This is a genomic window from Tateyamaria sp. ANG-S1 (assembly GCF_000814025.1).
GTDB lineage: Bacteria > Pseudomonadota > Alphaproteobacteria > Rhodobacterales > Rhodobacteraceae > Tateyamaria.
In genome coordinates, this window is record NZ_JWLL01000008.1 from 55,450 (window position 1) to 113,120 (window position 57,671).

The window sequence follows — 57,671 nt, forward strand, 5'->3', positions numbered from 1 at the left end:
GGCACCAGGGTAAGTTCCATGACGAACGCGATCTGAGCCGAAACAGGCCCCAGAATAGCGATGCGAGTCGCCACCTTTGCTGTATCGTCGGTCGCGAGCACTGCTTTTGATGAAGAAACGGACACGTATGTGCTTCAGGCGTTCACTGCGGCATCGACCACACTAAGATCTTGTTCTGGTGTGGTCGCATCGCTTGTAGAGACAGAAGGGGTTCGAGCGCTGACCTTGGGCGGCGTTTCCTCAATCAGTGCAGCCATGTCATCAGCACTCATCCAGATCAGGTGGTCTTCGTCGGTAATCTGTTGATCTGGTCCAATCCAGCGTCCAGGCTCGCAGTGAATGTATCCGTAGCGCAGGTGCGCGCCCTTTGCCGCCAGGGATTTGGGAACCAAAGCGAACATATAGGACGGGTTCCATGTCAACGCGGCGATTTCAAGGAGTAAGCGCGACAGCACGGCCGTGGCACCGTGGCTGCGCGGTCCGGCCAGCCCCTTTGAACGAAGCCAGAAATCACCGTGATATCCCACTCTCCCAGTGATCGCGGTGAGTGCGCGCGGGCCTGTAAACGATGTCTTGTCAGGGTCGGGGGTGGAATCTGGAGTGATGTATTTGTGCCGGTGCAGCGTCAGGTGTTCAGCAAGCGATAGACCCTGTAGGTTCAACAGGCGGATTGCTTGCGTATGGATCAGGTCTCCGCCCGGATCGTACCCGCAGATCCAAAAACCATTCGTGTGGTCGATATACGAGCTTTGCACGTCGAACATCGGATAGACCGGGCTGCGATCGGGCTGCTGCGCGCGGTGGCGGCGATATTCCAGGAAATCATCACCCAGCACCACGTGAATTCCAGCTTCCTCAAGCTCTCTAAGTACATCAGCGAAGCGCGTTATTGTTCGAAATAGTCGGTTCGGTCCGATGCACATGTTCCTTCCCCCTCAGCAACTCAGCGAAAGCAGACGCCACTTCTTTTTAGTCATCGATTGGTTAATGAAGTATTGCTTTGAGCACGCTGACCAATCGGTTGGCAAAGGTATGCGGTCCAAGGAGGTATTTTTTCCTCAAGTTCGCCACATCTCACATTTCTGGCCCACCAATGGGCCGGGTACTTCTGGCTGTCGCTCATCGAACCGTACCTAAAAAGACACCGTTCGGTAACGCCCGCCAAGACCGCCAATCATCACAACAGACCGTTCCCTCAGTTGAGCAAACTGACTTTGGGTCAATAGCTTTTCGGTGACTTACGCTTGCAACAAACCCGGACACCAAATCCGTTTCCTTGCCCTGTCGACCCCTAAAATTTGACGGAATTTTCAGTGTCCGTTGCCCTATTTCTGCCCAGAAAACATTGGAAGCAAGACCCACATGAGTGGGTGCGGCATGACTTCCAAAAACGATATAAACCGGTTTACACAAATCTCTTTTCCGCCATCCGGTGCGGTGAACGCTCTCAAGGGCACCCCAGTTGAAGGGCCAGGCGGCAGATGGGTGCCTTGCGCAACCGCACTGGAAAGCGGTGCCTTCATTGCGTGTCTTTATGAGGTTGGCGCCGGACGGCGGCAGGTCTGCGGAGATGCGACCCCTAGGGCATCCGAGACGGAAGCGTTGACGCGGGCTGTTGATCTCGCGGTCATCGCCGCAGCATAGCCGTTCATCGTGGCATCGTTAACTACGCGCGCAAACTAACTAGCTCGCTTTCTCACTATACTCCTCCTCCTGACTTGCCCCATAGGACCGGGCGCGCGGCCAGAGCAGCCCATCTGTCGCGCACAACAAAGCTTTCAGATCTTCTGCGCTCATGGGGCGTCCAAAGAAGTAACCTTGCAGATAATCGCACCCGAGCGCGCTGACCACGCGCGCATGGTCTTCGGTCTCGATGCCCTCGGCAACGATCCGCATCCCAAGACTTTTGCCAATTCCGACAATCGAAGAAACTAACCGTTGTTTGGTAACATCATCCACAATCGGCTGAATGAAAGATCGGTCGATTTTCAGAATGGATGGCTTAATCTCAAGCAAACCGCTGACAGATGCATGACCGGTACCAAAATCATCAAGAGCGATTGTAACGCCGATCTCATCAAGTTCGTCGATTGTCCAGCGTACGAGGTCGCCAAGCCGGTCCAGATACACGGATTCAAGGATTTCGATTGTAAGCCGATTGGGCGCAATCCCCGAACTTCGAATGTCATGGATGAAAGTTGGGTCCATCAAGCGCGCCGCAGAGACATTGATGGCTACCCGTGGCAGCAACACATCCGCTTCGTCAAAAACTGCTATGGCCAATTTCAGTTTCTCAAAGACGATCTTATCGACCTGCTTGAGGATTCCCACGTTTTCGGCGCTATCAAGGAATTCAACAGGTGGCAGGATGCCTCGTGTTGGATGTGCCCACCTGACCAATGTTTCTGCCGAGGCCACCTCCCCCGTTCGTGCATCAACAAGCGGTTGAAAATAAGGGATAAACTCTTGCCTCTCGCAGGCGAGGAAGAGGTCAGATGCAAGCCGTTTCGTTGCAATCGACTGTGCGTGCATCTGCTCGGTGAAAAATGACCACCGCCCTTTGCCCTGTGCTTTGGCATGGTAAAGCGCTTCATCTGCATACGCCACGATGCGTTCGGGATCTTTTGTATTCGCGTTGGCAATGGCCACACCGATGCTGGTGCTGCACGAAGTAGATTTGCCATCGCAAAAAAATGGAGCCTGCATTCTTTGAACTATGTCATCTGCAAGGCCGCTGATCGCCAACGCACTTGAACTCAACGACCGCAAAATTGCGAACTCGTCTCCGCCCAGCCGGGCCACCAGATCAGCATCGTCGGTGAGTTCTCGCAGAATATCTGCGACGGTCACTAGCAGATTGTCGCCCGCCTCATGGCCAAGCGTGTCGTTGACGAATTTGAACCGATCCAGATCGATGTAGAGGACGGCAAATTCCCGACCTTCTTCCTTGAGCCTGTTGATCCAAGTCTTGACCTCAACCTCAAAGTGTCGGCGGTTGGACAGCCCCGTCAATGCGTCTTCGTTGGCATCTTTGGCAACTGACTGTGCCAGTTTGTGCAAACGCGCGTTCTCAAGTTCAAGCGAATGGACTTTCGACAGGATACTGGTGCCATCCTCTACATGCGACACCGCTTCACTTTTGTGTTGTTCGCGCGGCGATCCCTGCCTCCGGTCTCCAAGATCAATGATCGAACACAGCCACCACCGATCTCCCGTAGTGGGGTCAGTCAAATGACTCCAACTCATTCGTTGAAAGTAGGTTTCGCCACCTTTGCGATTGTTAACGGCCTCGGTCTGGAAGTTCTCCCAGTTCATCAGTTTCTCAATAATGAACAGGTGAACACCATGTTCCAGGTCGGCCCCGATGAGGATGGTTCCACGCTGCCCCAACGCTTCATTTGCACTATAGCCAGTGACTTTGGTGAACGGCTTGTTGCACCATTTGAGTTCCATAATCGCCCCATCATCTGGCGATGCCAGTGCCAGAGCGAGACCCTCGGTACACCGGTCACTAATTTGATTGAGGATTTCTGCAGGTACCATCGAACACACTTGTTGTTGCTGTGCCGGGGAACCTTAACGAATGCCAAGTTCGAAACGGTTAAACAGCGTGGTGTTCAGACGCCTATTTGGCTAAAAATTGAAACGCTTTTCGAATGCGTCACGCAGACCTTTGATTGGCGGTGCTGGTTGCGCACAATGAGCGACATCGGCTGGAATGCAGCTTAGTTCCACTTTCCGATACCGCAACGGGGTGAATTCCGGGTAACCTGCGCAAAGTCCAGGTGCTGGACAGTGTAGTCCGTGACCGCACTCTCGCCTCTAAATGAGAATGTCTGATCACTGTTGGGATCATCTGCCTGAGTTCGGTGCAAATCGTCATCAACGGTGTCAGTGATTTCCAAGGTGTTCTTTGAGAGAATGAGGCTCTGCGCGTCTGAAAAGTAGTAGCTGCCGTCGACTTCCTGGGCGTGAATGGACAGACAGGCATTCGGGCGCTCCGCGTTGGACACTCCGCGGTTGAAATCGATTTTGATTAAGGGCTGGTTACGATACCCAGCATATTCTTCAGCCCTAAGCATGCGTAATTGGGCTGATCCTGAACAAAGGTCGAGCTCCCGGTAGGCTCACAGGGAAACTGTGAACAACGGAGATTTCGAATGGAGTATTATGCTGGCTTGGATGTATCGCTGTGGTCTTGCGCGATCTGTGTTGTCGATGGCAAAGGCACGGTTCTGCATGAGCGGGGCCTGCCGTGCGGGATCGAAGAAATCGCGGATTGCTTGGCGGAAGGCACTAGCATTCAGACGAATTCGGGTGCGGCACCCGTTCAGGACATCCGCAGCGGCGATTTTGTCCAGACAAAGGACAATGGTCTCAAAGAGGTACTATGGGTAGGAAAACGGCACATACACCGCGCAGAGCTCCTTCGCTTTCACCAACTGCGGCCAGTGCTCATTCGACCAGGTTTCTTCGGGGATCACGGACCGTTGCTCTTGTCGCAACAGCATAGAGTTCTGGTAGCGAGTGATCAGCTGGGGCTTTCGTTAAGCTGTAGGGAGGCCTTCATAAAGGCAAAGCATCTCGCCGAATACGTCCCAAAAGCCGCTCGGGTCGCAAACGGCAAAACGCACGTTTCCTACTGTCACATTTTGTTGGAAAGCCATGAAGTTCTGTTTTCCGGTGGCATTGATTCCGAAAGCATGCTTCGAGGAGCAATGGCTCTAAAGGGCATGCCGAGGAGAGTTCACCAGCCGTTTCAGTCGCGTAGCGCCCTCTGTTTCTCGAGTTGCCACTTCTAGTGCATGTTCGGCAGCTGTGTTCACGTGTCTCAGGTTGTTCTCTTCCGCGTAGGTATAAAGGTCTTGGCAAAAACGAATAAGCCAGTCGTCGTCGTTCATAACCGTCCCCGTCAAATCACTTCCAAACCCAACGATTGGACGCAATTGGTTAACAGAACTTCAACTCGGCTGGGCTTGTGGATGGTTCAGTGAATAACTTCGCTAAGCCTAACACGTTGCGGGACATTCAACGGTAAAAGTGTTTGATCGGAAGTATCTCGCAGTGCTTGCAGAACCTCTAGCAGGGCGTGGTACGTGTGCACGTAACCATGCCTACGGGCTTCATCAGCAGCGACCAGTACTTTCCACTTTAGGTCTTTGCCGTTGTTCATAGTTAACCCTCACCAACGATGGGTTACGTGTGGTTCGCAGAATTTAACAATCAGTTAACAAAAATCCGATTGAACCCTAGATATGCAAAATGCAGCTTATACTATCGATTTAGTAGGCGCACATCTGCTCCTGCGCTACATATGGGATGACGATTGCACACAATCTCTCCCGCTAGGTTAACGTTATGTCTAAATGTTGAGACACTCTTGCGTCCAGGTTGTCATTCAAATTGACCAATCCGTTAACGATTTTGGCTTTGCACCGCGACCATAGTTGGAACAACGAGCTCGACTCAACTCTACTTATACGATTATTCTACCCCAGGTGGCGCTTCCAAAACCTAAACGCAAAAAAGCGTGACCGAACACAGTGTTTAGAAAAGAGAGACGCGTTATGCACAATCATGGCGGATCAAATGGGACGGCTGGGAACGACACACTCACCTGGAACGCGGAACACCACGGCGGTGGGGGCATCCAAGCGCGGCAGGGTGATGATTACATAACTGGTATAGCCAGCCGAAGTGGAAGTAACCAAATCCACCTATGGGGCAATGAAGGCAACGATACCATTGTTATGGACTTTTCTCTTGCCCAATGGGGACAAGGTCATCACGTGCGAGGTGACTCGGATGGTATCGTGGAAGGCCGAGGGGCAGATGTCTTTCACTTCGCGAACATTGACAACATTCCATCAGGCAATGTGATAGTTGGCCGGATTGAAGATTACGACCATTCCAGTGGTGGCGATGAAATAAAAGTTGGCAGCCACACACTCAACCTTGATGCCATTCCCGCGTCTGGTGCGACTTTGCCGTCAGGTATTAAAGTCAAAGTTGTTGAATTTGAAGGTGTACACACAGATCCTAATAATGTTGGAACACAACAATGGCTTTTGATTGAAAACACCAACGGTGGGTACATTTTTTACGCTCTGGAAGGCGCCCGTGTGGACACCGGTTCGGGCACCAATCAAGAACAGCATTTCCTGGCATTTAACCAAGTCCCGGATTTTTCTACGCTGCAGGGCGTGGCATACACGGACCCTGTGAATTACGTCCCTGCGGAATACACAACTACTGATGGCAATATCATCAACGATTACGATGAAACACCGGCAGATGCGATTGAGATTATTCAAGGAACAAGTGGTGTGGATCTGATCGCAGCAGGATTGAACAACGACATTGTAGAAGCAGGACATGGCGCTGACAGAGTCTGGGGCGGCAGCGGTCACGACACTGTTTATGGTGGCAACGGAAAGGACACAATTAACGGCGGCCTTGGCGATGACCATCTACTTGGTGGCGCCGATAATGACATTATTGGAGGGAATAGCGGCCGCGACACCCTCGACGGCAATGCAGGCAATGATCGTCTATATGGTGACGACGGGAATGACTTGCTGCAGGGAGGATCCGGAAACGACTTCTTGGCCGGTGGCAACGGCAACGACACTTTGCGTGGCGGCAACAACAACGATCAGTTGAGAGGCCACAATGGGAATGACAAGTTGTTTGGCGAGAGTGGCAAAGACTCGCTCCGAGGTGGAAACGGAGCAGACACTATAGATGGCGGTTCCGGTGGTGACACTTTGAAGGGTGAAGGCGGGAACGATATTCTCATCGGCGGTCAGGGGACCGATATTCTTACGGGAGGTTCGGGCTCCGACCTTTTTGAATTTAAGACTGGCGACTTGTTAGATTGGGACCGTCTCACTGGTAACTGGGGAGAAAAAATAGACCAACTCGATTTGATTACAGACTTCGTACTTGGACAGGACAAAATCGATTTTAGCGTTTTCGCGGGTGTATCGTCGCTGTCCGACTTAACGGCGAACAAGATCTATGACGGAGACAACATGTTATTCATGGTAACGGTCCGGGATACGAATGAACGTGTCCGTGTCGACGTCGATGACGCGACCAGTTGGAATGCGTTCATGCACGAAGACAACTTCATTTTCTAAAGCGTTGAAGCTGACTAACATAAAAAAGGCGAACCGTACGGCTCGCCTTTCCAGTAGATAGGTAAGCCACTGAAATTCAAACGGTGTGATTTTCTGACTAATAGCTGTCATAGGAGCAGGCGCAGCGAAGGGGCACTTCGTCCCGCGATGTGTGAATTCGTGTGGGTCAAGATTTCGGTAGCACGGCGAGCGGCCTGTGTAGATGACTCCTGCATAGCAAGTCCTTTTTGATCTGATTTGTACATTTGCCAGAAGCAGTCATGTGTCCGGCCTGTTTGTGCGGTTTTGACCGCTGGCCCTGATGGGTTCCGCAAACCAAGTTCCTATCAGCTCTTCGGGCTATTTCACCCGCGCCATTCGGCGGAGTTTCTTGGCGTTGGCGGCAGACTTATGCACCATCATCTCGCGGGTCTTGCTAGTTCATTGTTCCTTTCGTCTCAGACGGCAGCACGTGCGCTATAGTGCTCGTTGCGGGTGAGCACTGCCCAGACAATCCGGGCGGTCTTGTTGGCCATTGCGACGGTTGCGACACGGGCGGGTTTGCGTTCGAGCAATGACGTCAACCACTTTCTGGTGCGTTCGGGGTGGGACCGTGTTTGTCGGGCCAGTGATGTCATGCTGGCGACAAGCAATGATCGTAGATACTGGTCTCCCATTTTGGTGATCCGCCCCAGCTTCTCCTTGCCACCACTGGATTTGTTCGCGGGCGTCAGACCGAGCCACGCGGCAAACTCTCGACCGTTTCTGAGCTGATGGCCGCCTCCGATGCTGGCAATGTGAACTGGTCGCATTTTTTGGACAGTTTTGCAGTTTTTCTAAGGTGTATCAGATTTATGTTTCATGCAGCTTTTCGCTCTTTCAAGCCCGCCCAATACGCGTTGTCGGGCGTTTGCCGATCAAACGCGGAATGGGGTCGCTCCGTGTTGTAGAATATCATCGAGCCCTTGATGACGCGCCGGGCCTGTAAGCCGTCACTGATTTCTGCGAGGTAGATCGCGTCCTGCTTGAGGCTGCGCCACAGCCGTTCAATGAAGATGTTGTCCAGGTATCGACCGCGCCCGTCCATCGAGATGCGTACGCCGGCCTCGGTCAGGGTCGTGATCCACGCGGCTCCTGTGAACTGCGATCCTTGATCTGTGTTGCATATTTCAGGCGGGCCGTATTGGGCGATTGCCTCCTACACAACCTCGACGCAGAAGTCCGCGTGCATCGTGTTGCTCAGTCTCCAACGAAGCACTTTGCGCGTGGCCCAATCCATGATCGCGACCAGGTACAAGAAGCCGTTCTTGACCGGCATGAATGTGATATCAGCGCACCAGACCTGGTTTGGGCGGTCGAGAGTCATATTCCTCAGCAAGTACGGAAACACCGGGTGCTGCGGGTGCGGCTGGCTGGTTCGGGGGCGTTTGTAGATTGCCTCCAGGCCCAACTCCGTCAGTTCGCGCGCCCAATGATGGGCGCTGCTGCAAGATTCCATACCGATCAGGCAGGGCTCCAACTTCGCAAATAAGGGAAGAAACTGCGCCCGCCGCAGGGGCTTGTTGAACACAACGTGCTCAGTGGCAGTGATCCGGTGGACCTGGAGAACGTTCTTGGCCAGACCAACGCCAATTGTGGTAACTTGCATGGGGTGGCTCTTTTCATAAGCAGATTGAGACACCTTTACTATGGCGCATTGCGACGCCGGTTGGAGCAGGAGCCATCCACCCCATCAGTTCTGATGGACCGCACAGCAGCTTCGTGACCTAAGTTGGAAGGTCGGCTCTGGGCCGATCCATGAAGGTTTCGAGGCGGCAACCGGTGGGTTGCTGCGTTTGCCCCAACGGCGATAACGAGTCCAAAGTACCTAATTCTACAGGCCGAATGAAAATTCGCTTTGCGTATTTACAATCTGCCCAATGACCGAACACTATAGCTCCGCGTGTAGGATTACAAAAGGTGCGGGTTGCGGGAACAGCCCGCGAAAAATGATTTTTCAAACGTAAAGAGGTGAGGTGATGCTTGCGTTATTGGGCTTACTAGGTCTTGCTGTCGTAATTCCAGCGCTAATCGACGGCGATGATAGCGAAGATGTCAACAGTGATTTCATAGATAGCGAAGAAACTGTAGAGGACACAAACGGCGCTGTGGACCTTACAGAAGAAAGGCAAGCCTTTAGCGAAGATAACTTTTTTGAAGGTTCCGAAGACGGTTCGGCTGTTATTGGGAATAGTTCGTCTAATCTGTTTTGGGGACAGGCAGGCGATGATGTTTTCGAAGCACGAGGTGGAGCAGACTTAATTCGCGGGTTTAATGGAAACGATACACTTGGAGCAGGAAGTGGTGACGATACGGTATTCGGTGGGTTCGGTGATGATAGCATCAACGCAGTGAGTGGAAACGATAACGTATTCGGGAATCAAGGCGACGATTCCCTGAATTTAGGTCGTGGAGATGACACCGCGTTTGGTGGATCGGGCAACGACTCCGTTTATGGCGGTTACGGCAACGACGAGCTTCATGGCGGCGCCGGAAACGACACTATAGATGGCGTCACCGGCTCCGACTTGATTTACGGCGGCGCAGGGAACGATGTCATAAATTCGAACTCTCAGCAGGGAGACCTTCAGCCGGGTACTGATACAGTGTTTGGTGGAGATGGTGATGACGACATAAGTAGTTCTTACGGTAACTCTGAAGTGTACGGTGGGGACGGTGACGATACGTTAGCTTCTGGATTTGGTACACATACACTTTCTGGTGGTGCAGGTGATGATAGCATTTTCGCTAGCAGGGGCAGCAACGCGATGGGAGACGACGGAGATGATACAATTCGCGTCACTCCGGGTGCAACCGCTTCGGGAGGCTTTGGCAACGACACGATAATCGCTCAAGTTGGAGGAGGCTTTAGTAGCGACACGACAATCCCAGCCAGTGTCGTTAATGGAGGCGACGGGAACGACGAGTTCGTTATAAGCCTAAGCAAGGCAACTATTTCTAGTGCAGATTTTGATGAGCAACCGGTGCGAATAACAGATTACGATGAAGCTGAAGATGTGATCCTCATCAACGTCATTGATCGCATCGATATTGTGACAGAGGTGGTAACATCCCTTGATGGAAATGGCGTAGAAATACTTGTTGACGGGGTTAGTGTTGCGCACGTACTTGGCGGATCAGTTGATTTGCTAATTGCTTTTGTCACCCCGTGATGCAATCGCGGTCTCGTTCCGCTACGCCACCGTTCCATCATTCGCGGTTGTATAGTCGCTGCGAACAACGGTCGCCTTGGAAACGAATAAATTGAGCGTCAATTGCAACGATCAAGCGACAACAAGTTAGAACAGCGCCTGATATTTCGGGTATCAATGGCAACAAGTTAGCGACTGCTGACGTTCCGTTAGCCGAACCAAATGGTCGATATGTCCGCGATCTGTAAGTTCGACCATCGTTCAATTGTGCGCTTGCAGCGAATGTCCGGTAACCAGGCTGTGACCGCAGCATCTTGAAGGTTAGTCTAAGTTCGGCTTTGGGCCGTCCGTGATGATCGCCCCAACCCTGACCGGGCAAATGCTGCGCTGCATCCGAGGGCGGCGATGAGCCCATTCCGATCAATGCTGCATCAATGCTGCGGTCTGCATGAATGTCAGTGATGCGCAGAAAGCGGACACTGCAAATTTGCAAAGTATGGATTGCCCACTTAGCGGGTGCGGGTTCAAACCGCTCTTTCAGTAGAGGCTACCAATGCTATATCCGTAGATCGCATTGCCGACATTGGAAACGGTCGGATAGCCGTGCGGCTGACACGCCACTCAACGATGCGCCGGGCAAAGACGTCGATGACGAAAGCCACATAGACAAACCCCTGCCATGTCGCGACGTAGGTGAAGTCACTCACCTAGAGCACGTTTGGCGCTGACGCATCGAACTGGCGGTTCACCTTGTCCAATGGGCACGGCAGCGCCTTGTCCGGGATCTTTGTTTTGAGTTTCTTACCGCGTACGACGCCTTCAATCCCGATATCCTGGCGAATACTTGTTCGTCGTCTTTGTCACGATGCTCCATCCTACTGACGAGTTGGAGCCTGCGGCAAACCCGGCGCGGTTCAGTTCACAGTAAGAGGTATGGTCGCTGCTGAGCATGCGCGCCAAACCGGTTTTGAGCAGCTTAACCTGGCACTCTTAGATGTGCTTTGCACATTACGGCTGCGCGACGAACGAAAGATCAATGTCTGGTACTGGCCGACCACATAAGCTTTTCTGCGGTCGCAGTCGCAGGGATCAAAGCTGTGTCCGGGGCGGATTTACCGCACGTTAACTCTGAGGCCTTTTGGTTGAGACGATAACAACCTGGGGATTCGGAAATGCACGATCACGTCTGGATTGTAGAAGTATGTCAGGACTTGAAGGCGTACGCACGCGAACACCAAATGGTGCATCTAGAAAGTGAGCTGGATGACGCTATAGATGCGGCACGCCATGATGTGTTTTTGCACTCTTTGGTTTTGGGTCATGAAACGGTGAGAGACTGCGCTGTCCTCGGACGCTCGATAGGATTCTGCCAACACACAACAGACGATGCAGATGACACCGGAACCAGTTTCTCAGCGTGTTGCTAATGACAATCGACGGCCCAGTTGGCGCCGTCGTGCTGGCCTCGACCTTATGTTTTTCTTGGGCGCAACGGTCACTCTCATTCAGCTCGTCGCCGCATCTTGGTTCATTTTTTGATGCACAAAACCGTAAGAGAATTCAGTTGCCGTAGATTCCGGGACAGTATCTCCCCACTGCGTATCTATCTGGCTTGATCGAATCGAACCCTGTGCGGGAATATGTGTGCGGGTCTTGGAGCGCGCCCGCGTGAGATACCCTCGCGGCATTTATTGCAGGCCCATTCTACACTCGGGGTTTGAGTGCAAGAGGCGCTGTTGTTCCCGCTTGCAAAACTCAACCCCGTTCTTCCATTAATCCGTTCAATGTCTGACGCTTACGGCCGCTTGCGTAACCTACGGCGTTACATGGTCATGGGCACCGGGCACTCTCAAAGATAAGCGCGCATCGAGTGGCCCTAAGCGTTCAATGAGGTGATGACGGATTGAGCTGAACTAAAGCTATCTGGGAAAGCCGCCACAGACTCCGAGGATCTGCTCAACTGTTGGATGGCAGGTCAAGATCCTCGGTGTCCCGTTCACTCAGTGACATCTTGGCGTTGCGTCGTCCATACCATCACCGTTCGATGGCAGAAGAAGTCTTTAACCTTGATCCTGCAAATTTTCCGCACTCAACAAAGAGGACGGAAACAATGATTCACTTTCTTTATGGCGAGGTGTTGGTATCTAAACCAGTCCTGGCGCATTCAATGTTCGTGGACCGGGGTGCGCAGTTCAAAACGCGTCTCGGTTGGGACGTCACGGTCAACGAGTTTGGCGAAGAGCGGGATGAGTATGACTTGCTCAACCCACTGTATGTGATTGTCGCTGACGAGCATGGCCGACACGAAGCATCAATGCGTCTCCTTCCAACAACAGGCCAAACGATGGTGAATGACCATTTTTTGGACATAAACAACGGCGTGTCCATCGAAAGCCCGCTTGTTTGGGAGTGTACGCGCTTTTGTACGTCGCCAGATGCTCGACCACATTCAGCAACCAAATTAATGGCTGCTGGTGGCAAGGTTATGCAAGAGAGTTGCATCGAGCACTTTGTCGGTGTCTTCGACCGCAGAATGATGCCGGTGTATCGCCGGATCGGCACTGTTCCGACTGTCGTGGGATGGTCTCAGGGCGAAATCAATAAAATCGGTATCGGACTGTGGGACTACTGTGCCGACGACTACAAGCGTTTGCTGGATAGATGCGGTGTTTCTGACATCGAGATGGAACTCTTTTTTGCGAACTCTGGATTGTTTGACACCCAACTCATGGACACGCAAACGATCGCCGCTTGATGGCTGGCTGGGCGGCAGATAAGTTCGCCCACTTGCTCTCATCCGGGGCCGTAGGAGGCATTGGCCGCGAAGCCCTGAGCCGCTGATATCGCGATCTGAAAACGCGCCATTAAGGTACTCGACATACATCCAAGATCTCCCATCCAGTTTGGACTAAATTCAGCGCGCAAAGCGAACTTGAGCGGCCCAGCTTGTGAAGGTGTATCAGGTCCAACAACAGTCCAAAGGCCAATCTTTGTGGCACACAAATGCAAGGAGCGAGAAAGACCGCCGTGATCTTTAAGCAACAGGAAGACGGTGCGTTGGTGTCAACTTGAGGTGGAGGGAAACACTTTTACTATGACGTCGAAGCTATCAATTCCAGCGACATCACCCGTTATCACATCCATGAACAAGCCCGAAGAGGCAGAACCTTCGCCAACCTGATCGATGATAGGGATACCAACGTGCAATTCTGCGACACCTTCAATGGATGCGACGACCTCCCCATCGACCAGAATGTCTGTCCCGATTGGCAAACCTATAGATTCAACCCGATCAGTCAAATCGTAACTTGCGTCGTCAAATGCACCAGGCGCGCCTCCTCCAAGATAAACAACAAGCGCATCCTCTGATGGCGAAAAATCAAGTATCTGCGCCGCAGGATTTACTGCGTTGTCCAGATGATAGACTTCGAAAGAGTCCGCGCCCGCGCCACCGACACCGATGTCACCATTGGACAGCAGCAAATGGTCATCCCCTTCGCCTCCTATGAGGGTATCAAAAGAGCTGTTCGTTAGAGTATTTATGTCAGACACGCGGCTATTTTGGTCAAAATTCTCGCTTGTCGCGTTGCCAATCAGCCAATCGTCTCCGGCGCCTCCTCGAAGCTCCACGTCTCCCTCAAAGGCGAGCAAATGATCGTTCCCGCCGCCGCCATAAAGTATTGCGTTGTGGCCAGTCGCGACTGCCAATTCATTTGCGTCTCCCCCATGGAATTCAGCGCCGTGCGCATTTACTGCAAGTAAGGCGAAAGAACTCGTGTCAGACACAATGTCAGAGCCGTAAACAACATCACCCATTCCAGCGTGAATTTCCCCACCAGTAAGTCCGGACGCGTCCACAGTGTCCTCTCCGACGCCCGTTACCACATGTGCAATGCTTCCGTTCACTTCTAGGTACTCGTTTCCCCCGCCCAGGTGCACGTTATGAAACTCGCCTTCCTCTGCAACGAATGTGGCTGTTTGACCAATGACATTGGTGTATCCTGATGCAGTCTGGTCATCGAAAGGCGCGTTTGACACGATAGGTTCATCAATGCGATCTCCTAATACTAGATCTGAGGAAAGATCCGTTGAAACCGCTGGGGCGCTCGGCGCAACATCGCTGTCTAGTAGGCTCAGATCCAAAGTGACGGCCATACCTCCATCCACACTCTCCCCGTCTTTTTGCTCGGGTTGTTCGCTGTCGTCATCATGATCAAACAGGAAAAAACTGCCGGCGATAACACCGCCCACCGCCACGGCCAAAGATACCAACATACAGACTCACCATCCTTACCACACTACAACTGTATCCAACGCGGCACATGTGGCAATTGAAGATTGCGAAACTGGTAAACCGCTCTACTAATTGTCTTAGGAGTGGCGTCGTCAAACGATCTCAAGCAGCTTGTATGCTTTCCTGCGGTACGCTGACATCGCTGACATCGCTGACGTAAAAGTGAGGACATAAAGTGACGGCAAATTCCGGTGGCACGCCACGTTTGAGCAGTGTTCTTGTGCCGACGGCATTTGGCCCCAAGCGCAAACAGATTTGTGGTGGCGTATGGACAGACAATGCCTCGCTGAACCGGCACATTTTGAGCGTTGGTCGTCTCAAAAACCTGGTCACAGATGCAGAACTCGGCTCAATAGTCCAAACCATTCCCTCAGCAGTTTTTGGAGGCTACGCGATTGACCATTTCGGCCACTTTTTGACTGAGAGCGTAGGGTACCTACCGAATGCACTCTCCGATACCAGCGCGGGACCTCTGATGTTTCTGGCAGGAAATCGAAAATCGCAACATCTCAAACCTTGGCAAACTAACCTGTTGAAGACACTTGGTTGGTCAAATAAGGCGTATATCGTAAGTCGCTCAACGCTTGTGCGAAACCTCGCGATCCCGGAAGTCTCCTTTCATCAAAACAGAGCCCCCTATGGAGACGCTGCAGGTTTGAGGTGGCGTGACAGGCTCTTTCCTGAACTCCGGTCGGCAGATGGCGCAAAGATTTATGTGAGCAGAAGCAGAGTAGAAGCCAATCTGGGACGCTTCAAAAATGAAGAGCACCTTGAACATGTCTTAAGAACGTTTGGGTACGACATTTTCCACCCGCAAAACCATTCGATAGCCGAGCAAGTGAAGGTATACCGGACGGCGTCGCACGTGGTTTTAGCGGAGAGTTCGGCCATCCATCTCATCAATCTCGTATGCTCTTCGACCCAGAGAGTCGCGCTGATTCAAAGGCGGCCGAAGTTACACAGTTCGATAAAGCGCGCCACGCGGTACTTCGCACGAGCTCAGATTGTTGGTATTGACGCGATTCTAAATTTCGAAGGAGAAAAAGGTGTAGCGTGGCCAGCCTATCGTGGCATCAGTACTGTTGATTTCGACCAGATTCTACTGGCGTTAGAAGAGCTGTCTTTCATAAAGCCTTCGACAACCCGACTTAAGCAGGAAACGCTCAAAATGCGCCCATTGGACGATGCCGCCATTTCTAACAACGTTTCAGTTCTATCGCGGACTTGGGAGCCCTAATGAGTTTAAAGCAGGAGCGAGCGCTAGGAGTGAAGCACTCATTTACCTTCGAGGCGTTTTGGTTGCCTTGACCTAGGCGGGATAGAACATGAAAACATTGTCAAAGCTGACAACAGGTTCGGACCTTACGGTGTGCGTGGAATATGCCCCAGAATAGTCCGGATCTTGCCAGCATAAGCGTTCATCTTGGCGCCTTTGCCACCTCAGCCCTTGCGCTACAGTCTACTTTGAAGTTGCAAAAGAGCCGCTTGCAACGTCAAGGTGTCTGCTATTTGGGGCCAGATCAACTCAGAGGGCCGACCGGCTTGTTGTTCCCGGGCGGCCGCGAAAACCGTAGCCCATCGGTCTGCGCAGACCATAATGACGCTGCAATTCGAACTCTTATAAAAAAGCACCAAGAACATTATCCACTCAAACACTTGATCCTATCTGACGGCGCGTTGCTTGGGTCTGCAAGGCGATTGACTGTAGATGGAAAGTTGTACCCGGACGCAAAAGAAAATTTATCCGTTCTTCCGGCTTGGATCGATAGTGAGGCAACAACTGTGTTCTTATCTGTCCGTCATAAAGGTGATCTTGTTGCGGAAGAAGTTTGTCGCGTTGCAATGCGACGCGCGCTACCAGATATTTCGCGCATCGAGGACGTGTTGTGGAGCGATCTCACCTCCTGGAGTACCGTCGTTGCATGGGTCCATGCGCATTTTAGCAAGTCCAAATCACTGCTGTGGCGGCATGAAGACTTCGAACAGGTATCTGCATCGGTTGTACGTGCCTTGACGAACGGCACACTCAATCACCTAAAGCAAACGAAACCATCAGAATTGCTCTCCGCGCGGGCTATGCGTTACCTTCAAAGCATTGCGGACCCGACCGGCAAAGTCGATATGCCTACTGTCCGAGCGCGGTATGCTATGAAGCATTTCCCAGTGTCGCCAGAGTTTCCTCTTTTCTCAATTGGTACCTCTACTCAACAACGTTATCTCGACACCCAATACGAATACGAATGGTCCGAAATAACCGGCATGTGGCCCGATAGTATTTTGTCCATAGCTTAGATCTGCGGCAACTGCGTTTTCGACAGACGCGCCGGTCGCGGTCTCCTGCAGCGACAAACTGTGGATCGCAAAGGTGCCAAACTTACCTATTTTCTGCGGTCGGGCTCCTCAAAGAAGCTCCAGCAATTCTCAAACCCTTTCTTGTCGGCTTTGTGGTGAATGCGACTCTGGTCCATGCGTGAGAACAGTGTGTTCGCGGCGCGAGTTCTGAGCAAAAGCTCTCGCAAAACGCGGCCCGAAACGTCATCCCGCGCCGACGCCTCTAAAAGCTGCGCCAGCAGGTTGAGCATAAGGTCAGTGTTTCCTAGCGCGAAGCGATCCAGCCCAGGAAAGCCGTTCTTTGTCGAAGGTTCAGTATGCGCGTAGATATTGTCAGCCGGATGCCCCTCTAGTCCGCGCTCAGCTTCATATGCTTTCATGGTGTTTGAGAAAAAGAAGCCGGCGGTGCCAACATGGCGTTGCGCCTCTGACGTTCCATGCTCCATGAATGTCTGTAACACTGAAATGAGCCACCGGGTTGGCAAGGTTGCGAGCATTATGCGGTATTCATTCTCCCACAAGTGACAGAAAAGGCGTTTTGCATGTTGTGTGTGCGGTGTTGAGCGGCGCAGGTAGCTGATCGCGAATGCATTGTAAAAGCATACAAGCGGCAGCCCTCGAAAGCGATGGCGCAGGATCCGGTCTTGCTGATGCATATCGTGCCGACCGCCGCCTGGAAATGCTTCCTCGCCTTCTGTCAGATCGATACACGCCTGTTTAAAATCTGTCGAAAGATCGGGCAGCAAGTTTGGCGGTTCCTGGCTGCGAACGCGCAACTCGGTCCGGTCCCACAACGCGGACAGCTCGTCGGCGAGGTGATTTGGACGAACAGGGTTAGGAGGCCAGTCCCCGGCATGCTCTTCGTTTTGGGCCAAATCCTCGGATGCCGAAGTAGAGGTCGCAATACCCTCGTCGGCGCTTTTTTGGGACGGGGTGGTGAGATACTTCCGTGCATTGCGTTTCGCATAGACGGACGCATAAGATTTGTTGACGACCTCTAGGGCTTGCACAATTTGCGGATCCGGCGCTTTGTTTTCCTGATACATGCTGTAGGTGTCCTTTTTGACGAGAAGCCTCGGCATCGCCGCGTCAGCAAAGCGTTGAACCACCGACCCTTCCGTGTAACGCGTGTAGGGCAGGGCAACGAACCGGTCGCCGAACCGGTCTTGAGCCTTTCTGAGCACTGATGGCCAAGACCGATGCCCTCGAATGCCGTTGGCAAACTTATCGAAGTCTGTGGCAGACGCTCTATGTTTTAGGTTCTGGTTGTATACACTTCTCAGCCAGTCGTCTTCATCCCGCACAAAGAAATAGTAGGTGCATTCGAAGATGTCGCCCAGTGCGTCATCGATGAGCTTTACGTTTTCAAATAGGCGTGGATACACCCTCCGAACGCGGCCCCGACCCACAAGACCACCGGACAGATCTTCACTCGAGATGAAGACCTCTCTTGCATTCGCCAGCAGCAGCAAATCTTGCAAGTCCTTTGCCACCGCGCTCGCTGCGTCCCAATCCTTGGCTTGCAACGCAGTCCCAAGCTGCTTCACCAGAGGATCGGTAACATACAGCGCGTCTCTTGCTGTCAGGATGTCGGTCGAAACGTGATCTCTGAGAAACGCCTGTATGGACGTTGAACCCGTTTTATGTGGTCCCAAGTGGACATGAAGGTTTCGCAAAACAAACAACTCTCTGCTTTGTCCGGGGACATAGGCCTATTCTACACCATATTTCGCGACGCAAGCCAGAGCACTGGGTCACGCATCCACTACCTGATGGATAGCGCATACAAAATTGAAGACGCGGGCGTAAGAGGCCGCGTTTTCTTGGCAATTCCAGCCCGTGGGCAAAAGGATAGCTGTGGGTTGTGGGTCGCATGCCGTAACGGTCCAGACGCCGACAAAAATCATTTGGAACGCTCTGTTGGCAAAAAGCCAGGTCACTTGGTATCTTACCCACCAAAAGACATTGTGAATGGTTACTGGTTTTATAGGTGTTCACGAAGCTTAGTGCGCGCGCTGCCCCATCGGTGTTGGCTAATCATCACAGTGGCACTGGGCATAGACCTCCGGCCACGCGTTGGAATCGGCGGCAACCTTTAGGGTCGGGCGCCCAAGAGGGTGGCGGGAAACGTCTTAGAGTTCATTGCAGAGCCACCCCATTGCGACGGGTCCACTAGCGCCGGCCCGCAGCAAAATAGCTTGTTGAAGACCTAGACAATCGCCTGAGCCGCTGAGCATTGCATGCGGTTTACACCGGGCTCTTCCGCGAGATGCTCGGTTTGAGGCCGGTTTTTGAGGCAGAATCTCAATATACCCGTTTTCTAACCTATATGCTGGATGCCTTCCACTTTCACATATCTTTTGCCCTGTTAACTGAGCTTTATCGTGCTGGGTGCTACCTCTCGTACGCGCCCAAGCTTAGAGCACAACATGCACCTCCCCATGTCCCGGTCCGAAATTGCCGAGTTTCTGAATGTAAGCTCAGCCGATGTCGAGTTGTTTTGGCAGTCAGGCCAACTGCGCAGATCACTCTGCTGCCCTTGCCGACCAATCTCATCCCTCAATTACAGCACCGTCTACGACGTACTCGAGTGTACTCTGACTCTTCACAAACATCCTTTCAACCTGTCGAAGGACTCTGCCACTCGTTGGATTGAGCTTTTGGCAGAAACAGATGACTTACACAGTTTCGAAAACGCATCAGCACAGAAGCGTACCACCCGTTTGGCAGATGCAGCGATGGCGACCGGACTTGCCGCCGTGCCACGGAAGTGTGCGGCCATCGCGAAGATATTGATTTGCGAACAGGCCGCTCTTGTTCGTATGTGTAAAGTCACACCGAACGATTTTGGGGCCGAGGCAAGCGCTCCGTGAGTTCTATCGATGGTGTGGTGTGTCCAATCTAGGTTCGAATGATCATGCGCCGCGACTAGTGTCTCTGTTAAATGCAGATTGCGGCCATGCGCACTATGAACGTTGCAACACGGATAGAGCGAAGGTGTACTTCAACATCAAACGCCAACGCAGCCTTCCCAACTGCCTGCGCTCGTTCCAGTCACACGGATGACCTACGCAGTTTTCTCAAATTTGCAAATGGTCCACGCATTGCGACAAAGCTGTAGTGCCTGCACAAAGGTTTTCGCGCCTTGGAAAGAGCCGTTCGGGGCGGTCTTTAAGCTCTCTACAGTCATCCGCAGCCAACGCCTTTGTGGAATCACGCGTCTCTGGAGTAGACCGTTATTTGTCGAAGGAATGCACTATCCGTTGGCGCGAGCACATTAGTCGACCTGACGTCTATTTTAGCGTGTTCAATTTGAAAAAACGGAAATGAGTAGTATATCTCAAAAGAAGAAACAGGCGCTTGCGTGATTGGCCTTTTGACCCCGCGCTGCAGCTAAAAGAGCCATGGATTCACGCGGTGTGTATCTTCTTGCGGCGTGAAAAATGCTCCGGCGTAGTGACCAACCAGAAAGGCACCGAGAGGGCTAAGCTCTCGGTGCCCAAATCAAAAAGTTATTTCAGTTCTTTGATGAGTTTAGTGACTGCTCAGTCGCCGAATACCTAAAGAGTCTTACGTCAAGGTTAACCATAGAGCGATATCTGGGGTGCTGTATCGACCTTTTTATTCGTCACTATTCATTAGAAATATGGCAAAGAGCTTTGCGCAACATGCACCTCTGCATGTCGCTCAATCGGTGCGTCGAAGCGGACCGCACACTACCAGCGATGGAATGCTGAGAGAAATGCTTTGCCCACGTCTCACCGATGATTAAGTTTACCTTTGAGCTGAGCCATCTATTCCCTTTCGTTTATGCAAACATCTTTGAAAATTTCTTCTGATCGACTCAAAAAATCGGCGGCGTTGACGTAGTCGAATGACGCGTAAAACTCATCCAATACAACCCCGGTAAGCTCACGGCTTGTGTATTGCGCTACAATCTCATCATAATGGTCTTCCAAAGTGGTGTCTGTTGGACATGTATTTAACACAATGACGATACCCGTTGGTTTGCAGCCGATAACTTCAAGTTTGAGTTCGGGCCTATAGCGCTGCAAAATTGGAACCATTTTCCAAACGTCTCCAGTCCATCCGCCTTTCGGTCTGTCCCTTAGACTGCGGACAGTCATATCAAAGGTTGGTGGACAGCAATCATGCAATGCAATCGCACCACCGATCTTCGTGTTTCGCTCAATATTGATAAAGTCGCGCAATAGAAATTCAAAAAGATGCATTCCATCCAAGAAACTGAAAGATAAGCGTATATTATTGATTTTTAGAAAATTTGAGCAAAAAAATACATCACTCGTTGATTGGAAAAAGAAAGAAGAGCGCTTCATTTGAAGAACGTTGGAAGAGATCTGAAACTTGGGATCGACGGCGATAGCATTCCCACGTGCTGGAGCGAAAGAACGGCCATTTCTGGTCCCGATCTCAAGATACCATTCGAACAGATTTTTGGCATGGAGTTTGTTCAAGAACGCTAAGTAGCGGATGTCGTTTGCCGGTTTGAACATTGCGATTTGTATCCGCCCTTTTGTATGTATAGCGTTTTCGATCTCAGCGATAAAATGCAGTTCCCCGCACTGCTCTTGTGATCCGACGGATGGCGCCACATTGCAAGATAAGTATGATTGCCAAACAAGCGAGGCATGATCATGGAGGCGCAGCCGTGCGAAAGCATTGAACGTCGCTGTGCGCCATTGTCACCCTGCAAACAGCTTACCCAGCGGCTATGCGCGTAGCGTCTCAACGCACCGCTCAAGACACTTGTTCATTCACAGCGGCGACCAGATCGTAGCGACGGATATCACCAAAGGCGTTCATAGTAAGGAACCCGTGCGCGTCTTTCAATGCATTAGACATGAACTCGCGCGCTCATCGCCGTTTTCACACCAGTTCCTTCATACGCGCCCTGGGAGCTGTGTTTGCTGGACACTTTGAGGCGCGCCAATAGACCTGGTGAGCGACACCAGCCAGTGTACAAGATCCGTGGCGTTGAACGACTCTTAAGCCTTCAGTTCCCATACACAGCATAGGTTTGCGCACATTCGCGATGGCAAACTGGACCGGCGGCTCTCCGAGAGATTCATTTGTCAAAGCTCTATCCGCGTCTCTCTATCTCATATCTGACTGGTCAGCGTCAAATTCCGCTCGGCCTTCAACCATCCTGCGTCTTCAAAAGCGTGTCAGACACCTCCACCACGTCGTATGCGATCCCTGATGGTTGAATGATGCTGATGCCGGTGCCGTGCTTTCGGCCCAAGTCTTGCGCGTCACGCGCAGCTTAGTGCGCCGACAAAGTGCTAATAATCTACTCGTCGCCGGAACGGCTTTCGTTCATTATGTGTCTCCGACCGCAGAGATCAGGCCAACCTCAAATTAAGGATCTCCCCTTGGCGCAAGTCCAACTTCAAGCAGGCGCTTTCAACCCATTGGTTCTCTCTGTCACCGATGGTTCACGAAAAAACCTACTGCACGTGATATCACGTCCGAGTTGACCCCTGATCCGTACAAGAAGCTCAATCGCTTGAATTAAATTGAAAACAATTGCCACACTCTTGGCAAAGTAAGCCCTCAGAATAGCAACTGATATTAGCCAGTTATCCCGCCACGATGGCGGAGTGGGCTGGTGTCTGAGAACAATACTGTAACCTTTGTGATTGAAAACCTCGGTGCTGCAAGCGAGACGCTTGGCGAAGAGCACTTTGGTGCAAATATGCTGTTTCACGCTGACCGTACTGACGAGGGTTCGGACTTTGTCAACCTGATCGAGGATTCAGGTATAACGTCTATTCGTTATCCCGGTGGTACAATTGCTGAGCAATTTTTCGACCTATCTAACCCAAACCAAGAATTCGTTAGTAATTATTTCGACGTCAGAGCAGGTCGACCTAACATTGAAACCCGCGAAGTACTTCCGCTATCGGATTATCTTGAATTTGTGCATGGTATTGATGGTCAAGTTACTATCGTTCTACCAACATTTAGGTACTTCGATGATACTACACGAACCTTGAGCAGCAATGCCGAGGCCGAAATTACACAATTTGTGACAGCGCTCTTAAATGGCGAATTTGGCCCAGTGAGCGATTTCAATTTTGAACTCGGCAATGAATGGTACCAAAGCAACTTTGATTGGACAGCGGCTGAGTTCGGCCATTTGCAAGCCGAAATTGCTCGGATGGTTGCCGAGGCATCCGAAGCCTTGGGCATGCGCAACAGGGTAGATATCTTTGCGCAGGGCGACGCCGATCCGCAGGACAATGCAGTGCTCGCCAGTTATTTTGGAGGCACATATAGCGCTTACCTTGACGGCGTTTTAGCGCATATCTATGGCGCAAATTCACGAGGAAACACTTTGGGCATCGGTGGTGCGATACAGCCTCGGCTCGACACCATGATGCAACCATGGGAAAGTTTGTCGGAGGCCGAACTCCTTCTGGCTATCACTGAGTGGAATGTAGGAGAGAGCGGCGAAGATAGTACACTCATCAATGGCTTGATGCGGTCTGCACCGCTGCTGCGTATGTTTGCTGAATTGGTCCAGTCCGACATCGACATGGCCCATATCTGGTCTGTGCAAACCGCCGGGCCCGCCGGCTTGAGTGGGCGGGAAGGGACCGGATCCGATTGGTCACCGACTGGCTATCTCTACAATATGCTGATTGATGGTGCGCTGGGGTCAACCTTGGTAGACACAGGGGCTTCATTCCGTTTGCGTGATGAAACAAATGCGGTGGTCGGATATACCTACACATTCTCACAGAATGGCCGCACCGATATATTCTTCTCTTCAGGCGTTGCCTATGACGTCAGTGTCGGCGTCAACCTTTCCGATTGGCTTGTAGGCGCAACTCATGTTTACGCGTCGGTCCTTACAAGTGCACCTGGCACCACTGGCACAGAACATCACGCCACAGCCTCTTTAGAATTTGTGACAGGTCTTAATCAACTACTATCCCTTGGGTCATCCAGCGGTCTATCATTTGAGATCGGTTCTTATGAGACGGTCCAGCTGACTATTACTTACGGAACTGGAATTGACTTACAAGCCGACCAACAAGTGGCGATTCCTGACACGCTCACCGGTAGCCAACTTGGTGATACAATAGATGGGGGGATGGGTTCGGATACTCTCATGGGTTTAGGGGGGCGCGACTCTCTCGTCGGAGGTTCGGGCGACGACTTCATTTTTGGAGGCCACCACCACGATACGATTCTTGGCGGTCAAGGCGACGACTCAATTGAAGGCGGCGATGGACGCGACTCCCTGCAAGGTGGCGAAGGCAATGATTCGATCTACGGCGGTACTTGGAACGATAGTATCTGGGGGGGTAACGGTTCCGATTCTCTTACTGGTGGCCTTGGAAACGATCATATCTTCGGTGAAGAAGGCAACGACATTTTGTTCGGCGGCGCAGGGAGTGACTTACTCGATGGCGGCGTAGGCAGTGATTATGTGTTTGGCGACGCTGGCAATGATAGGATTATCATTGATCGAGATGACAGCTTAGTGAATGGGGGAGAAGGTGCTGACACAGTTTCGCTGGCGACCGTCGAAGCGGGAACAACCGTTTGGACACGTATCGGGGTCTTTGAGATCGGAATAGATCAGATCCTATTCGAAGAAATTGAAGTGATTGAAACAACAGAGCACGCTGATAGAATATCTCTTTCCGGAAGAGTTGAAACGGTTTTTTCCCTTGGTGGTAGCGACACTTTACAGATTTGGAACTCTGAAAATGTATCGGTACACTTAGGCAATGGCGATGATACCGTACTTGCTTATGATGGTCACCAAAATTTGATATATGGCGATAACGGCGAAGATTTATTTCGTATATTTCACGGATCCAATACATTTTTCGGCGGTTTCGGCAACGACACATTTGAGATTCTTAGCCCATTAGGTACGGTAGTTGGTTTTAACGAGGGAGATGGGCATGACACTGTCCATCATTTCAACGTTGGGCGGGACAGTTTACTTCTTGATGCCGGTTTGCAGACAAGTTTTAGTGTCGAAAATATGCAGGGCGGATCACTTATTCGCTTTGATGACAATAACTCCATTTCATTAATGGGAGTGTATGGTCTTGATATGAATGATGTTTTTGACTTTTTCTGAGGCCTATTCTGAATTCATGCGCTATTTAATACACGGTTTTCTGCCGATGTATCCTACGGTTGCGTGACCACAACATGTGATGTGGAGGGTTTGGGACGATGCGGCCATCGATATCGTACATCCTCGCCAGCTTCATCGGCAATCCACATTTCGGCAAAAGCTATGCTGCCAATCTGAACCATGCGCATGAAGAACTGCAAGACTTGGTTGAGCGTGTGACAATTGAGTTGGAGTTGCTCAACGTGGTGCAAGACCTTTAGGCGGGGTTTTCTTGCGGCCACTTGTGATCCCCGCGTAGGACTGCCGCATGATCCTCTGGTATAACTTTGGAGTAGTACCGCTCAATCATCGCCACTGATGTGCGCATGTTGATTGCCAGCTTGTACACGTCCATCAACGGATCCTGCATGGCCCAAGTGGCGTAGGTGTGCCGGAACGAATAGCTGGAGAACTTGCGACCAAAGGCATCTGTGCGCAAGTCACACGCTTCTAGCAGCTTGTTCAGCGATTTGTTGAATGTTGTTATGCGTCCACCGTCGATATTGCAGAATAAGGGCGTTTCTGGCGTTGGCAGTGTTTGAAAGCGCATCCGGTAGATCTTCTGAATTTGCTCAAGATGCGTGATCACCGTTTTCATCGGCACCAACGGAGCCGGCTTCTTGCCCTTGCCATAGGCATGGATTGTGATGCGGCTATCTACGGTTCGCTTTGACTGAGCCTCTTCAAAACCTTCGATATGGCCCCAGTTGAGGTTGAACATTTCCTTTGGGCGCATGCCCGTGTCTGTGGCGATCAGAATGAAGTTGTGCAACATACCACGCGCAAAAAGCACGTCAGGCTGGCCAACACTCTCAACCAAGCGTTGTTCGCTGGTGAGAACCAACTTGGAATATTGCTCTTTGCTGAATGCGGGTCGTTTGTCCGAATTGACCTTGGGCAACTCCTGCTGAGGAACGTCACTGGCTTTGATCAGGCCTTTGCGAACCGCATGTTTGAACACGCCACGCAGGATCACGTTCTCGCGTTTGAGCGTGGCGTCATTGGCTTCCTCATGCTTTGCCAACGGAAGCACTTCTCTGCCATTCCGCCAGTACGGTGTCAGGTGCTTTTGGTTCGCACCATCTCCAGTGGTCCAGTAGTGACGACGCCAATCCGTGTAGTCCTGCATCTTGCCATAGGTGATCGCCGTTACCGCGATGGTTTTGAAGAACCCGATCAAATAGCGGGAAACAACAGCATCCGCATACTTAGCCTTTGTCAGCTTGCTTGGGTCGCGTTCCGCTTCCACATACAATGTTTTAACATAGTCCTTGGCGACAGATTTGAATGATCCATTGGCCGCCAGTATCCCATGTTTGGCTTGGAACACAGCATCTCGGTATTTGTCATCAGCGATCCGTAAAGCTTCGTCATCATCGTCAGTGCCAAGCGCGTACTTGATCTGCGGGAAACCAGAGATCGAAAACCGTATGTTCCAGCGGTTGGAATTTTTGGGCTTGAAGAACCGATAGGGTAGGTCTGTTCGATCCCTCAAATCCATCAGATTACCCCGCACCGTTTTTGCGCATAGGTGCCACTCTGCACTAGCACTGCGCTAAACGCAGGATTCTTTACTCTGTAAGTTGTTGATTTCATTGATGCCAAAATCACTGTTCTAACGCTGTTCTAGCGTAGTGTGAAACCGCCAAAGGATCAAATTATCGGTTATATCTCTGATTTTATTGAGATTTGTGGTGCTGCTGGAGAGAATTGAACTCTCGACCTCTCCCTTACCAAGGGAGTGCTCTACCTCTGAGCTACAGCAGCGCCGTGCGCGGCGGGATAGCCCCAAACCGCTACCCATGCAAGCCCATTCTGGACGCCAAATGCGCCCTGCGGTACAGAAGCGCCATGGCAGATAAATCCCCTTCCAAGGCAAAAGCGTCGGATGATCGCGAAGCGCGGCTGAAACAGTCACTCAAGGCCAACATGGCCAAGCGCAAGGCGCAGGCGCGGGCGCGGGCAGAGGCAGGCAAAAAGCAGGAGCAAGACAATGGATAGCATTCTGGTCAAGGGCGGCGGCGCGCTCAACGGGCAGATCCCCATCGCGGGGGCCAAGAATGCCTGCCTGACGCTGATGCCTGCGACCCTGCTCAGCGATGAGCCGCTGACGCTGACCAACGCGCCGCGCCTGTCGGACATCAAGACGATGACTCAGCTTCTGGCGTCCCTCGGGGCCGAGGTCACATCGCTGCAGGACGGCAAGGTGCTGGCCATGTCGACCCATGGCGACATCAACACCCGCGCCGAATACGACATCGTGCGCAAGATGCGCGCCTCGAACCTGGTCCTCGGGCCCTTGCTCGCCCGCGAAGGCCATGCCGAAGTGTCGCTGCCCGGCGGCTGCGCCATTGGGGCACGCCCCATGGACATCCACACCGATGGCCTGACCAAGATGGGGGCCGAGATCGACCTGCGCGACGGTTACCTGCATGCCAAGGCGGATGGCGGCAAACTCAAGGGCGCGGTGATCGACTTCCCCTTCGCCTCGGTCGGGGCCACCGAGAACATCATGATGGCCGCCACGCTCGCCAAGGGCACAACCGTTATCAACAACGCCGCGCGCGAGCCCGAGATCGTGGACCTCGCCACCTGCCTGCGGGCCATGGGCGCGCAGATCGACGGGGACGGCACACCCACCATCACCATTCAAGGCGTGGACAAACTGCACGGCGCCACCCACCGCGTCGTCACCGACAGGATCGAGTTGGGCACCTACATGCTGGCCCCCGCGATCTGCGGTGGCGAGGTTGAACTGCTGGGCGGCAAGATCGACCTGCTCGGCGCGTTCTGCGAGAAACTCGACGCCGCAGGCATTAACGTCGAAGAGACGGACAAAGGGCTGAAAGTCGCGCGCAAGAACGGGCGCATCCGCGCCGTGGACGTGACCACTGAACCCTTCCCAGGCTTCCCCACGGACCTGCAAGCACAGATGATGGCGCTCCTTTGCACCGCCGAAGGGACCTCGGTCCTAGAGGAAAAGATCTTTGAAAACCGGTTCATGCACGCCCCCGAACTCACGCGCATGGGCGCTGACATCGACGTGCAGGGCGGCACGGCAACGGTCACGGGCGTTGAAAAACTCAAAGGCGCGCCGGTCATGGCCACGGACCTGCGGGCCAGCGTCAGCCTGATCCTCGCGGGCCTCGCCGCCGAAGGGGAAACACGGGTCGCCCGCGTCTACCACCTCGACCGCGGCTACGAACATGTGGTGCGCAAACTGTCGGGCGTGGGCGCCAATATCGAACGGATCGCGGGGGACTGATGCAGGACGCACGGTTTGAAGACGGGCGCGAGTCGCCTCTAAATCTGGGTGCGCTCGACGTGGACGACCTGCAGGTGATCTCGTCCCTGGCGCAGGATGCGGTGTTCCCGGTGACCGAGATGACATGGGACCGCAAGGCGCACCGCTTCGGTCTGCTGCTCAACCGCTTCCGGTGGGAGGATCAGGGCACCAGCCGCCACGCCCCCGAACGGGTGCAATCGGTGCTAGCCTTCGACACGGTTCTCAAGGTGGCCAGCCAGGGCGTCGACCGCTCGGACAAGGACGTGATCCTGTCGCTCCTGTCGGTGACATTCGATGCAGGCGAGGATGGCAGCGGTGACATCCTCCTGACGCTGGCGGGTGACGGCGCGATCCGACTGACGGTTGAGGCGATCGAGGCCACGCTTAGGGACGTGACGCGGCCCTACAAGGCGCCGTCGAAATCCGTGCCGCAGCACGATGACTGAGCCATCCGCGCGTCGCCTGACCGGCGCAGATGCGCCGGACTGGCAACGCTTGCGGCTCGAAGCCCTTTCAACCTACCCGGAGGCGTTCCTGACCACCCATGACGAGGCGGCCGCGGTGCCCATAAGTGCCATCGCCAAGCGACTGGACACCGGCCATACGCTTGGCGTGTTTCAAGACACTGCGATGGTCGGCATCGGCAGCCTGAACCAATTGACCAAGGCGCAAACGAAACACAGGGCCGAGATCGGCGCGTTTTTCGTCCGGCCCGCAGCTCAAGGCACCGGAGCGGCGGCAGCGCTCATGGAGGCCATGGCGGAGGGCGCGCAGCAGATCGGCGTGCGGCAATTGGAGCTTTACGTGGCCGCCAGCAATACCCGCGCCATCGCGTTCTACACCCGCGCAGGCTTCCGCGAAGTGGGGCAGATCCCCAACGCGACGCTCAGCAACGGGGTGTTCGAGACCGACTTGATCATGGTGCGCGAGCTGTCGTAAGGCCGATCCTGATCCGTCGGGTGCATGGCACGTGCGCCTTACTTTGAGCCGAGTTCGCCAGATATGATTTCGCTTCCAGGCCAAGTGGTGTCGCGTGAGCAGGGTCGCTGCCGAGAGTCTGGCTTGCGCTCATGTTGACCTCATTCTGCAATGCCGCCACAGTTCGCCATATGTTGATCAATCCAAAATTTGGCTGGTATCAGCCGCTGTTCAATTGACCGAATATCAAGGCATTATTTTTCTGGGCGCTCTGATTTCCGGATTTGCTCCAATAGCGATAGTGATCGTTTTTTGCATTGTAACTGGGCGGATCAAAGCGCTGTTTTCAGGTAAGAACGAAGAGATGCTCGACACGTCGCCGTTCATCAGAATGATGATGCGCCTGTACCTGATCTTACTGCCTGTCTACGTTGCTTTGCTTTGCATCTACGCCTACCTAAACCTGATTTAGCCTATGCTTGAGCGCGGAAGCAGGGTCTCTTTTTGAGCAAAGCAGACATTGCCTCTGCTGCAAGGAATGGCGGCTTCGGTCTCCAGAGCTGCCGCTGAACCGGACAACATGCCCCCGCCACACCCCTTGAGGCCACCCGACCCGCCCGCTATGTCCTCCGTCAGCCGGAAAGGACGCCCATGCCCCAGTTTCTTGACCACAGCGATGCCGATTTCGAAGCGCGCTTCACCGGGCTGCTGAATGCCAAGCGTGAAGACAGCCCGGATGTCGACGCCGTCGTCGCAGACATCATCGCCGACGTGTGCGCGCGGGGCGACGCAGCCGTCATCGAACTGACCGAGAAATTTGACCGGATCGCACTTACCCCGGACACCATGCGCTTCAGCGCCGATGAGGTGGCGCAAGCCACCGAAGAGGTCAGCGCAGAAGACCGCGCCGCCCTCACCCTCGCCGCCGACCGCATCCGCGCCTATCACGAACGCCAAATGCCCGAAGACGCCCAATGGACGGACGATGCGGGCGCCACCCTCGGCTGGCGCTGGACCCCGGTGTCAGCAGCCGGTCTCTATGTCCCCGGCGGGCTGGCGACGTACCCGTCCTCCGTCCTGATGAATGCGATCCCGGCCAAGGTCGCGGGGGTAGGGCGGCTCGCCATCACGGTCCCTACGCCCGACGGGGCCATCAACCCGCTGGTCCTTCTCGCCGCACAACTGGCAGGCGTGGACGAGATTTATCGCATCGGCGGCGCGCAAGCGATCGCGGCCCTCGCCTACGGCACCGACACGATCGCGCCGGTGGACAAGATCACCGGCCCCGGCAACGCCTTTGTCGCCGCCGCCAAGCGGCGCGTCTTCGGCAAGGTCGGCATCGACATGATTGCAGGCCCGTCCGAGATCCTGATCATCGCAGATGGCGACAACGATCCCGACTGGATCGCCCTCGACCTGCTCAGCCAGGCCGAACACGACGAAAGCGCCCAATCCCTGCTGATCACGACCGACCCGGCCTTTGGCCGTTCCGTGGCGGAGGCGGTCAATGCGCGTCTCGAAACGCTCGAACGCCGCGCTATCGCAGGCGCAAGCTGGCGCGATTTCGGCGCCATCGTCACTGTGCCTGACCTTGACGTGGCGGTGGCCCTGTCCGACCGTATCGCACCCGAACACCTCGAACTCTGCGTCGCCGACCCCGTGGCGCTGTCGGAGAGGATCACCCATGCCGGCGCCATCTTCCTCGGCCAATGGACGCCCGAAGCCATCGGCGACTATATCGGCGGCCCCAACCACGTGCTGCCCACGGCCCGCTCGGCGCGCTTCTCCTCCGGTCTGTCGGTCATGGATTTCGTCAAGCGCACGACGTTGGCACAGATGACCCCCGACGCCCTGCGCGCCATCGGTCCGGGGGCGGAGCGGCTGGCCGCGTCCGAAAGCCTTGAGGCGCATGGGCTGTCCGTGACGGCGCGGCTGCGCAAGTTGAACGGGTAGAGGGGGGCCAGCCCCCCGGCTGCGCCTCCCCCCGAGGTATTTATGGCCAGAAGAAATGGGCATGTCCGCGCTTGGAAAATGGGGCGGTCGCCATTGTGTTGACCGCCGCCAGACCCTAAGCATTGCGAAAGATTGTTTCGTTGCCGAAGGCTCCCGCGCCATGACCCGTATTGCCCGCATCACGCTGGATGATGCCAACCTGCCCCCTCCAACGCCCGAGATCGAACAGGAACGCAAGGTGGCGATGTTCGATCTGCTGGAGGATAACACTTTTGTCCTGCCCGGCCGTGACGGGCGTGATGTGCCCGCAGGCCCCTACCATGTCGGTCTTTCGATCCGCGACAAGCGCCTTGTTTTTGATGTGCTGACCGAAGCGGAAGAGAAGGCCGCCGAGTTTCACTTGTCCCTCGGCCCGTTCCGGCAGGTGGTCAAGGATTACTTCCAAATCTGCGAAAGCTATTTCGAGGCGGTGAAAAAGCTCCCTCCTAGCCAGATCGAGACCATCGACATGGCCCGCCGCGGCATCCACAATGAAGGCAGCCGGGTCCTGCAGGAGCGGCTCGAAGGCAAGGCCGAGGTCGACACCGACACCGCCCGCCGCCTCTTTACCCTCATCTGCGTGCTGCATTTCGGCGGATAGATGACCGAGACGCTGCCCCAATCCATCCTCTTCTGCTGCGACCACAACGCGGTCCGCTCCCCCATGGCAGAGGGGATCATGAAGAAGTTCTATGGCACGGGCACCTATGTCCAGTCGGTAGGGGTCAAGAACGACATGGAGATCGACGGCTTCTCCATCGCCGTCTGCCAGGAAATGGGGGTCGAACTCAGCCGCCACCGCTCGCGCAGCTTCGACGAGATGGAGGAGTGGGGCGACGACCTCAGCTCCTTCGACCTCGTCGTCGCGCTCAGCCCCGCCAGCCAGCGCCGCGCGCTGGAACTCACGCGCTATTTCCACCTGGAGGTCGAATACTGGCCCATCCTCGACCCCACCGGCCTGGGCGAGACGCGCGAGGCCAAGCTCGAAAGCTACCGCGCCGCGCGGGATCAGATCATCGAACGCCTCACCGAACGCTGGGGCGGGGGAAAGGACGCAAGCTGATGGACGTGGTGCACCGTTATTTCGAAGCCTTCAACGCAGGCGACACGGGCGGGATGCTCGACTGCCTGACCGACGACATCGCGCACCATGTGAACGAGGGTCAGGTGCGCACGGGCAAAGCGCTCTTCCGCGCGTTCTGCGAACACATGAGCCGCTGCTATAGCGAAAACCTCACCGACATGATGATCTTCTCCGCCGCAAACGGCACCCGCGCGGCGGCCGAATACACCGTCAACGGCACCTATCTGCAAACGGACGATGGCCTGCCCGCCGCCACAGGCCAGACCTACCAACTCCCCGCCGGGTCCTTCTTTGACATCCGCGACGGGCGCATCGCCCGCGTCACCACCTACTACAACCTCGCCGACTGGATCCGTCAGGTCCGCGCATGAGGGTGGAGACGCTCATCGGGCCGGACATCGCCGACGCGCTCGATGACGTGGCCCGCCTGCGCCTCGCCGTCTTCCGCGACTGGCCCTACCTCTACGAGGGCGACTTCACCTACGAACGCCGCTACCTCGAAGTCTACGAACAAAGCAACCGCGCCGTCATCGTGGCGGTCTACGACGGCGACTGGATGGTGGGCGCCGCCACGGCAGCACCACTCTCCGAACATGCGGATGCGTTTTCCGAGGCGTTCGACGGCACCACCATCAACATCGAAACCTGTTTCTACTGCGGGGAAAGCGTGCTTCTGCCACGCTTCCGCGGACAGGGCTATGGCCACGCCTTCTTTGATGCGCGCGAGGGGCACGCCAAGGCCAAAGGATACACGCAGATGTGCTTTGCCTCGATCGTGCGGCCACCGGATCACCCGCTAAAACCCGCCGCCTACCGCTCGCTTGAGCCGTTCTGGGAACGGCGCGGCTACACACGGATGCCCGGCGTGATCGCGCATTTCCCCTGGAAAGACATAGACCAGGCGGTCGAGACGGACAAACCCCTGCAGTTCTGGATCAAGGATCTCTAGCTCAGGTACACTGCCGCGCGGCACTGTCGCCATAGGCCTTCCAGCGCGTCCAGAACCGCTCATCCCCGGGACGATCCGATTGGCGCACAATCTGGGCCTGCTGCGGGTCGCTGAAAAACCCCGCACCCCGGCGCTGATCGCTCCCGGACAGGGATTGGTTGGCAACAGCCTGCACACATCCGCAGCGCGCGCGGCTGGCCTGACTGCGACCGCCACTGCGACAGGCGGAATAGATGGGCCCAGTGGCAAACAGCACGGCATTCTGCGGCACCGCCCGCGTGCTGGAATAGGAAGATCCGCCGCCACAGGCGCTCAGGCCCAGCATGGCCGCGCAGGCGAAAATAGTGGTCAAGACTTTCATGGTTCTGCTCGTCTCTGCCATGGCGGGTTGTCCCGCTCTGAATGTAACAAAGTATGGCGCATCGCGATTGCAAGGGCAATTCACGTTCCAGCGCGTGGGCAAAGCCCACCCGCGTCGCCCCGGCAGCGTATTTCGCAGAAATGCGCGAGAGGGGCCAGCGTGCGGCCCCACCACCCGTTTCCAAAGCATTCTAAAGAAAAACCCCGCCGACGCACGGGCCCTTGATTTGACCGAACTCATCCGTCTGGCTATGTCATCGGCAAAAGACCGGAGAGCAGACATGACCCGCACCCGCCTGATCCTGCTGGCAACCCTTGCCGCAACAGCCCTGACCGCCTGCGAAACAGCCAAAGGCTTCGGCCGCGACATCACCCGCGCCGCCGACGCGGTGGACCGGGCACTTTAAAGGGCCGCCGTAGGGCACGCATTCACTGCGCACGCTTCAACCGGGTCAAATGCACCCGTAGGGCGGAGTTCCACCCCGCCACCCCGATCAAACACCCTCAAGAACCGCTGTTCTCCGCACCCGGGCGCGGAATCAAGGCCGCAGGCCGCCGCGCCTCGACAGGCCCTCCCACGGCCTGTCGATTTGGCCGATCTTGCCGCTCCGGTGAAACGGAAGACGTACCTGGCAGCAATAAAGCGCTGACGAACAAAAGTCGCATCGACAGCCCATGGCCTGCCGATGCGCGGGAGTATCACCTAATTTACACCGTTTGGCGGGGTTTCACCCCGCCAAACCACATCTCAACACCGATGAACGCTATCTAAGCGTCATAAATCGGCGGCAATCTCGCCGCCTCGGGTTTTGGCTCTGCCGTGCCCATATCCGAAGTCCACCCGCGAAAATTCTCTAGCGTCAGATCACTCGGCCAATCCCCGAAGAAATGGCCAATAGCCAAACCCAGAGACCCAACAAGGCCAGCGCCAAATGCTGTACCTGCCGCCTTCAGCGCACTTTGCGTGAAGAGCCCATGAACCGTCTTCGCGCGGGCATCCCGCAAATCCGCTTCCAGCCGCGCAATCTTGGTGTTCAGGGTCTCAATGTCGTCCGCCAGCTTGCGAGCCTTCGTCTCGGCGCGTTCGGAACTTTTTACCGTCACCGCTATCCGCCGAAACAGCGCTGGCACATCCTCCAGATGCGCCAGCGCATCCGGCAAACAATTCGCCGGAGCCTCCTTTAAATACTGCGAAATCGCGCGCTCAAGGGTGTCCGCGGCACCTTCTGCGGCCAAGGCTGTCATGTCTGGGGAGGCCAGCAGACGTTGAACATGCTCCAACAGCTTTTTTCGTTGTAACTCCGGTACGTTGTCAGGACGATCGAACCGCCCTTTACGCTCGGCTTCGATCTGCCTGATCGCCGCCGCTACTTTTGCTACAGCATCTTCTCCCTCCCAAACCTCATTTGGAAGCTTCGCTACTTCAATCGCCAAATCCCAATCACGAAATGTGCCATCCCACATGCCACGATACCAATCCGCCCAGAACGCCCAATCCTGGCGGCTATAAAGGCTCTGCATAAACTGCCCGTGCGCGATGAACAGAGCCTCGGGCACATTGCTGCCACTCCACAACGGTAGATCGACCAAATGATCAGCAGTGAAAGCACTATCGATTTGCATCGCCAAGAATCCAGCTGCTTTCGGGACGAAACCCTGTGACTTTACGCGGTCGCGGTAACAGACGGCCACGATTGCTGAATTTGAATAACGCCCGCTAAACGCGGCTGAATTCGCCGAAAGGTGGGCGTCATAATCAATGGTTTCCACGGCGGATATGGCCGCACGCGCTGCTTCATTGGCGGCGGAGTGTGTGATGGATTCTGGTGAGAAAGAGATGTCAAAATTTGGTTCAGGGGATGGGACCGAATGCATTGCGGACTCCGCAGCGAACGCTGCAGATTCGGCGATTGTGCTGAACCGTTTCTGACCATGAGCCGAGCCAGTAATGGTGTATACGTAGGACGTGAGAGCTGCGCGCAGTGTAAGGAGCGTACGTAGTTCACGTAGCTTTCCCTCCAACAGTCCAACGCATCCGGCAACCCTAAGGGCGGCTCGACTGCCCAATGCACAGCGTTTTTCGCGACTTTGTGCTTCAAACCACGACGTAGCGGCATCCATGTCTGAAAAATCAACATCTGCCATCGTCACCCCACCTGCGACACCAACCCCATTGCCAAACCCCAAAAACCCTTACATATCCCAACCATGACACCGCTCAGCCATATCCGCAATTTCTCTATCGTCGCCCATATCGACCACGGGAAATCGACCCTTGCCGACCGCCTGATCCAGTCCACCAACACGGTGGCCGACCGGGACATGAAGGAACAGCTGCTCGACAGCATGGATATCGAGCGCGAGCGGGGCATCACGATCAAGGCCAACACGGTCCGCATCGACTACACCGCGCAGGATGGTGAGCACTACGTCCTCAACCTCATCGACACCCCCGGCCACGTGGACTTCGCCTACGAGGTCAGCCGGTCGATGCGCGCCGTTGAAGGCTCGCTTCTGGTCGTCGACAGCACCCAGGGGGTCGAGGCGCAGACACTCGCCAACGTCTACCAGGCCATCGACGCTGACCACGAAATCGTCCCCGTTTTCAACAAGATCGACCTGCCCGCCTCCGACATCGATCGCGTCGCCGAGCAGGTCGAGGATGTGATCGGCATCGACGCGAGCGGCGCCATCGCCGTCTCCGCCAAAACGGGCCAGGGCATCCAGGAAACGCTGGAATCCATCGTCACCCAACTCCCCGCACCAACGGGCGACCCCGACGCCGACCTCAAGGCCATGCTGGTCGACAGCTGGTACGACAGCTACCTCGGCGTCATCGTCCTCATCCGCGTCATCGACGGGCGGCTCAAGAAGGGGGAAAAGATCAAGTTCGTCTCGAACGGCACCATCCACCACGTCGACCGCGTCGGCGTCTTCCGCCCCGCCATGCAGAACGTGGACTCACTCGGCCCCGGCGAAATCGGCTTCCTCACGGCGTCGATCAAACAGGTCCGCGACACCCGCGTCGGTGACACGATCACCCATGAACGCAAGGAAGTCGAACCGCTCCCCGGCTTCAAACCCGCGCAACCGGTTGTCTTCTGCGGCCTCTTCCCCGTGGACTCCGCCGAATTCGAAGACCTCCGCGACGCCATCGACAAACTCGCCCTCAACGACGCCTCCTTCTCCTTCGAAATGGAAACCTCTGCCGCCCTCGGCTTCGGCTTCCGCTGCGGCTTCCTCGGGCTTCTGCACCTCGAAGTGATCCGCGACCGGATCGAGCGGGAATACGGCATCGAACTGATCACCACCGCGCCCTCGGTCATCTACCACGTCCACATGCGCGACGGCACGATGATGGAGCTGCACAACCCCGCCGACATGCCCGACCTCACCCATGTCGATCACCTCGAAGAGCCGCGGATCAAGGCGACCATCCTCGTCCCCGACGACTACCTCGGCGACGTACTGAAACTCTGCCAGGACCGCCGCGGGATACAAGAAGACCTCACCTACGCCGGCACCCGCGCCATGGTCGTCTATGACCTGCCGCTGAACGAGGTGGTGTTCGACTTCTACGACCGCCTGAAATCGGTGACCAAGGGCTATGCGTCCTTCGACTACCAACTGACGGGCTACCGCACGGACAACCTGGTGAAAATGTCGATCCTGGTGAATGACGAGCCTGTGGACGCCCTGTCGATCATGGTCCACCGCGACCGGGCAGAGATGCGCGGGCGTGCCATGGTCGAAAAGCTCAAAGACCTGATCCCCCGCCACATGTTCAAAATCCCGATCCAGGCGGCGATTGGGGGCAAAGTGATTGCGCGCGAGACGCTGTCAGCGATGCGCAAGGACGTGACGGCGAAATGCTACGGCGGGGACGCGACGCGGAAGCGGAAGCTGCTGGATAAGCAGAAGGCCGGGAAGAAGAAGATGCGTCAGTTTGGGAAGGTGGATATCCCGCAGGAGGCATTCATCAGCGCGTTGAAGATGGATGGGTAGTACCCAAGACAGATCGGTATTCGTCGTCGGGGCGGGTGCTAGTTACGAATTTGGTTTACCAGTCGGGACGTCGCTGCAAAGTGAGATTTCACACCTCACGCGAATGAACACTTCCAGTCGTACTATTCGCGCATACTCACACAACGGCAAGTTCTTAGATTTGCTTCCAGCCGCCACGGGTATGCAGCGATACACCACAGGTGAACTTGCCAAATTGGCACAAAAGGCAGACCATCTGTCAAAAGGTGTTCAACATGCGGCTTCTATTGATAACTATATACATGCACATCGCGAAGACCTGGAAATAGTGTCAATTGGAAAGCTTGCGATTTCACAATGTATCTTGAACGCCGAAAAGGAAAGTACTCTAGCACATGATGGTGAAAAATTCGGTTTTTCTTCGCCGAATATTCGTGACCGAACGCGCCCCGAAAACAGTTGGCTTGGGGTCTTGGTGAAATTCTTGTCTGCAGGAAAAAACTTCGAGGAGTTTTGCGATGCTCTTTCGACAATCACATTTGTTTGCTTCAACTACGATAGGTGTATCGAAAGATATTTCTTTGGAGTAGGATCACTCATCTATCCTCATGACCAGTTTAATTTTTCCCAACTTGACGCAGCGCTGAACGTAATCCATCCGTATGGTTCATTGGGAGCTTTGCAATATCAATCTGTTGGAGATACCGGCTTTGTAAAAGTAGATGATGATCATCTACTTTTACAAGCGTCTAGAAACATCAAGACATTTACTGAAGGAATGGATTCCAAGGCGCGGCAGGAAATCAGCACTGCCTTCGAAGGAGCCGACATAGCTATTTTTTTAGGCTACGGGTTCATCGCAACTAACGATGACTTTTTATTTGGAGCTGCTCCATTCGAGATTAAAAATGTTTTCGGAACTGTGTTTGGGGTTTCCCAAGAGCGTACTGCATTTATCGACCAAAAGTTGCGTCAGAACTGTATGATGTTGCAAAATCCACGCGGTGGATTGGTTCAAAGGGGTTCGCCAAACCTGCGTTCCGAAACATGCGCTGACCTGATGCAGCGCTTTTCCCATGTTTTTGAAGGAATAGGTCGAATCCAATAATTCTTTAGAGAAAGTAGGATGGGGTTTTATTTTCTGAACAAATGACGAAGTAAAACTCGCCTTACCCCACCAAATCCATACCCGCCCGAAACCGCGCATCCCAATGCACACTCGAATGCGCCCAATCCTCGGGCCGTTCCACAAACCCATGTTTCACCGGGTTCACCCAACAATACCGGACATGTGCGAGGTAATCGGCCTCATCCCGAATGTGATGCTCCCAGAACCGCCTCTGCCAAACCCCCGCATCCCCCTTCGCGATCTTGCTTGCCGAACGCCGTAGGGTGGGGTTCCACCCCACCGCATGTCCCAACCTTTTGGCATTGGTGGGTTGAAAACCCACCCTACCGGCATCGCGGATGTTGCGCGTAAACCGCGCTTTGATCGCCCCCCACCTTGTCGAAAAATCCCGATCCCCAACCGGCAACGTCCACACACAATGCAAATGGTCCGGCAAAACCACAAACGCATCAATGTGGAACGGCCGCTCCGCCTTCGTCACCCGCACCGCCGTGCGCAACGCATCAACCTCATCCACCAACATGCGACTTCCCCGGCGCGCCAACGCAACGGTGAAAAACACGCAACCCCCTGACACCTTCGGACGAACATAATTCGGCATCCCCCAACCCTGCCAAACCCATGGTTAACCAGCCATAAACGCCCAAGGATTTGACCGACATCAATGCACCCCGCCGCACCCCCCGGCACACTCCGCGCAACCTAACGAACCCGGAGGCCCCACATGCAGCGCTACATGCTGTTTCTTGTCCTGCACATCTTCATCGGCGCCACCATGGCGGGCACGGGCGTCATCGCCGCGCTGGTCATGGGCTTTGGCGCGGTCGGCCCGATCCTGATCGGTGCAGCCATCGGCTTCGTCGCCTCTTTCCCCGTCACGTGGCTTGTGGAAAAGAAGATCACCAGCCTGCGCTAAGCCGGTCACTCATCGTCTAGGTACATCGCCCGGATCTGCCGCGCCCGCTCATCGCGGGGATTGCGGCCGATCTGCTTGTCCTCCAGCACCTTGGTGCCCTGCGCGTCGCTGACCCCGACGGGAGGATACAGCCGCTCCAGCGTCGCCACCGGTTCTGACTGCCAGCGCATCCGCTCGGCAAAGGCAGCGGCGCGGCGGTCGTGGTCGATCTGCGCGCGGTGCCAGACCACCTCCGGGTTCACCCCGATGGCGCGTTGCAGGATCGCCTCGTCCCGCATGGGGATGATCACAGCGCGGTTCTTGCCGTGATAGGTCAGCCACAAATGGCCCAGATCCTCGTAGACGAATTTCAGTTCATTCCGCCCGCAGCGCTTGAGGTTGCTGAAAGAAATTTTGCGAATTTGCGTGGCCATGGTGTCGCACCTCTTTCTGGCGTTCCGAAAATGCGCAGTTTTCGGCCCAAAATGTGCAGTTCACCAAAAACGGCCCCAAATTGGCGATTTGGAGCCGTCCGAAAATGTGCGGTTTCAGGCCAAGACTTCGCAGTTTCGACCCTAGCGTCTCGTGCTAAGGCGGCTCTAAACGCACCGTCCGGTGCGCTCAGCCGATCTTAACTAGTGCCCGAACGCCGCATCCGGCATCCAGTCCGGTGCCCCTTGTCCGGCCCGCATATGCAGGCACGCGGTCCCGACCCGCTGAAAGTACGTAATATCAACGGGATACCAGCCCGCTTCCGGCACTTCGACCTGCACGGCGCGCGTTTCAAAGCACTTTTGCCGCCCGTCGAAATAGCCCACCGTCTGCCCGCCAACCTTGGCGTCGAGCCCATCATTTGTAAGAAAATCAATGGCATAGGTGCCGGGTGCGTCGAACTTCACATAGCCCGAAATCGCCGCCGCCACGTAATGCGCCCGCTTCGAGGTCAGCGTGTTGTCCCCATCCGCCGTATCCCGATAGTCGAGCCCCGCCAGCGCAGGCCCCGGCTCGCCCCGTTTCAATGCCCGCGTCGCCTGATTTAAGCTTTTAACATCAGGGGGATAGGCATATTTCACAGCTAATCCCGGCTTCAGCCCCGAAGGCTGCGGATCAGCCGGTGTCAGCGTCAAAGGCGCCGCCAAAGCCGCCGCCGCCCATACAAGTGCCGTCACGGCCAACCCGGCCGTCGTCAACATCTTCATCATGATCTCCCGTTGGTCCCGACCGCTTTTCCGCACGGCCGTTGAATCACCGAGAAGCTTAGAAGCCATCGCCGCCTGCTGACAACAGGGGCAGGGCTAAACGTCACGAAACATTGGCAAAACTACACGTTCCGGTAGAAAAGATAGCGATCAGGTGCAATGGTGTCCGGCCCGCAAATCTGCTCGAAGCCCACAAGCGGCTGTTGGGACAAGATCAGCCCACCGGGGGCCATGACCGCAGCGATCAACGGGCTCAGATGTTGCCCCTCCGCCACGTCCTTTTCCTTGATGCCGTAACCAAAGTCGTAATGGGCCAGAACCATCTTGCGGCCCTGTTCTGCAAGGCGTTTCAGCATCGGCTCGGCCTCACCTTCCAGAAAGTCCGCCTCGGGCGGCACGCAGCTTGGGTGGCACTTCAGAATACGGTCGATCACCCAGATGCGGCGGTCGGGCAGTTCCTGACGCAGATGGTCATACGTGCGCCCATTGCCAAGACCCATTTCTAGCACGTCGCCATCCATCTCCGCGATCTTTTCAGCAGCCCAGTTGATGCCGTCGATCTGCGCAGTCAGGCGGCGGCGCATGGATTCAAGTCTGCTCATTTCAAGTCGTCTCCATAGTCCAGGGCGTGGCACCCCCGGACAGCATTTCGTGTATGAACGCGCTGGTAAAAGCCCAGATCGTGGGGGTGTGAACCAGGTGGTGGGTCAAAAGGCCCAAAGGCTCTTCCGCGTCCTCTGTGCCGTGCCGCCGCGCCCGCAGATGGGCAACCGCGCTTTGAATCAACGTGTCCGGGTCCACAAGATCTCGTGTCCCTTTCCACCAGATCGGGTCGATATGGGTGTTGATCTGCGTCAAGCCGGGGACTGCTTCGGACCCCGTGCGCGCCCCGAATGTAGAGAGTACGGTGAAACCCTGCGCCACCAGATCCGGTAAAAGCGCATCTTGCACGCGGTTCCAAGGCGGCACGAACATGGGCCGCAGCGCAGCGCCGAACAGTGCCTGCATTGTCGCCAATCCGCGCGCGCTGTCGGTGGATAAATCCGGGCGTTCGGTCTGGAATTCGTTCTTCTTTTCGCCGGGACCGCTGTGGTCCTGATGTGCCCAGCCATGCACTACCGGGATCATTCCATGGGTGTCGGTGTAGCCCATCAATGCAGCGGACGCCCGCGCCGGAACAACCGCCAGATGAACGGCCACGCCTGTAGACCGCGAAACATCCGCCAGTTGATCCAGTGCCGCTGTCGGCTCTGTCGCGTCATCATCACGCCACCAGAAAGGGACGGCCACACCGTCCCGGCGGCACGCTGACAGCTCCTGCCGTAAGGGGGTCCAGTCAATATCCATCCGCCCTCCGCCGCTGTAGATCATGTACAATTTCAACAGTTTGCGCCGCGCCGTCCATACCGGCGGAGCGGCGCGGGCGCTCCGGGCCCGATGTGGCATCGGCAATCGCGCGCAGAAGGGTATCGCCGGTCAGGACTGCTTGCCGGATGACGGCGATGCCAGGCAGCTTGTCCAACGCCCCGGCACGCAAGGTCTGCTCAACCTCTCCGCCATCATCGAAGGGCACCAGCACAGCGCGCACGCCGGTTTGCAGAACGTCCAGCGCGGTGTTGTAGCCGCACATGGAGACTGAGACCCGTGCACCCATCAGCAGTTGACGAAAGTCCGGGCGCGGCCCTTCGACGGTGACATTGGCGGGGGCGTCTCGGGACAACGCACCGCGCCGCGCCGCATCGCCACCCACCAGCATGTGCCAGGATCGGGACGGGTCATGCCGCGCGGCATCAAGGGCTGCGTGAAACACCGCGTCGCCGACTGCGCCACCCCCGGCGCTGACGACAATATCACCAGTGATTTCAGTACCTTCCACAGGGGCAGGCGGGGCAACAAAGCCCGTGTAGTGCAGCTTGGCATTCAACGCTTGCCCTACGGGCCAACTGTCCTGCAAGGCGACAACATCTGCGTCCGAATGAACCAAAACGCCATCGTAAACGCTGGCGATCAGATCGTCTGCAAAGCTGACCTTTTCCGGCTTTGAGGGCGGGGCCAGGATGTCGCGGATGGATGACAGGATGAGCGGGGGTGTGGCCAGTGTCTTGGCGGCGGCAAGCACCGCCTGGAACTCGCGCTTCAGGGTCCGTCGTCCAAACGGGAACAGTTCCGTGATCAGCACATCGGGTGGAGTTGTTGCAATCTCGGCCACAAGTGCGTCTTCGCGCGCTTTGAGATACGAAGCATTCGCCGTCTCTTCGGCGTCGGTCAAAAGGTTGGAAAAATCCGTGCCGTCGGAGTGCAGAGACGGCAACTGCACGAGGTTGATCCCGGTCGTGTCGAAGTGCGGCACGGGCCGCCCACCGCTGACCACGGTCACCGCGTCTCCGGCAGCGGCAAAGGCGCGCCCGAGGGTCAGCGCGCGGGCGAGGTGCCCGGTGCCCAAGAGATGTGTGACGATGATCGTGACCTGCATCACCGCGCCTCCAACCGTTCGATGTCGGGGGCGAGGGTTAGTGTACCGCTCTGAATGTGCAGGATAAACAGGCGGTTGCGCTTGATGCGAAAGGGTGCGTCGCCCGCAAACGCCCACCCGGTGGCAAGGGCCAGTAAGACGCGCATCGTGCCGATATGGCAGATAGCGACCGTGTCCCGGTCCAGTGTGTCCAGCCACGGGGTCAGCCGCGCCCTCAAGGCGCTCGGCGGCTCGCCACCGGGCGGGCAGTAATCCCAGCCCCAATCCTTGATATGCCGGAAGCCGCTGTGCGGGTCCTTTGCCAGTTCTGCCCCCTGCTGGCCTTCAAACGTGCCCCAGTTCATCTCGATCAGGCTGGGTTCGATGCGTGGCGCGCGCCCCGCAACCAGCGTTGCCGTTTCAACAGCGCGGGCGAGGGGGCTCGACACCAGATCGGCGGACTGCCAGGCGGCAGGCAACTTGATTGCACCCAATTCGGCGCGGGCGGTGTCATCCAGCGGGATGTCACTGCGCCCCTGCAGCCGCCCCTCGCGGTTCCATGACGTGTGGCCGTGGCGCAGAAGGGCGAGCTTGATCATGTCGCGGCCTCAATGGCCGTGCGCAGGGCGTTGGCAGCCGCAGGCAACAAATGGTGCGCTTGCACTCTCGCCCGGGCATCCGCCGTTGCGGTGGCATGCAGGTCCGGTTTGGTCAGCAATTGCGTCAAACGTGTTGCCATGCCCGCGGGCCCGGCTGCGACATCAGTTTGTATCCCGGCCACCACGTCGCGCACGCCGGGCCGATTTTGCGCGACCACCGGCACACCCGCCGCCTGCGCCTCAAGATAGGCGTAGCCAAAGGCTTCGTTCACTCCGGGCCAGAACAGCAGGCAGGCCTGCGCATAGTGCTTTCGCAAAGCGTCGCTGGACAGGGCGCCAAGCATTCTGACCCGTGCACCAAAGGGTGCCATCAACTGCAAGACTTCGGCCTGTGCGGGGCCATCACCGGCGATGTCCAACTGCCAGTTGAGGTCCGTGTCAAGCAGGGCAAGGGCCTCAGCAATCAGCCGATAAGACGCCAGTTTGTCCCCGCTCCGCATCATGCCGACGCTCAGCATGGCCCCGCTGTGGTCCGACGGTGCGGGCAGCGTTTCAATCGGCAGGAAGGGGGGCAGGTGGGTCAGGACCTGTCCGTTAGGCGCATCGCGGCGCAGGGTTTCGGCGTCGCGTTGGGTGACGTAGAAAACCGTATGCGCGTGATCGCTGGCCGCTTCGGCAGCCATCGCGAATTTCGCCCAAGGGCCGGACAATCGCTTGCGGGCGCGGGTGCTTTCAATCTGGAGATAGGGGATTTCAAGCGCGCGCGTGACGGCAGGCCCAATCAGATCAGGGGCTTTGTAATAGTTGTGATAGGTCAGCCAGCAGCGCCAGCTGCCAGCCTCGGCCATGTCTAGAATGCGCGCGACCTCGGCCTCGGCCTGCCGCGACAGGTCCGCTTGGGCAGTACTGTCGCCCTGTCCGTCGTAGATGCGCAAACTGGATGGGGTGGCGACCGCGTATCCGGCATGCTCAAGCGCGCGGATCACGGCGCGCGCCATGGTCCTGTCGCCTGAGGGCACAGGGTGATCCGGTGCCTTCAGCGGGGCGTAGAATGCGACCGTCACGCAGACCCCATGACGGCACGTAGCCGCTTGGCCAGGTGGTTGATCCCGGGCTGCATGGTGAAGTCGGCGTGCAGGCGGGCGTGGGCGGCATCGGCCAGCCGTGGGCCGAGCGCCGGGTCGCTTGCCACTTGGGTCATGGCCGCTGCCAGTGCCGCAGGCGCATCATCGCTCAGCAGGCCATGGACACCGGTGTCGATGAATTCGGGAATGGCGGACACGGGCGTGCTGAGGATCGGGAGCTTCTGGCTCGCCGCCTCCATCAGCACGTTGGGCAGGCCATCGCGATCGCCGTCAGCGGCCACGCGACTGGGCAAGACAAAGAGGTCAGCCTCGCGCATTGCTGCGATCACCTCGGGCTGGTCGCAGGCCCCGCGCCACGTGATTCGCCCGGTCAGTCCCAACCGCGCGGCATGCGCCTCCATCTCGCGCTTCAGGCCGCCGCCGCCGATATGCTCCCAGTGCCAGTCCAGATCCTGCGGCAGTAGGGCCAGTGCCTCAAGCAGCCGGTCAAATCCCTTTTTCTCGACCAGACGACCGACAGAGACCATCCGGAACGGATCGCCAATGCCACGTGATGGGCGGTCAGGTGGATCAGGGAAACGGGAAAGGTCCAGCCCGTGATACACAAGGTCCACGGGCGTTCCAGATGACAGGTCGTTCAGATGCTCGGCGCCAAATGCGGTGCATGTCGCGCCGAAATGCGCGCCGGCCGTGTCCGGCGACAGCTTTTCGCGCAGCTCCCACTCAGGCGAGGTCCAGATGTCCTTGGCATGGGCCGAAAAGGACCACGGTACGCCGCGCAGCATGGCCGCATAGCGCGCGACCGAGGACGGCGTGTGCAGAAAGTGGGCATAGAGCGCTGCGGTGCCAGCGGGCAGTTCGCGAGCCATGACACAGGCCTGACCGAACCGACGCACGCGGTTGCGATTGCGGTCCCGCTTGAAGTCGCGCAGGAACTGCGCCAGCGCGGGCCAGAATGCGCGGTTGCCAAGTGCGGCCAAGACCCCGCGCAGGACGCGTGCGGGCTCTTGATGCAGGTACTCGGGCAGATAGTGCACGTGCGCCTGCAGGCGGTCATGCAGGGGATGCGTCTTGGTGTCTGTTGGATGGCGCAGCGACCAGATGGCAAAGTCGATGCCCGCCTCTTCCAACGCGACAAGCTCTTGGGCGATGAAGGTCTCGGACAGGCGTGGCCAGCCCTTGACCGCGATGGCCAGGCGAGGGGATGTGTGGGTCATTCTGCGGCGTCGGTCAGCGGTTGCTGCATCAGGGCCTGCGCGCGCGCGATCACGACCTCAAGCCCGTCCAGCAGTCCGTCGGCCCCGGCCTCGGACGGGCGTTTCTGGTTGGGCAGGGCGCGGATGGCCTCGACCATGGCGTTTGTCGTCAGACCTTCTCGGAACCGGTCGAGGTTGCGCACCAGGCCCAGCTCTTCGGCCCGGTGGGCCCGGATCCACTGTTCCAGTCGTGGGCGGGTGCGCGGCACGATGATGGCGCGGCTGTCGAAGGACAAAAGCTCGCAGAAGGTGTTGTAGCCCCCCATGCAGATCACGCCCTCTGCCGCGGCAAAGAGCGGCTCGATCTTGCTGTCAAAGCCGGTCGAGGTGACGCGGCCACCAAGGGCATCCACACGCGCCTCGAACCGTTCGCGCACTTCGCCGGTCAGGAAGGGCCCGTAGACAAGCACCGCGTGGGGGCCAAGGTCGGGATCCTGTTCATAGGCGGACAGGACAAGGTCAACCATCGCTGCCCCATCCCCGCCACCGCCGGGTGTGACAAGGATATAGGGCGTATCTGGCACCTCGGCCGCATCGACGATGCTGCGCCGCAAGTACCCTGTCCAGACAGTGCGCGCGCGCACCGCATCCGACAGGGGCAGGCCTTGCGTCGGGTCATAGACCGAGCGCATGCCATACACCCAGATCTCGTCATAAAACGTTTCCGCCGCCGCGACAGCACCCTTCCGATCCCACTCAGCGGCCAGCACATCGGGTTCGTCCAGCACATCGCGCAGGCCCAGCACAATCTTGGTCCGGCCATCGCGGCGCAGGCGAGCCAGCGTATCTGTCAGCTCACCACGAAAGCCGGTCGGCTCCTTGTCGACGATCAGCAGATCGGGTTCGTACTGTTCGATGGTCGAGGTGATCAGGGCAGAGCGCAGGGCGGTGGTCGCCTCGATATCCATGCCCTCGGTCTGGCTGGCATAGGTGCCGTCGGCCAGTTTCTTGACGCCAGGCAGGCGCACGTGGTCCACTGCAGGGGGAAAGGTGAACCGGCCCGCGACCGGGCTGCCGGTCAGGATGATGGCGTTTTCTGCCACGCCGGACTGGGTCAGGGCAGAGGCCAGCGCGCGACTGCGCCGCAAGTGGCCGAGCCCGAATGTATCGTGGCTATACAGCACGACGCGGCCCGTGCCGGTGCATCCCGACATCATCGCAGAGGTATTGGATTGGCCCATTGTCGTCGTCTTTTCCCATCCCAACGCAGACGATGCCATATCCTGCGCCCAGAGAATCCCTTTGGGCCGTATAGCACAGAGTATGCGTTCACCAAGATCACAACCAACACTTCGGGGTGCCTGACCCAAAAGCACGCTGGCGCTATCGTAAATATGGCGCAGTCTGTACCTTTTACAGGCCTGCCGTGCTCGCGCGCCTTCAACTCGGGGTAGGTGGCAATTGTCACGACCCACACAGTCGCGTAGCGTTCGTGCACTCAGGCAGTGCGACGGCATCGATTTATGAGACATTTCTATCTGCGAGCGCTCGCGCACCTTCTTCTGATCCTGGCGCTGACGGTCCCGTCTATGACAATGGCGCAGGGGCTTGGCAGCCTGCTACCCGGGGCTGCGTCATCAGAGAGCCAGACATCGGATCTGAATGACGCGATCGAAACCGCCGCTCAAAACGGTGTGAGTGTCATTGTGATCGACAGCGATGGCCGCGTGGTCGGGCAAAACGCCCCGTCCCCCGCACCAAACGCGGCACCCGGTGGTGGCTCCACGCTGATGACCATGCAGGACGACGCCGTCGCCTTTCGCGCGGTTCTCGTGGAACGGCTGTTGAACCTGCCTGTCGCGTTTAACGAGGTGGTGTTCATCCTGCGCGCCACCAGCCCGGACGGCACGATCTTTGCCTATGTGAAGGCGCTGCTCATCAGCATGGCCCTGTTTGCGGCCGGTATGGTCTTTGAATCACAGGTGTTCGGCAAGCGCATCGCCAAACAATTTGTCGTCGCGCGGATCGCGGACAAGCCCAATGGCTATGTCGAAAAGATGCCCTTTCTGGTCTTTCGCTTCCTTATGGGCGTGGTGGGCACGCTCGTATCCATGGCGGTGGCCTACATCCTTGGCGTTCTGATCTTTGGCCCGCTTGAGGATACAGCCATGCAGTTCACCGTTACGCTGATCAATATCGGGTATTTCCTGGCCCGTGTGGTCGCCGGGCTGTGGCGCATGATCCTGTCGCCCTACCTGCCGCAATACCGCATCCCGATGTTCGATGACTCTGATGCCCGCAAACTGCATCTTTGGTTGTCAGCCGTCACCGCGTTCGGATTTTTCGCCATCCTCTTTGGTGTGTGGATCGAGGAGCTGGGCCTGAACAACGAGGTCTATGTCTTTCTATTCTCGCTGCTCAGCCTGCTGGTGATGTTCCTGAATATCGCTCTGATTGCAGCGAACGGGAGTGCGATCACGGGCGCGATCCTGAACGGCAAGGCACCGGCCGAGGCGACCTGGGTTCTACGCACTCTGGCCAAGGTCTGGGCACCGCTGGCGATCATCTATTTCCTCTTTGCCTGGGGCGATCAGACCTACCATCTGGTGATCGGCGATCCGCTTGGCGTTCCGCTTCTTGCTGCCGCATGGGGGATCCTGACCACGATCCTTGTCGTCTACGGCGTCATCAACTTCTTTATCGAGCGCAGCTTTGCCCGCGCCCGGCAGGTGCGCGAACACAATATCGTGGCCGAGGTCGCGCCTCTCTCCGCACCCGATGCACCGGCTGTCGTCGCAAGCCCCCGGCTGACCACGTTCGAAGGGCTTGCGCAGCGGGTTGCGGGCATCCTCGCCTTTGTTGCGGGCATCTATGCCTTTGTCACGATCTGGAGCCCCGACACCGGAATGATGGGCGACAGCTGGTCCGACCGGTTTCTCGACATCATCGTGATCCTGTTTCTCGGCTACATCGCCTACAACGCCTTCCGCATCTGGATCGATGGCAAAATCCGCGAAGAACAAGGCGACGTGCAGGAGGCCGAGCTGGGCGACGAAGGGGGCGGGTCATCGGCTACGCGGCTCGCGACATTGCTGCCGCTGTTCCGCAATGTGGTCCTGATCGTCATCGTTCTGTCGATCCTTCTGATTGGCCTGATGGAGATGGGCGTGAATGTCGGCCCGCTCTTTGCCGGTGCGGGCATCGTGGGCGTCGCCATCGGCTTCGGCTCGCAATCGCTGGTGCGCGACATCTTTTCCGGCGCATTCTTTCTGTTCGACGACGCCTTCCGCAAGGGCGAGTATATCGACGTGGGCGGGGTCAAGGGCACGGTCGAAAACATCAGCGTCCGCAGCTTTCAGCTCCGCCACCACTTGGGCGCGCTGCATACCATCCCCTTCGGCGAAATCCAGGTGCTGACCAACTACTCCCGCGACTGGGTCATTATGAAGCTGCCCCTGCGCGTGACCTATGACACCGATGTCGAACAGGTCCGCAAACTGATCAAGAAGCTGGGCGTGGCCCTGCTGGATGACCCTGTGATCGGCGACAATTTCATTCAGCCGCTGAAGTCGCAAGGTGTGATCGAAATGCAGGACAGTGCGATGATCATCCGGGTGAAATTCATGACCAAGCCCGGCGATCAGTGGCTGGTGCGCAAGAAGGTCTATGAGGAGATTCGCGCGCTCTTTGAACGCGAAGGCATCAAGTTCGCCCACCGCGAGGTCACCGTGCGTCTGGCCGATGGCAAGGCGGCGGAGGATCTGACCGACGAAGACCGCAAGGCGGTCACCGCAGCGGCCCAAGCGTCCATCGAAGAGGAGTTGTTGGAAGAGGCCACCGAATTCGGAGACGACCGATAAAGCCTCTCGACACGGGCTGCGAAAGGGCATAGGCGCGCAGGCTTGGTGACTGCACCGCTTATCTACAGGACATATCCCTTGATCGCTCCCCTTCAGGCCGCGCTGACCGCCCGTGGCTACACCGACCTGACCCCCGTTCAAACCGCTGTCACCGATCCCGCCCTTGGTCACGCGGACCTGCTGGTCTCGGCCCAGACCGGATCGGGCAAGACCGTCGGGTTCGGGTTGGCCCTCGGGCCGACCTTGCTGGGGGACGAGCCGCTTTTTGAGATGGCGGCGGCACCGCTTGCCTTGGTGATCGCGCCGACGCGGGAACTGGCGTTGCAGGTCAAACGCGAACTGGGCTGGCTCTATGCCGAAACAGGTGCGGTCACGGCGTCCTGCGTTGGCGGCATGGACATGCGCGACGAACGGCGCGCACTGGCCCGTGGTGTCCATATCGTCGTGGCCACGCCCGGTCGGTTGCGCGATCATATCATGCGCGGCTCCATCGACCTGACGGCGATCCGCGGCGTGGTGCTGGATGAAGCGGACGAGATGCTGGACCTGGGCTTTCGCGAAGACCTGGAATTCATCCTTGGCGAATGTCCCGACACGCGGCGCACCCTGTTGTTCTCGGCCACTGTACCGGCCCAGATCGCGCGCTTGGCCCAGACCTATCAAAAAGATGCCGTGCGCGTCGCCACCACAACCGGCGAACGCCAGCACGCCGACATCACCTACCAGGCGATGATGGTCGCCAACCATGACGCCGAAAACGCCATCATCAACACTCTGCGCTATCATGAGGCACCCAATGCCATCGTGTTCTGCAACACCCGCGCCATGGTCAATCGCGTCACGACCCGGCTGTCGAACCGTGGTTTTCCCGTCGTGGCCCTGTCAGGCGAGTTGACGCAGTCCGAACGCACCAACGCGCTGCAGGCGATGCGCGATGGGCGTGCGCGGGTCTGTGTGGCGACGGATGTGGCGGCCCGTGGCATCGACCTGCCCAACCTCGATCTGGTGGTCCATGCCGAACTGCCCTCGAATTTCGAAACGCTGCTGCACCGCTCGGGCCGGACCGGACGGGCCGGTCGCAAGGGCACCAGCGCGCTGATCGTCACGCCCAAGGTGCGGTCCAAGGCCATGCGCGTGCTCAAGGGCGCGAAGCTGGAGGCCGACTGGATCGACGCCCCGTCCGCAGACGCCGTGCGCGCACAAGATGAGGCGCGGCTGCTCAGCGATCCGATGTGGACCGATCCCGTGACAGAGGCCGAGGCCGACATGGTCGCCAAGCTGGCCTCCAACTTTTCCGCCGAACAACTGGCTGCAGCACTGTTGCGCATCCACGGTCAGCGTCACTCGGCCCCTGAACATCTCTCTGATGTGACTGGCGAAAAGGCCCCCAAAACCCGCGCGCCATTCGGACCCAGCGTCTGGTTCTCGGTCACGGGCGGTCGCGATGACGGCATCGAGGTGCGCCGCCTGCTGCCGATCCTCTGCAACGCGGGCGACATCACCAAGGATGACATCGGCGCCATCCGCATCACCGACGACACTTCCTATGTGGAATTGAAAGCAGACAGCGCCGACGGTTTTGCGCAGGCCCTCGGCCCTGCGATGCAGATCGAGGGCGGCGCAACCGTGACCCGGCTCAAGGACGTGCCAGACGCCGCACGCCAACCCAAGCCTCGCTTCACCCCCAAGCCAAAGCAGCAGGGCAAGCGGGTATGGGACGAAAATCGCTCTGCTGCGCCGCGCCGCAAACCGAAACCCGATGCCGCCCCGGTCGAGTGGAACGACGACCCAACCCCGCGCCAGCGCAAACCTAAGCCCAACGCCAAACCCGCCGCACCCCGCAAACCCAAGGCCGAAACGCAGCTTGAAAAAGCAATCAAGGACGGCAGCGTCAAGGCCCCGAAAAAGCCGCGGCACAAGGCGGGTGGCAAGGGCAAGCCAACAGGCGCGCCCAAGGTTGGCAAGTACAACAGCAAGAAAAACAAGGCGCGCCGGGCGGCCGCTCAGGGCGGCACACAACCACCAAGGCGCAAATCGTAAGGCGAATCCTGATCCGCCCTAGTCGCTGTAGGGGTCCAGACTGTCGCGCAGCCCGTCGCCCAGGAAGTTGAACGCCAGCACGACGATGATGATCGGCAGCATCGGGATCGCCGTCCACGGGTAAATCTCGATGCTGGCGAGGTTCTGCGCGTCGTTCAGCATCACACCCCAGGACACAGCCGGCGCACGCAGTCCAAGGCCAAGAAAGCTCAGCGCCGTTTCTCCCAAGATCATCGCCGGGATCGATAGCGTGGCCGACGCAATCAGGTGCGACATGAAGTTCGGCAGCAGATGCCGCCGGATCACCCGACTGGGTTTCGCCCCCATCATCTCTGCCGCCCGCACATATTCCTCCTCTCTCAGCGAGAGGAATTTACTTCGGACCGCCCTGGCCAGTCCCGGCCAGTCGAGCAGGCCGAGGATGATACTAATTATGAAGAAGACGGACACCGGCCCCCAATTCGACGGCACCGCCGCCGATAAAGCAAGCCACAGCGGCAGTTCCGGCAAGGATCGCAAGATCTCAATCGCCCGGTTCACGACCCAATCGACCCAGCCGCCGAAATACCCGGCAATGGCCCCGAACCCGATGCCCAGGATAAAGGACACCGTAATCCCGATTAGACCCACGGTCAGCGACAGTTGCGCGCCGTAGGAGATGCGCGAAAACACATCCCGCCCCAGCCGGTCCGAGCCGAAGATGAACACCGTCGCGCCCTCGGGTGCGCAGAACAGGTGCCGGTCTGCCGGGATCAGGAAGAACAGCTTGTATTCCGTCCGCTTGCAGAAAAACTGCAATGGCATCGGGCGCGAGGTGTCGGTCTCGTACACCCACTGGAAATTTTCCAGATCGGCACTGCCCACCGTGGGGTAGACAAAGGGCCCAATGAACTCACCCTCATGCCAGAAATTGATGGCCTGCGGTGGGTGATACAGGTGATCGGCGCTGCGCTCGTTCGGCGTATAGGGCGAGATAAACCCGGCAAATGGGATCGCCATATAGGCCAGCAGCAGGAAGATGCCCGAGACCAAGGCCAGCTTGTGCTTGCGAAACTTGCGCCAGACCAGCAGCCAGCCGGGGGCATCCATGTCCTTGCGTTCGGGCGCGGACAGATCCACGTTTGGATCGTATGGCGCGTCGTCGATATAGCGACCGTCGGGCAGGGTGCTCATATTTCTATCCCTCCCGTGCGCCGTAGCGGATGCGTGGATCCAAAAGAACCAAGAGCAGGTCCGAGATCATCGTCCCGATCAGCGTGAGCAACGCCACGAACATGAGAACAAACGCCGCGAGGAACTGATCCTGCGACTTCAGCGCCGTCAACAGCGCGGGGCCAATGGTCTGCAAACCCAGCACAACGGAAACCAGCACCGACCCCGATACCATGGCAGGCAGCAGGTTGCCGATGTCGGCTACAAAGGGGTTAAAGGCCATGCGCAGCGGATACTTGGTCAGCAGCTTTGACGGGGCGAGGCCCTTGGCCATGCCCGTCTCGACATAGGGTTTCGATAGCTCGTCCAGCATGTTCGCACGCAGGCGCTGCATCATAGCGGCGGCTCCGGATGTGCCGATGACAAAGGTCGGTACGATCAGGTGGATCAGCACACTCTGCACCTTGGCCAGCGACATCGGCTCGCCCTCAAACTCTGGCGCCATCAGACCGCCGATGGGTAGGCCGAGATACTTGTGGCCATAGTAAAACAGGATCAGCGCCAGCAAAAAGTTCGGCGTCGCAAGGCCCAGATAGCCGACAAAAGCGGTGGTGTAATCCACCCACGTGGCCGACCGGGCTGCGGCCAGAACGCCAAGGGGTAGGGCGACCATGTAGACGAATAGAACGGCGGCCAGGTTCACCAGAACCGTTAACCACAGCGCGTCGCCCACGATGTCGGCCACGGGCGCATCAAATTCAAAGGACCAGCCGAAATCCCCCTGCAACAGCCCCGAAAACCCCTGCGGGCCGGGGGCGACGCCAACCCAGATCAGGTATTGTTCCCACAGCGGTCGGTCGAGCGCGTATTCGGTGCGCAGGAACTCGGCCTTGGCCACACCCTCGGCCTGACCGGTGGCACGCAGCTCTGCAATCTGGTTCGACAGGTAGTCGCCGGGCGGCAGGTTGATGATGATGAAGATCAGCATCGACACCACGATCAACGTCAAAATCATCGTCAGCAGCCGGTAAGCTGCATAGCGGATGAACATCATTCGCGCACCTGCGCGATCTGTTCACTGTCCGCGAAAAAGAATTCATCCACCCTGTGCACCCCGAAATGCGCGCCGGGGTCCCAGGCCCATTTGCCACGCTCGGGCACGTTGCGCAGGCGGTCCGACACGATGACGGGCTGGGGCGCTTCGCTCAGGATGCCGATGCCAAACTGGTTGTCAGCATGGATCTTGAGCATCTCGCGCCAGATACCGGCGCGCGCCTGCGGATCGTCTGTCTGCTGCCACGCCTTGCTCAGCGCCATTAAACGTTTGGCTGGCTCAAGATCCACAGGCTCACCCGCCGCACCGTGGGTTTGATAATACTGCCCCCATTTCGGCCAGGCAAAGAACACCTGGTCCGTGGGCGCAAGATAACTGGGGGGTGTGTTGGGCTGCGGCAACCCGTTGTCCCACCCAAACCAGACCGATGCCATGGTCACGCCGGAAAACACGCGATTGCGCAGGATGTCCCGATCAAGCGGACGCATGATAAGCTGAATGCCGATGTCCCTCCACGTGTCGGTGATAATGGCCAGCGCATTCTCGACCTCCTGCCGCTCGCCTGCGGTCTCGATCACGAACTCCATGGGCCGCCCATCGGGCAGCAGACGGATGCCTGCTGGCGTGCGCTTGTTCAAACCCATCTGGTCCAGCATCACATTGGCCGTATCCGGATCGTAGATCGCCCATTGGGTCAGGTTCGCGGGATCAAACAGCGGGCTTTGGGCGAGCGCGGTCATGCCACCCTCCTTGCCCAGCCCAAAGTAAAGCGCACGGTTGATCATGCGCCGGTCAATACCCAGCGACAGCGCCCGCCGGAACCGCGCATCGCGCATCACCTCGCGCCAGACCGGGTCGGCAAAGTTCAGGTTGGGATAGATTGCAATCTGGCTGGCCGCGCCATTGGACCAAAGATAGGTACGATAGGGCGCGCCATCCGCCTCGCCTTTCTTAAGGATCGAGGTGTCGCGGAAATCGAGACCGCGCGCCTGCAGATCGCTTTCACCCGCATTCGTCTTGGCCGCGACAAGGCCCGATCCCACAATGTCCATCTCGACCACGTCGATATAGGGCAGCTGCACACCCCGCGCATCGACGCGGTGAAAGAACGGGTTGCGCACAAACAGATGCCGCATCGCCGCCCCGGTCGAGGCGGGCTTCCACGGCTGCAATGTGGGCAGTTCGTGGTTGTCGAACTTGTACATATTGTCGAGCTTGTTGTGCAGCGGTGCCCAACCGCGCACCCGTTTCTTGTCGATCATCTCCTCCATCGCGTCCTTGGAATTGAAGGCAACGTGGAACTGCTTGAGGTAGTGCGACGGGCGGTAGATGAAGGGCGGGCTGGCCTGCGCCAGCGATTGCAGGAAATTCGGGTTCGGCCCCGGAAACTTGACTACGACAGTCACGTCATCGGGAAAGGTCATCGTGGCGATCTCGTCGCCCATGCGCATGACCTCGGGCGGGCCGTTCGGGCTCAGTTCCCGATTGTTGGCCACGTGATCCCACCAGTACTTAAAATCAGCCGAGGTAAAGGGCGCCCCATCTGACCACCGATGGCCGGGGCGCAGATGCAAAGTAAAGATGCGGCCCTCTTCCACCTCTACATCGCGCAGGATGTCGGGCTTCAGCTCGTAATTGTGGTCATAGCCCACCAGCCTTGCATAGCCATAGACGACCATCTGGCGCACGTCCTTGGTCCGGGTGACCATGGTGCGCAACGTGCCGCCCTGGGTGCCGAACCGTCGGCCCTTGGCCTCAAGATCGACAATCAGCGGCACGTCCGGAATGCGATCGGCGGCTGCGGGAATGATCCCTTTCTTCACCTCGGGCGCCCAAAACGCGCTCTCCTGCACAGGGGCGTCCGCCCAGACAGGTAGGGCCAGCAGACCGGCAAAGGCAGCGGCAATCACACGGTCAAACATGGCAGCGCACCTTGTGTCCGGGGTCGATCTGGATCAGGTCGGGGGCATCCACGCCCTCGAACCGGTACATGTCCGGCCAAGAGCTTGGCGATCCCGCACCACGGGCTACCTCGGCCAGATCAATGGGGCGGCGCACATCCGGTTCCGGCTGGGCCGCGATCAGGGCTTTCGTATAGGGGTGGCGCGGATTGTAGAACAAGGTCTCGGGCGGGGCCTGTTCGACCACGGCACCCTGCCGCATCACGGCCACCTCATCGGCGATACGGGCGACGACGGCCAGATCATGGCTGATGAACAGGTAACTCAATCCCATCCCGTCGCGAATACGCTCCAGCAGGCTCAGGATCTGCTCCTGCACCGACACGTCAAGCGCCGAGGTTGGCTCGTCACAGACCAGCAGCACCGGATCAAGGGTCAATGCGCGCGCAATGGACAGGCGCTGTCGCTGACCCCCGGAAAACGCATGCGGATAGCGGGCCAGCATATCCGGGTCGAGACCCACCCAGCGCAGCATTTCGGCCGCCTTGTCGCGGCGGGTGATCCGGTCACCGATGCGGTGAATTTCCATCGGCTCGACCAGCGCCTCCTGGACACGCATACGCGGTGACAGGGACGAATAGGGATCCTGAAACACCATCTGCGCCTGCCGTTGAAAGGCGACCTTCTCCGCCCGGCTCAGATCATTGATGCAGACCGGTTCCGCCCCCGGCTCGGCCCGAAACAGCACCTGTGAGCCTGCGTCCGGTACCTCGGCCCCCAGAGCAATACGGGCGCAGGTGGTCTTGCCCGACCCGCTTTCGCCCACCACAGCAAGCGTCTTGCCGCGCGGCAGCTTGAGGTTCACGTCGACACAGGCATGCACCTTCTTCTTCTCACGCCAGCCACCCGCGCGTACGAGGTACGTCTTGGACACACTGTTCAATTCCAGGATCAGATCGTCTTCGGGCAGCGGCTCGGCGGGCTTTGGGTCCTTCGGGATCATCGGCGCCGCGGCAAACAGCTTCTGGGTGTACCCATGCCCCGGCGCGCCCAGCACGGCAGGGGCGGGGCCACTCTCCATCACATGTCCCTTGTTCATCACGACCACGCTGTCGGCCATGTTTGCGACGACGCCCAGATCATGGGTCACGAGAATCATCGCCATGCCGGTGTCGCGCTGCAAATCCTTCATCAGACCCAGCACCTGTGCCTGTGTGGTCACGTCCAAAGCGGTCGTCGGTTCATCGGCGATCAGCAGGTCGGGTTTGGCCACGATGGCCATGGCGATCATGGCGCGCTGGCGCATGCCGCCCGACATCTCGAACGGATAGGCGCGAAAGGCGCGCTCGGGATCGGCAAAGCCCACACGCTCGAACGTCGCCAGCACATCGCGCTTGGCGTCTTCTGCGGACATATCGCGGTGCAGTGTCAGCAC

46 protein-coding genes, 1 tRNA gene and 4 pseudogenes (2 of these 51 only partly in view) are annotated in these 57,671 nt (G+C 57.1%); 23 read left to right on the top strand and 28 right to left on the bottom strand.

Translation table 11 applies throughout. The features are described 5' to 3' along the window. The 3 genes from RA29_RS16785 to RA29_RS16795 form a co-directional block, all read right to left on the bottom strand. A protein-coding gene (locus RA29_RS16785; RefSeq protein ID WP_241462635.1) for an MFS transporter crosses the window boundary here: on the bottom strand, positions 1-125 show its 5' portion. The gene continues 1,075 nt to the left of window position 1, outside the view; the window shows 125 of its 1,200 coding nt (coding positions 1-125); the start codon lies at positions 123-125; its stop codon lies beyond the left edge, outside the window. 9 nt (positions 126-134) lie between these two features. Then, complete coding sequence (locus RA29_RS16790; protein ID WP_052249730.1) at positions 135-923, bottom strand: hypothetical protein; 789 nt, start codon at positions 921-923, stop codon at positions 135-137. Between the two features lie 760 nt (positions 924-1,683). After that, entirely contained in the window at positions 1,684-3,453 is a 1,770-nt protein-coding gene (locus RA29_RS16795) for an EAL domain-containing protein (RefSeq protein WP_241462636.1), read from the bottom strand. Between the two features lie 2,114 nt (positions 3,454-5,567). Here RA29_RS16795 and RA29_RS22940 point away from each other — a divergent pair. Next, the gene (locus RA29_RS22940; RefSeq protein WP_152613057.1) at positions 5,568-7,142 is read left to right on the top strand and encodes a calcium-binding protein; all 1,575 of its coding nucleotides are present in this window, start codon (positions 5,568-5,570) and stop codon (positions 7,140-7,142) included. A gap of 437 nt (positions 7,143-7,579) precedes the next feature. Here RA29_RS22940 and RA29_RS16815 read toward each other — a convergent pair. From RA29_RS16815 to RA29_RS23650, 3 pseudogenes are all read right to left on the bottom strand, one after another. Then, positions 7,580-7,915 (bottom strand): annotated as a pseudogene (locus tag RA29_RS16815) (transposase); the annotation flags it as partial. Positions 7,916-7,980: 65 nt separating this feature from the next. After that, positions 7,981-8,571: pseudogene (locus tag RA29_RS23645) on the bottom strand (IS3 family transposase); the annotation flags it as partial. Then, a pseudogene (locus RA29_RS23650) lies at positions 8,560-8,769 on the bottom strand (IS110 family transposase); the annotation flags it as partial. The pseudogenes RA29_RS23645 and RA29_RS23650, both read right to left, overlap by 12 nt. Before the next feature lie 370 nt (positions 8,770-9,139). Between RA29_RS23650 and RA29_RS22055 the strand changes: the two are divergent. Then, complete coding sequence (locus RA29_RS22055) at positions 9,140-10,333, top strand: calcium-binding protein (protein WP_052249734.1); 1,194 nt, start codon at positions 9,140-9,142, stop codon at positions 10,331-10,333. Positions 10,334-10,911: 578 nt separating this feature from the next. On the opposite strand, the pseudogene RA29_RS22950 reads toward RA29_RS22055, so the two are convergent. Beyond that, a pseudogene (locus RA29_RS22950) lies at positions 10,912-11,154 on the bottom strand (DDE-type integrase/transposase/recombinase); the annotation flags it as partial. Positions 11,155-12,356: 1,202 nt separating this feature from the next. Between RA29_RS22950 and RA29_RS16830 the strand changes: the two are divergent. Next, positions 12,357-13,067 (top strand): acyl-homoserine-lactone synthase, encoded by a 711-nt coding sequence (locus RA29_RS16830; RefSeq protein WP_152613059.1) that lies wholly within the window; start codon positions 12,357-12,359, stop codon positions 13,065-13,067. Positions 13,068-13,375: 308 nt separating this feature from the next. Here RA29_RS16830 and RA29_RS16835 read toward each other — a convergent pair whose 3' ends face one another. After that, entirely contained in the window at positions 13,376-14,587 is a 1,212-nt protein-coding gene (locus tag RA29_RS16835; RefSeq protein ID WP_039688129.1) for a hypothetical protein, read from the bottom strand. Positions 14,588-14,781: 194 nt separating this feature from the next. On the opposite strand from RA29_RS16835, the gene RA29_RS22535 reads away from it, so the two are divergent. Both RA29_RS22535 and RA29_RS22955 read left to right on the top strand, forming a co-directional pair. Further along, on the top strand, positions 14,782-15,843 hold the full coding sequence (locus RA29_RS22535; RefSeq protein ID WP_082029588.1) for a glycosyltransferase 61 family protein: 1,062 nt from the start codon (positions 14,782-14,784) through the stop codon (positions 15,841-15,843). A gap of 143 nt (positions 15,844-15,986) precedes the next feature. Further along, complete coding sequence (locus RA29_RS22955; protein WP_152613060.1) at positions 15,987-16,898, top strand: hypothetical protein; 912 nt, start codon at positions 15,987-15,989, stop codon at positions 16,896-16,898. Positions 16,899-16,984: 86 nt separating this feature from the next. Here the strand turns inward: RA29_RS22955 and RA29_RS22060 are convergent, their stop codons facing one another. Next, on the bottom strand, positions 16,985-18,622 hold the full coding sequence (locus RA29_RS22060; RefSeq protein WP_193743563.1) for a hypothetical protein: 1,638 nt from the start codon (positions 18,620-18,622) through the stop codon (positions 16,985-16,987). A gap of 2,109 nt (positions 18,623-20,731) precedes the next feature. Then, entirely contained in the window at positions 20,732-21,451 is a 720-nt protein-coding gene (locus RA29_RS16855) for a hypothetical protein (protein WP_193743564.1), read from the bottom strand. Positions 21,452-22,566: 1,115 nt separating this feature from the next. On the opposite strand from RA29_RS16855, the gene RA29_RS16860 reads away from it, so the two are divergent. Beyond that, positions 22,567-25,062 (top strand): calcium-binding protein, encoded by a 2,496-nt coding sequence (locus RA29_RS16860; protein ID WP_039688134.1) that lies wholly within the window; start codon positions 22,567-22,569, stop codon positions 25,060-25,062. A gap of 98 nt (positions 25,063-25,160) precedes the next feature. Then, complete coding sequence (locus RA29_RS23300) at positions 25,161-25,322, top strand: hypothetical protein (protein WP_193743565.1); 162 nt, start codon at positions 25,161-25,163, stop codon at positions 25,320-25,322. Here RA29_RS23300 and RA29_RS16865 read toward each other — a convergent pair. Together RA29_RS16865 and RA29_RS16870 are read right to left on the bottom strand one after the other, a co-directional pair. Then, positions 25,319-26,602, bottom strand: coding sequence for a tyrosine-type recombinase/integrase (locus RA29_RS16865; protein ID WP_039688136.1), 1,284 nt, complete (start codon positions 26,600-26,602; stop codon positions 25,319-25,321). The two genes, RA29_RS23300 and RA29_RS16865, sit on opposite strands and share 4 nt — an antisense overlap. A gap of 191 nt (positions 26,603-26,793) precedes the next feature. Next, a tRNA-Thr gene (locus RA29_RS16870) sits at positions 26,794-26,868 on the bottom strand. A gap of 84 nt (positions 26,869-26,952) precedes the next feature. Here RA29_RS16870 and RA29_RS23305 point away from each other — a divergent pair. The 10 genes from RA29_RS23305 (at position 26,953) to RA29_RS16920 (ending at position 33,330) form a co-directional block, all read left to right on the top strand. Then, positions 26,953-27,102, top strand: coding sequence for a hypothetical protein (locus RA29_RS23305; RefSeq protein ID WP_193743566.1), 150 nt, complete (start codon positions 26,953-26,955; stop codon positions 27,100-27,102). After that, a complete protein-coding gene (gene murA, locus RA29_RS16880; protein ID WP_039688140.1) occupies positions 27,095-28,366 on the top strand; it encodes a UDP-N-acetylglucosamine 1-carboxyvinyltransferase in 1,272 nt (423 codons plus the stop codon). The genes RA29_RS23305 and murA overlap by 8 nt, the downstream gene beginning before the upstream one ends. Beyond that, complete coding sequence (locus RA29_RS16885; RefSeq protein ID WP_039688142.1) at positions 28,366-28,833, top strand: DUF2948 family protein; 468 nt, start codon at positions 28,366-28,368, stop codon at positions 28,831-28,833. Before murA ends, RA29_RS16885 begins: the two co-directional genes overlap by 1 nt. Next, on the top strand, positions 28,826-29,326 hold the full coding sequence (locus tag RA29_RS16890) for a GNAT family protein (protein ID WP_039688144.1): 501 nt from the start codon (positions 28,826-28,828) through the stop codon (positions 29,324-29,326). The genes RA29_RS16885 and RA29_RS16890 overlap by 8 nt, the downstream gene beginning before the upstream one ends. 94 nt (positions 29,327-29,420) lie before the next feature. Continuing rightward, on the top strand, positions 29,421-29,777 hold the full coding sequence (locus tag RA29_RS16895) for a hypothetical protein (protein ID WP_039688145.1): 357 nt from the start codon (positions 29,421-29,423) through the stop codon (positions 29,775-29,777). A gap of 179 nt (positions 29,778-29,956) precedes the next feature. Next, complete coding sequence (gene hisD / locus RA29_RS16900; RefSeq protein ID WP_039688147.1) at positions 29,957-31,258, top strand: histidinol dehydrogenase; 1,302 nt, start codon at positions 29,957-29,959, stop codon at positions 31,256-31,258. 160 nt (positions 31,259-31,418) lie between these two features. Continuing rightward, entirely contained in the window at positions 31,419-31,898 is a 480-nt protein-coding gene (locus RA29_RS16905) for a UPF0262 family protein (protein ID WP_039688244.1), read from the top strand. Then, positions 31,899-32,360, top strand: a complete 462-nt coding sequence (locus RA29_RS16910) for a low molecular weight phosphatase family protein (protein WP_039688149.1) — start codon at positions 31,899-31,901, stop codon at positions 32,358-32,360. Continuing rightward, complete coding sequence (locus tag RA29_RS16915; protein WP_039688151.1) at positions 32,360-32,752, top strand: ketosteroid isomerase-related protein; 393 nt, start codon at positions 32,360-32,362, stop codon at positions 32,750-32,752. Before RA29_RS16910 ends, RA29_RS16915 begins: the two co-directional genes overlap by 1 nt. After that, entirely contained in the window at positions 32,749-33,330 is a 582-nt protein-coding gene (locus RA29_RS16920; RefSeq protein ID WP_039688153.1) for a GNAT family N-acetyltransferase, read from the top strand. The genes RA29_RS16915 and RA29_RS16920 overlap by 4 nt, the downstream gene beginning before the upstream one ends. Before the next feature lies 1 nt (position 33,331). Here the strand turns inward: RA29_RS16920 and RA29_RS16925 are convergent, their stop codons facing one another. Continuing rightward, a complete protein-coding gene (locus tag RA29_RS16925) occupies positions 33,332-33,691 on the bottom strand; it encodes a hypothetical protein (RefSeq protein WP_039688155.1) in 360 nt (119 codons plus the stop codon). Positions 33,692-33,971: 280 nt separating this feature from the next. Here RA29_RS16925 and RA29_RS22960 point away from each other — a divergent pair, with 280 nt between their 5' ends. After that, positions 33,972-34,097 carry an entericidin A gene (locus RA29_RS22960; protein ID WP_152613062.1) on the top strand — a complete coding sequence of 42 codons (126 nt, stop codon included), beginning with the start codon at positions 33,972-33,974 and terminating at the stop codon, positions 34,095-34,097. 361 nt (positions 34,098-34,458) lie between these two features. Here the strand turns inward: RA29_RS22960 and RA29_RS22965 are convergent, their stop codons facing one another. Next, entirely contained in the window at positions 34,459-35,835 is a 1,377-nt protein-coding gene (locus RA29_RS22965; RefSeq protein WP_152613063.1) for a hypothetical protein, read from the bottom strand. 63 nt (positions 35,836-35,898) lie between these two features. On the opposite strand from RA29_RS22965, the gene lepA reads away from it, so the two are divergent. Next, positions 35,899-37,695: a translation elongation factor 4 gene (gene lepA, locus RA29_RS16935; RefSeq protein WP_039688159.1), complete on the top strand. Its 1,797-nt coding sequence runs from the start codon at positions 35,899-35,901 to the stop codon at positions 37,693-37,695. Then, positions 37,688-38,782, top strand: coding sequence for a hypothetical protein (locus RA29_RS16940; RefSeq protein WP_193743567.1), 1,095 nt, complete (start codon positions 37,688-37,690; stop codon positions 38,780-38,782). Before lepA ends, RA29_RS16940 begins: the two co-directional genes overlap by 8 nt. Positions 38,783-38,843: 61 nt before the next feature. Here RA29_RS16940 and RA29_RS16945 read toward each other — a convergent pair whose 3' ends face one another. After that, positions 38,844-39,326, bottom strand: a complete 483-nt coding sequence (locus RA29_RS16945; protein WP_342666426.1) for a transposase — start codon at positions 39,324-39,326, stop codon at positions 38,844-38,846. A 201-nt stretch (positions 39,327-39,527) separates the two neighbouring features. Here RA29_RS16945 and RA29_RS16950 point away from each other — a divergent pair, with 201 nt between their 5' ends. Further along, a complete protein-coding gene (locus tag RA29_RS16950; protein ID WP_241462637.1) occupies positions 39,528-39,719 on the top strand; it encodes a CTP synthetase in 192 nt (63 codons plus the stop codon). A 5-nt stretch (positions 39,720-39,724) separates the two neighbouring features. Here RA29_RS16950 and RA29_RS16955 read toward each other — a convergent pair whose 3' ends face one another. The 9 genes from RA29_RS16955 to RA29_RS16995 form a co-directional block, all read right to left on the bottom strand. After that, complete coding sequence (locus RA29_RS16955) at positions 39,725-40,132, bottom strand: hypothetical protein (protein WP_039688165.1); 408 nt, start codon at positions 40,130-40,132, stop codon at positions 39,725-39,727. 201 nt (positions 40,133-40,333) lie between these two features. Further along, positions 40,334-40,897: a PA14 domain-containing protein gene (locus RA29_RS16960; RefSeq protein ID WP_039688248.1), complete on the bottom strand. Its 564-nt coding sequence runs from the start codon at positions 40,895-40,897 to the stop codon at positions 40,334-40,336. Positions 40,898-41,019: 122 nt separating this feature from the next. Beyond that, complete coding sequence (locus RA29_RS16965) at positions 41,020-41,499, bottom strand: class I SAM-dependent methyltransferase (protein ID WP_039688167.1); 480 nt, start codon at positions 41,497-41,499, stop codon at positions 41,020-41,022. A 1-nt stretch (position 41,500) separates the two neighbouring features. Continuing rightward, positions 41,501-42,244 (bottom strand): polysaccharide deacetylase family protein, encoded by a 744-nt coding sequence (locus tag RA29_RS16970; protein ID WP_039688168.1) that lies wholly within the window; start codon positions 42,242-42,244, stop codon positions 41,501-41,503. Next, positions 42,234-43,370 (bottom strand): glycosyltransferase, encoded by a 1,137-nt coding sequence (locus tag RA29_RS16975; protein ID WP_039688170.1) that lies wholly within the window; start codon positions 43,368-43,370, stop codon positions 42,234-42,236. Before RA29_RS16975 ends, RA29_RS16970 begins: the two co-directional genes overlap by 11 nt. Beyond that, positions 43,370-43,948, bottom strand: coding sequence for a histidine phosphatase family protein (locus RA29_RS16980; protein WP_039688172.1), 579 nt, complete (start codon positions 43,946-43,948; stop codon positions 43,370-43,372). The genes RA29_RS16975 and RA29_RS16980 overlap by 1 nt, the downstream gene beginning before the upstream one ends. Then, the gene (locus tag RA29_RS16985) at positions 43,945-45,012 is read right to left on the bottom strand and encodes a glycosyltransferase family 4 protein (RefSeq protein WP_342666427.1); all 1,068 of its coding nucleotides are present in this window, start codon (positions 45,010-45,012) and stop codon (positions 43,945-43,947) included. Before RA29_RS16985 ends, RA29_RS16980 begins: the two co-directional genes overlap by 4 nt. Continuing rightward, complete coding sequence (locus RA29_RS16990) at positions 45,009-46,250, bottom strand: glycosyltransferase family 4 protein (RefSeq protein WP_039688176.1); 1,242 nt, start codon at positions 46,248-46,250, stop codon at positions 45,009-45,011. Before RA29_RS16990 ends, RA29_RS16985 begins: the two co-directional genes overlap by 4 nt. Beyond that, entirely contained in the window at positions 46,247-47,470 is a 1,224-nt protein-coding gene (locus RA29_RS16995) for a glycosyltransferase (protein WP_039688250.1), read from the bottom strand. The genes RA29_RS16990 and RA29_RS16995 overlap by 4 nt, the downstream gene beginning before the upstream one ends. Before the next feature lie 282 nt (positions 47,471-47,752). Here RA29_RS16995 and RA29_RS17000 point away from each other — a divergent pair, with 282 nt between their 5' ends. Continuing rightward, the gene (locus tag RA29_RS17000) at positions 47,753-50,089 is read left to right on the top strand and encodes a mechanosensitive ion channel family protein (RefSeq protein ID WP_039688178.1); all 2,337 of its coding nucleotides are present in this window, start codon (positions 47,753-47,755) and stop codon (positions 50,087-50,089) included. 78 nt (positions 50,090-50,167) lie between these two features. After that, positions 50,168-52,129 (top strand): DEAD/DEAH box helicase, encoded by a 1,962-nt coding sequence (locus RA29_RS17005; RefSeq protein WP_039688180.1) that lies wholly within the window; start codon positions 50,168-50,170, stop codon positions 52,127-52,129. Positions 52,130-52,147: 18 nt separating this feature from the next. Here the strand turns inward: RA29_RS17005 and RA29_RS17010 are convergent, their stop codons facing one another. The 4 genes in view from RA29_RS17010 to RA29_RS17025 are tightly spaced (at most 4 nt apart) and all read right to left on the bottom strand, a layout consistent with a single transcriptional unit that may run on beyond the window. Further along, positions 52,148-53,302 (bottom strand): ABC transporter permease, encoded by a 1,155-nt coding sequence (locus tag RA29_RS17010; RefSeq protein ID WP_039688182.1) that lies wholly within the window; start codon positions 53,300-53,302, stop codon positions 52,148-52,150. A gap of 4 nt (positions 53,303-53,306) precedes the next feature. Next, positions 53,307-54,335: an ABC transporter permease gene (locus tag RA29_RS17015; protein WP_039688184.1), complete on the bottom strand. Its 1,029-nt coding sequence runs from the start codon at positions 54,333-54,335 to the stop codon at positions 53,307-53,309. Further along, positions 54,332-56,257, bottom strand: coding sequence for an ABC transporter substrate-binding protein (locus tag RA29_RS17020; RefSeq protein WP_039688186.1), 1,926 nt, complete (start codon positions 56,255-56,257; stop codon positions 54,332-54,334). The genes RA29_RS17015 and RA29_RS17020 overlap by 4 nt, the downstream gene beginning before the upstream one ends. Beyond that, positions 56,250-57,671, bottom strand: the 3' portion of a protein-coding gene (locus RA29_RS17025; RefSeq protein WP_039688188.1) for an ABC transporter ATP-binding protein. It continues 348 nt past the right edge of the window; 1,422 of the gene's 1,770 nt are visible here — the last part of the coding sequence; its start codon lies off the right edge, out of view; the stop codon is at positions 56,250-56,252. Before RA29_RS17025 ends, RA29_RS17020 begins: the two co-directional genes overlap by 8 nt.

What these genes read in the sequence shown, in the direction of transcription:
- RA29_RS16885 (WP_039688142.1), top strand. Translation starts at nt 28,366, where the DNA reads ATGCAGGACGCACGGTTTGAAGACGGGCGCGAGTCGCCTCTAAATCTG.
- lepA (WP_039688159.1), top strand. Translation starts at nt 35,899, where the DNA reads ATGACACCGCTCAGCCATATCCGCAATTTCTCTATCGTCGCCCATATC.
- RA29_RS16830 (WP_152613059.1), top strand. Translation starts at nt 12,357, where the DNA reads ATGGCAGAAGAAGTCTTTAACCTTGATCCTGCAAATTTTCCGCACTCA.
- RA29_RS16890 (WP_039688144.1), top strand. Translation starts at nt 28,826, where the DNA reads ATGACTGAGCCATCCGCGCGTCGCCTGACCGGCGCAGATGCGCCGGAC.
- RA29_RS22055 (WP_052249734.1), top strand. Translation starts at nt 9,140, where the DNA reads ATGCTTGCGTTATTGGGCTTACTAGGTCTTGCTGTCGTAATTCCAGCG.
- RA29_RS16790 (WP_052249730.1), bottom strand. Translation starts at nt 923, where the DNA reads ATGTGCATCGGACCGAACCGACTATTTCGAACAATAACGCGCTTCGCT.
- RA29_RS16925 (WP_039688155.1), bottom strand. Translation starts at nt 33,691, where the DNA reads ATGAAAGTCTTGACCACTATTTTCGCCTGCGCGGCCATGCTGGGCCTG.
- RA29_RS16865 (WP_039688136.1), bottom strand. Translation starts at nt 26,602, where the DNA reads ATGGATTTGAGGGATCGAACAGACCTACCCTATCGGTTCTTCAAGCCC.
- RA29_RS16915 (WP_039688151.1), top strand. Translation starts at nt 32,360, where the DNA reads ATGGACGTGGTGCACCGTTATTTCGAAGCCTTCAACGCAGGCGACACG.
- RA29_RS22955 (WP_152613060.1), top strand. Translation starts at nt 15,987, where the DNA reads ATGCCCCAGAATAGTCCGGATCTTGCCAGCATAAGCGTTCATCTTGGC.
- RA29_RS16960 (WP_039688248.1), bottom strand. Translation starts at nt 40,897, where the DNA reads ATGAAGATGTTGACGACGGCCGGGTTGGCCGTGACGGCACTTGTATGG.
- RA29_RS16955 (WP_039688165.1), bottom strand. Translation starts at nt 40,132, where the DNA reads ATGGCCACGCAAATTCGCAAAATTTCTTTCAGCAACCTCAAGCGCTGC.
- murA (WP_039688140.1), top strand. Translation starts at nt 27,095, where the DNA reads ATGGATAGCATTCTGGTCAAGGGCGGCGGCGCGCTCAACGGGCAGATC.
- RA29_RS22940 (WP_152613057.1), top strand. Translation starts at nt 5,568, where the DNA reads ATGCACAATCATGGCGGATCAAATGGGACGGCTGGGAACGACACACTC.
- RA29_RS16975 (WP_039688170.1), bottom strand. Translation starts at nt 43,370, where the DNA reads ATGCAGGTCACGATCATCGTCACACATCTCTTGGGCACCGGGCACCTC.
- RA29_RS16945 (WP_342666426.1), bottom strand. Translation starts at nt 39,326, where the DNA reads ATGTTGGTGGATGAGGTTGATGCGTTGCGCACGGCGGTGCGGGTGACG.
- RA29_RS17010 (WP_039688182.1), bottom strand. Translation starts at nt 53,302, where the DNA reads ATGAGCACCCTGCCCGACGGTCGCTATATCGACGACGCGCCATACGAT.
- RA29_RS23300 (WP_193743565.1), top strand. Translation starts at nt 25,161, where the DNA reads ATGCGGCCATCGATATCGTACATCCTCGCCAGCTTCATCGGCAATCCA.
- RA29_RS23305 (WP_193743566.1), top strand. Translation starts at nt 26,953, where the DNA reads ATGGCAGATAAATCCCCTTCCAAGGCAAAAGCGTCGGATGATCGCGAA.
- RA29_RS16835 (WP_039688129.1), bottom strand. Translation starts at nt 14,587, where the DNA reads ATGTTGGTATCTTTGGCCGTGGCGGTGGGCGGTGTTATCGCCGGCAGT.
- RA29_RS16970 (WP_039688168.1), bottom strand. Translation starts at nt 42,244, where the DNA reads ATGGATATTGACTGGACCCCCTTACGGCAGGAGCTGTCAGCGTGCCGC.
- RA29_RS22960 (WP_152613062.1), top strand. Translation starts at nt 33,972, where the DNA reads ATGACCCGCACCCGCCTGATCCTGCTGGCAACCCTTGCCGCAACAGCC.
- RA29_RS16795 (WP_241462636.1), bottom strand. Translation starts at nt 3,453, where the DNA reads ATGGAACTCAAATGGTGCAACAAGCCGTTCACCAAAGTCACTGGCTAT.
- RA29_RS16905 (WP_039688244.1), top strand. Translation starts at nt 31,419, where the DNA reads ATGACCCGTATTGCCCGCATCACGCTGGATGATGCCAACCTGCCCCCT.
- RA29_RS22965 (WP_152613063.1), bottom strand. Translation starts at nt 35,835, where the DNA reads ATGGCAGATGTTGATTTTTCAGACATGGATGCCGCTACGTCGTGGTTT.
- RA29_RS17020 (WP_039688186.1), bottom strand. Translation starts at nt 56,257, where the DNA reads ATGTTTGACCGTGTGATTGCCGCTGCCTTTGCCGGTCTGCTGGCCCTA.
- RA29_RS16855 (WP_193743564.1), bottom strand. Translation starts at nt 21,451, where the DNA reads ATGTTCAAACCGGCAAACGACATCCGCTACTTAGCGTTCTTGAACAAA.
- RA29_RS17000 (WP_039688178.1), top strand. Translation starts at nt 47,753, where the DNA reads ATGAGACATTTCTATCTGCGAGCGCTCGCGCACCTTCTTCTGATCCTG.
- RA29_RS16965 (WP_039688167.1), bottom strand. Translation starts at nt 41,499, where the DNA reads ATGAGCAGACTTGAATCCATGCGCCGCCGCCTGACTGCGCAGATCGAC.
- RA29_RS17015 (WP_039688184.1), bottom strand. Translation starts at nt 54,335, where the DNA reads ATGATGTTCATCCGCTATGCAGCTTACCGGCTGCTGACGATGATTTTG.
- RA29_RS16940 (WP_193743567.1), top strand. Translation starts at nt 37,688, where the DNA reads ATGGGTAGTACCCAAGACAGATCGGTATTCGTCGTCGGGGCGGGTGCT.
- RA29_RS16980 (WP_039688172.1), bottom strand. Translation starts at nt 43,948, where the DNA reads ATGATCAAGCTCGCCCTTCTGCGCCACGGCCACACGTCATGGAACCGC.
- RA29_RS16950 (WP_241462637.1), top strand. Translation starts at nt 39,528, where the DNA reads ATGCAGCGCTACATGCTGTTTCTTGTCCTGCACATCTTCATCGGCGCC.
- RA29_RS16910 (WP_039688149.1), top strand. Translation starts at nt 31,899, where the DNA reads ATGACCGAGACGCTGCCCCAATCCATCCTCTTCTGCTGCGACCACAAC.
- RA29_RS16995 (WP_039688250.1), bottom strand. Translation starts at nt 47,470, where the DNA reads ATGGGCCAATCCAATACCTCTGCGATGATGTCGGGATGCACCGGCACG.
- RA29_RS16920 (WP_039688153.1), top strand. Translation starts at nt 32,749, where the DNA reads ATGAGGGTGGAGACGCTCATCGGGCCGGACATCGCCGACGCGCTCGAT.
- RA29_RS16990 (WP_039688176.1), bottom strand. Translation starts at nt 46,250, where the DNA reads ATGACCCACACATCCCCTCGCCTGGCCATCGCGGTCAAGGGCTGGCCA.
- hisD (WP_039688147.1), top strand. Translation starts at nt 29,957, where the DNA reads ATGCCCCAGTTTCTTGACCACAGCGATGCCGATTTCGAAGCGCGCTTC.